Raw genomic sequence first — 57671 nt, forward strand, 5'->3', positions numbered from 1 at the left:
TTTCGCGTGGTCGAGGGATGTATAAAAGGAGAGTGGGTGCAAGGTGCGGATGGGGGGCGTTTCTTGTTGTCGACGGGGGGGGGGGGGCGTCAGTGCATCGCGCGTTGCGCCTGTGCGGTGGCGCGAGGGGGGGCAGGCTCCGTTCGCCCCTCACCCGCCGTTGGCACCCTCTCCCCGCACGCGGGGAGAGGGGAATCATCCTGTCTGATGGAGAGGTTGCGTGACGACAAGGGATTCGTCCAGTCCGCGAGTGCCGGTCATCGTCTTCGATGGCATCTGCGTGCTGTGCAACGGCTGGGTGCGGTTTCTGCTCAAGCACGACCGTGCCGGACGCTATCGCTTCGCCGCCATGCAGTCGGCGTCGGGACGCGCGCTGCTGGCGACGCACGGTCTGGACCCCGACGATCCGGCCTCGTTCCTGCTCGTCGATGGCGACAACGCATGGACCGACAACGATGCGATCGGTCGCGTGCTGACCGGGTTGGGTGGCATGTGGCGGCTTGCCGGCGTTATCGCGTGGGTGCCACGTGCCGTGCGTGATCCGCTGTACCGCTGGATCGCGCGCAACCGCTATCGCCTGTTCGGCACCACGGCCTGCCACGTGCCGACGGACGAGCAACGCGCGCGCTTCCTGTAGCGTGCACAGTCCGCACGATGCGCGGTGTATGGATGCCGCTGTCGTGCGCATGGCGCACGCTACTCCGTCATCCCGGCGCGGGCCGGGATGACGGTCGGGTCGATCAGAACGTGTAGCGCAGCCGGGTGTAGTAGTACGCGCCGTTGCTGCCGATGGGCGACAGCACGTCATAGGGCAGGTTGCCGAAGTACGAGATGTCCGCGCTCGACAGGTCCGGATATTCGTCGGTCAGGTTGAGGCCGCCGAGCGCCACGCTCCACTTCGGCGAGAAGCGGTACTCCACTTCAGCGTCCAGCTGCCACTCGGCGCCATAGGTCTGCTCCGGCTCGAAGCCGCCGCCGAAGTTGAACACGCGCTTGGCGCTGCCGTGGCGGGTGACGCGTCCCAGCAGCGACCAGGCCGTGCTGTCCCAGCTGGCGGTGAAGATGCCGCGCGTGCGCGGTGCCGCATCGGTCAGGGTGTTGCTTTCCTCCACGCCGAACAGCACGTAGTCCGGATCGATGGCGAGCAGTTCGGCCGGCGTGGTGGCGATGTTCTTCAGCTCGGTCTTCGCATAACTGTAGGCGCCGGTCAGCAGCAGGTTGCCGTCGCCGAGTGGCTGGCGCCAGTTGGCGACCAGCTCGGCGCCCTCGGTGCGGGTGTCGGCGGCGTTGATGAAGAAGTTGGCGCTCTGCACGCCCGGCACGCCGAAGTTGTCCAGCACGAAATCGGTCAGCGCGTCGCCGCTGATGCGTTCGGTGATCGCCACGCGGTCATCGATGTCGATGCGGAACACGTCCAGCGACACGTCGAAGTGCTCACCGATGCGGCTGGTGAAGCCGAGGCTGAGGTTCAGCGTCTTTTCCGGGTCCAGGTCCTGCGCGCCCAACGCCCGCGCGATGGGATTGTTGACCGACAGCAGGCGGCCCTGGGTCAGCTGGCCGGACGCGTCGTAGCCGGTCGACGTCGACTCGAAGCCGATCTGGCTCAGCGACGGGGCGCGGAAGTTGTTGGACACCGAACCGCGCAGCGCGAACGCCGGCGCGAATTCGTAGCGCGCGGCGACCTTGCCGGTCAGTTCGCCGCCGAAGTCGTCGTAGTGCTCGTAGCGCGCGGCGAGGTCAGTGGTGAACTTCTCGCCCCACTGGCTGCTGAGACTGGCGTAGACGCTGGACACATCGCGGTCCAGGTCGGCGGTGTCCTGCGGCGTCAGCCCGCCGCCGGCCTGCGAGCCGGTCGGTCGGTCGGTGAACGGCCCGGCGGCGTACGAAGCCGGATCGCCGGCGCCGGTCTCGAAGGTCTCGTGGCGGAATTCGATACCGGTGGCGAACGTATGCGCGCCGAACACGCGGCTCAGATCGAGGTTCGCCAGCGTCTGCGTGCCCTGGTAATCGCCGGTCTTGAAGCGCGTCGGGCTGGTCGGGCCGAGCGAGGCATTGAGCGAGTTGCGCAGGCGGTAGGTGAACTCGTTGCGGCCGTGATTGAGGCTGGCGTCGTAGTCCCATTCGCCCCACTGGCCGCGCACACCGGCCACGCCGGCCACGTCGAGGTTCTCGCCTTCGGAGATCGGGCGATAGCCGTTCGGATAGACCTGCTTCCAGTTCGCCACGCCATCGGGGTAGCGGAAGTAGTTGGCGCCTTCGGTATCGCTCTGGTGATACGTGCCGAACGCGTAGAACTCCGCCGCGTCGCCCAGCGGCACCGCCGCGTTGAGCCAGGCGTTGATGGCCTTCGAGCTGCCGTCGCCGAGCACGTAGTTGCGCTGGCCGGCCAGGGCCAGGTTGTCCGGCGTCTGTTCCTCGAAGAACGGGATCTGGTCGAAGCCGGCGCGGTTGGTCGCGTCGCGCTGCTTGTACTCCAGGCCCAGCCGGAAGAAGCCGTCCTGGCCGATGCGGTCGCCCACCTGCGCGCTGAAGAAGCCGCTCTGCCCGTCGGTGACGGTCCGGCCGATCGGCTCGACGTCGGTGTGGTGCGCGCCATAGCTGGCTTCGAACGCACCGCCTTCCGGCGCGTCGTTGAGGATCACGTTGATCACCCCGGCCACCGCATCGGAGCCGTACTGGGCGCCGGCGCCGTCGCGCAGCACCTCGATGCGCTTGATCGCGCTGACCGGAATGGCGTTGAAGTCCACCGGCGTGTTGCCCTTGCCGATCTTGCTGTCGGTGTTGACCAGCGCGCTGCTGTGGCGGCGCTTGCCGTTGACCAGCACCAGTACCTGGTTGGGGCTGAGGCCGCGCAGCTGGGCGGCGCGGATGTGGTCGGCACCGCCGGAGTTGGACTGGCGCGGGAAGTTCAGCGACGGCAACAGCGCCTGCAGCGCGCTGCCCAGTTCACCGTTGAGCACGCCGGCCTTGCGGATGTCCTCGGCCGTCAGCACGTCGATCGGCGAGGTGGATTCCAGCGCCGTGCGATCGCTCGCGCGGGTACCGGTGACGATGACGGCATCCAGGTCGGTCGCGCCGGCGGGCGCGGTCTGGGCGAAGGCGGGCAGGGCAAGCGCCAGGGTGATGGCGGCGGCCAGGGGAGCAAGAACAGCGTGGGGCATGGGGGGCTCGCAGGACAGGAAGAACGGACAAAGTCTATCGCTTTATTGCGATGAAGCGATATATTAACCGCCCCTGCAGCCTGCCTGTCATCGCCGCTTCCCATCTCCTTATGCTCTCCGGTCATAAGGCAACCCGACGCCGGTAACGCATGCTGCCCGTCCCCCGTGAGGTTTCCCATGTCGCATCGTGCCGTCTGGCTGCTCGTCCTTCTCGCCCTCGCCGGGTGCGCATCCGCCCCGCCGCAGGCCACGCCGTCGGCGACCACCGCCGCGCTGGAAGGCGACGCCCTGCGTCCGGCCAGCGCCACCGGTTGGGTGCGCAGCGAGCTGTATTTCGGCGTGGGCGAGGAGACCGGTCCTGCAGACCGCCCGCAGGCGGAGCCGATCACCGACGCGACCTGGCGCGCGTTCCTCGACAAGGAGGTGACCTCGCGCTTCCCGGATGGCCTCACGGTGTTCGACGCCTACGGCCAGTGGCTGTTCCGCGGCGCGAAGGAGCCGAACCGCCTGAAGACCAAGGTGCTGGTGGTGCTGCACGAGGACACCCCGCAACGCCGTGCCGACATCGAGGCGATCCGCCTGGCATGGAAGCAAGCCACCGGGCACCAGTCGGTGCTGTGGTCGCGGCACGCCGTGGACGTGTCGTTCTGAAGCGAGCTGCTCCTTCCTCCGCTGGCGGGGGAAGGGCGGGATGGGGGCGAGCGCATGCGCGTTGATGGTCAGTGTGGATCAGCCGCGCCGGATGCATGGGACGCAACCCGCGATGCTGCGTCCTGCGGACAGCGTGATCGGCTCCGTCGCCCCCACCCCAACCCTCCCCCGTAAACGGGGGAGGGGGCTTATCCTGTTTCACTCCAGTTCCGTCTTTTCCCCTTCTTTTTCCTCCCCCCTATGACCGCATCGGCTTCTCCCGTGCGCCGCTGGTTCGTCCCCGGCGACCTCAACGGTTTCTTCGGCCTGGTGGTGGACAACCTGTCCATCCTCGGCTTCATTGCCGCCGCGCTGATCGGCATCTTCCAGTTCCCGGCCGAGGTGGTGTTCACCCGCATGTTCCCCGGCACCGCGCTGGGGGTGCTGGTCGGCAACCTGATCTACACGTGGATGGCGCACCGGCTGGCGGCGAAGACCGGCCGCGACGACGTCACCGCGATGCCGCTGGGGCTCGATGCGCCCACCAGCATCGGCATGGCGCTGCTGGTGCTGGGTCCGGCGTTCATCGGCTTCAAGCAGGCCGGCATGGACGAACAGGCCGCGGCCACCGCGACGTGGCAGCTCGGCATGGCGTCGCTGGTGGTGATGGGCGTGCTGAAGCTGGTGCTGTCGTTCTTCGGCGATGCGGTCACGCGGGCGGTGCCGCGCGCCGGCCTGCTCGGCTCCATCGGCGGCGCGGCGCTGACGCTGCTCGGCTTCCTGCCGCTGATCGAAACGCTGCGCCAGCCCATCGTCGGCTTCGTGACCTTCGGCCTGCTGCTGTACGTGCTGGTGGCGAAGGGCAAGCTGCCGGTGAAGATCCCCGGCGTGCTGCTGGCCTTCATCGTCGGCACCGCGCTGTACTACGCGCTCGGCCTGTCGGGCCTCGGCGCGCCCGGCTTCAAGGTGCCGGATGCGGTGCCGCTGGCGGTGACGCTGCCGCTGCCCACACTGGGCTGGCTGGACGGCCTGGCCTACACCGTGCCCTACCTGCCGCTGCTGCTGCCGTTCGGCCTGCTGATGGTGGTCGGCGGCATCAATGTCAGCGAGAGCGCACGCGCAGCCGGCGACGACTACCGCACGCGCGACGTGCTGCTGGCCGAAGCGGTGTCCACCCTGGTCGCCGGTTTCTGCGGCGGCGTCGCGCAGACCACGCCCTACATCGGCCAGCCCGCCTACAAGCACATGGGCGCGCGCAAGGGTTACACGCTGCTGACGGGCATTTTCATCGGCCTCGGTGGTGTGCTCGGCTACGTGTCGGGCCTGGTGCAGTGGCTGCCGGTCGCGGTGCTGGCGCCGATCATCGTCTACGTCGGCCTGGACATCACCGTGCAGGCGTTCACCGAAACGCCGCGCAAGCACGCCATCGCCGTGGCGCTCGGCTTCCTGCCGTCGGTCGCCTATCTGCTGACGATCAAGTTCGGCAATCCGGCGTGGATCGCCCCCGACCGTTTCGCCGGCCTGTACGAAGGCGTCGACGGCCACGGCCTGCCGGACCTGGCCACCATCGTCACCCTGGGCAACGGCTTCATCATCACCGCGATGATCTGGACCACCGCGCTGGTGGCGATGATCGACGGACGCAATGGACGTGCCGTCGGCGCGCTGCTGGTCGGTGCGGTGCTGACGCTGTTCGGCGTCATCCACTCGGTCGATCCGCGCGGCGGCATCTACCTGCCGTGGGATGAGGAGGGGCTGCGCGCGACCATCCTGTGGCAGTTCGCCGGGGCGTATGCCGCGCTGGCGGTGTTGCTGGGTTTGTTGTCCCTGCAGAAGAAGCCGTAGGGCGGGCCTTGGCCCGCCGTCTCCGGTACATGCGCGGATGGTGGGCCAAGGCCCACCCTGCGTGAATCCGGGTCTCAACAGCTCTTGAAACACCGGCGCTTAACCGCATCTGGGTAGCATCGGCCGGGTTCGCCGGCCCCTGACTCCCTTGAGGTTCTCCCGATGCGGATGGACAAACTGACCTCGCGTTTCCAGCATGCGCTGGCCGACGCGCAATCGCTGGCCGTGGGCCGCGACCACACCATGATCGAACCCGTCCACGTGCTGGCCGCGCTGCTCGAGCAGCAGGGCGGCAGCTCGCGGCCATTGCTGGCGCAGGCCGGCGTCAACGTGCCCGTGCTGCGTGAACGATTGACGGAGGCGCTGGACAAGCTGCCCAAGGTCACCGGCCAGGCCGGCAACCTGTCCATCGGCAACGACCTGTCGCGCCTGCTCAACGTCACCGACAAGCTGGCGCAGGACGCGGGCGACACCTATATCGCCAGCGAGTGGTTCCTGCTGGCCGCGCTGGACGACAGCGGCGCCGCCGGCCAGGAACTGAAGGCCAGTGGCGCCGACAAGCAGAAGCTGCGTGCCGCCATCGACCGCCTGCGCGGCGGCGAGAAGGTGCAGTCCGAGAATGCCGAGGACCAGCGCCAGGCGCTGGAGAAGTACACCATCGACCTGACCGCGCGCGCCGAAAGCGGCAAGCTCGACCCGGTGATCGGCCGCGACGAGGAAATCCGCCGCACCATCCAGGTCCTGCAGCGCCGCACCAAGAACAACCCGGTGCTGATCGGCGAGCCCGGCGTCGGCAAGACCGCCATCGTCGAGGGCCTCGCCCAGCGCATCGTCAACGGCGAAGTGCCGGAAGGCCTGCGCGGCAAGCGCGTGCTGTCGCTGGACATGGGCGCGCTGATCGCCGGCGCCAAGTTCCGTGGCGAGTTCGAGGAGCGCCTGAAGGGCGTGCTGAACGATCTGGCGAAGAACGAGGGCCAGATCATCCTCTTCATCGACGAACTTCACACCATGGTCGGCGCGGGCAAGGCCGAAGGCTCGATGGACGCCGGCAACATGCTGAAGCCGGCGCTCGCGCGTGGCGAACTGCACTGCATCGGCGCGACCACGCTGGACGAGTACCGCAAATACGTCGAGAAGGATGCCGCGCTGGAGCGTCGCTTCCAGAAGGTGTTCGTGGGCGAGCCCAGCGTCGAGGACACCATCGCCATCCTGCGCGGGCTCAAGGAAAAGTACGCCGTGCACCATGGCGTCGAGATCACCGACCCCGCCATCGTCGCCGCCGCGCAGCTGAGCCACCGCTACATCGCCGACCGCCAGCTGCCCGACAAGGCCATCGACCTGATGGACGAGGCCGCCAGCCGCATCCGCATGGAGATCGACTCCAAGCCGGAAGAGATGGACCGCATGGAGCGTCGGCTGATCCAGCTGAAGATCCAGCGCGAGGCACTGAAGAAGGAAAAGGACGCGCAGTCGAAGCAGCGCCTGGCCGATCTCGAGACCGAGATCGAAGCGCTGCAGCGCGAGTTCAACGATCTGGAAGAGATCTGGAAGGCCGAGAAGGCCACGCTGACCGGCGCGACGAAGATCAAGGAGCAGATCGAGCGGGTGAAGCTGGAACTGGAAGCCGCGCAGCGCAAGCAGGACTACGCGCGCATGAGCGAGCTGCAGTACGGCCAGCTGCCGGAACTGGAGAAGCAGCTGTCCGCCGCGCAGGAAGCCGAGCAGAAGGGTTTCCGCCTGTTGCAGGACAAGGTCACCGACGAGGAGATCGCCGAGGTCGTCAGCCGCTGGACCGGCATCCCGGTCAGCAAGATGCTGGAGGGCGAGCGCGAGAAGCTGCTGCAGATGGAGCGGTCGCTGCGTGGTCGCGTCATCGGCCAGGAAGAGGCGATCAAGGTGGTGTCCGACGCGGTCCGTCGTTCGCGCGCCGGCATTTCCGATCCCGACCGTCCGAGCGGCTCGTTCCTGTTCCTCGGCCCGACCGGCGTCGGCAAGACCGAGCTGTGTAAGGCGCTGGCCGAATTCCTGTTCGACAGCAGCGACGCCATGATCCGCATCGACATGAGCGAGTTCATGGAGAAGCACGCGGTCAGCCGGCTGGTCGGCGCGCCTCCGGGCTATGTCGGCTACGAGGAGGGCGGTTACCTGACCGAGGCGGTGCGCCGCCGCCCGTACAGCGTGATCCTGCTGGACGAGGTGGAGAAGGCACACCCGGACGTGTTCAACATCCTGCTGCAGGTGTTGGACGACGGTCGCCTGACCGACGGCCAGGGGCGCACGGTGGACTTCCGCAATACGGTCATCGTGATGACGTCCAACCTCGGGTCCAGCCTGATCCAGGACATGTCCGACGGTGATGGCGCGGCCGACAGTCCGGAGCGCTACACGCAGATGAAGGCCGCGGTGATGGGCGTGGTGCAGGCGCACTTCCGCCCGGAGTTCATCAACCGGCTGGACGACATCGTCGTGTTCCATCCACTGGACAAGGCCCAGATCCGCGAGATCGCCCGCATCCAGACGCGTTACCTGGCCAAGCGCCTGGCCGAGCGGCAGATCGTGCTGGAGCTGGATGATTCAGCGCTGATGCTGCTGGGCAACACCGGCTTCGACCCGGTGTACGGCGCGCGTCCGCTGAAGCGCGCGATCCAGGCCCAGCTGGAGAATCCGCTGGCGCAGAAGATCCTGTCGGGCGCATTCGGTGCGGGCGATACGGTACGCGTGCGTGCGGAGGGCGGGCAGCTGGTCTTCGACGTCACGCGCTGACCGGCGGTCGGCGCGGCGTGTCCTGCTTTCGTCCGCCATCGCGTGGTAGTACGTTATGGGGCGGCCTGACGTAGGGGGCCGCGTCGTATCGTCTCCGCGCTGGCGGAGGGTGCAAAGGGGCAAGGACGGACCGATGGCCGATCATGCAGGGCAACCGGTGCGTGGCCTGGGCGCGAGCATGCAGGTGCTCGTGCTCGGTGGCCTGTGCCTGCTGCTCCAGCAGGTGCCGATCCGCTACCGCATCGATTTCTTCGGCGAGATCGCCGACGCCTCGTTGATCCACCTGCACACCGGCATGCTGCTCGCCATCGCCATGCTGGTCCGCGACCGCCGCGTCGTGGCGGGCTGCTTCGCGCTGACGTTCGTCGGCTGGACGCTCCGCCAGCTTTACCTGTTCGACAACGGGCAACCCACCTGGATGCTGGGATGGGGTGCCGTGACGTATCTGCTGCAGTTCGCCTGGACCCTGGCGTGCGTGCGCTGGATGGGCTGGCCGCGCCATGCGGGCGCGCGCATGCAGCGCAGCGACCTGGTGCGGTTCGCGGCGATCGGCCTGCTGCTGTTCCCGCTGGTGATGGCGTTGCTGGGGCTCAGCATCGTGCTGCTGTCGTCGCCGGCGGACGCGTTGAGCGCGGCCTTCCAGATGTTCTTCGCCAAGCAGTTCGGCGTGGTGGTCGTGACCCTGCCGCTGGTGATCGGCTGGCTGGAGCGCAGCGAGCGGGCGCCGCGGTCCGGCGCCGGGACGCACTGGCTGTGGCCGGTGGCGCTGGGCGTGGGGCTGGCGGTCAGCCTGTGGGCGGGCGTGCAGGTGCGCCACGCGTTCAATGGCTTCACCACGCTGTTGTCCGGGCCTGTGCTGATGGATTACCGGTTCGCGGTGCTGGTCGTGCTGGCGTGGTGCATGCTGAGGCTGCCGCCGCGCTGGGCCATGCTGTCGCTGGCGCTGACCCTGCTGCTGCTGGTCGGCATGGTGGCCGGCACGGCCGAGTACGCCAACACGCCCGTGGGCTTCTTCAACCTGCTGCACATCGCGTTGGAGATGAACATCCTGCTGCTGGCGATGCTCTACCTGTGGCTGACCAACCGCGACCGGTCCGCGCTGGCCGAACAGTTGTCGGAAGAGACGCTGCGCGACCAGGTGACGGGGCTGCCGAACCTCAAGGCCTTGCGGGAGCGCACGGGCCGCCCGATGCCGCGCGCCGAACTGGGCTATCTGCTGCTCGACCAGACCGACACGCTGGTCGCCGGCTTCGGCCTGGACACGCAGGCGCAGGCCATGAACGCGACGGCGCGCCGCCTGGACGACCTGGTCGAGACCTATTACGTGGGCACCGGCCAGTTCGCGCTGCTGCCGCGCCCGGGGCGCGACGCCGACCTGTGGGAGCGGGTGATGGCGCGGGTGGAGCACGCCGAGATCGATGTCGGTGGCGAACCGATCCGCCTGCTGCCCTATCTGGGGGTGGCCGCGTTCAATGGCACGCATCCCAGCGTGATCGACGGGGCCGTGCTGGCGGCGTCGCACCTGGCGTTCGAAGCCCGCCAGCACGGCGAGCTGCGGCCGCGCTACAGCGAGGTCGGCGATACGCAGGTACGCCGCACCCACCGTCGCCAGTTGCACGACGCCACCGAGGCCCTGGCCAGCCTGCGCAGCGAGCGCGTGGCCTTGTACTTCCAGCCGATCCGCGACCTCACTGCCGACATGGGGGCCAGCGGCGAACCCCGCATGCTGTCCGGCGAGGTGCTCTGCCGCCTGCTGGACGAGCGGGGCGACATCATGTCGCCCGCGCGCTTCATGGCGCCGCTCGAGGCGGCGGGGCGCGGCGCCGAGCTCGACCTGGCGGTCATGCGCGCCTTGTTCCGGCTGCTGAGGAAGTCGCCCGAGGCGTTGCCCTACTGCCGCGAGATCGCGATCAACCTCACCGGCCAGAGCCTGGCGTCGATGAGCTTCCAGGTCGAACTGCGCACGCTGCTGGCCGGGTCGCCGCTGCCGATGAGCGCGCTGTGCTTCGAGGTCACCGAGACCGCTGCCATCTCCAACACGGCGGCCGCCAGCCACCTGCTCACCGACCTGCGCGCGCTGGGCTGCCACATCGCCATCGACGACTTCGGTACCGGCATGCAGAGCTTCGCGCGCCTGCGCGAGCTGCCCGTGGACGTGATCAAGATCGACGGCTCGTTCGTGCGCAACGTCGCCCAGCTCGGCAAGGACTATGCCGTCGTGCAGGCCTCGGTCGCGGTGGCCAAGGCCTTCGGCGCGACCACCGTGGCCGAGTTCGTCGAGGACGAGGACACCGAGTTCTGCCTGCGGCGCCTCGGCGTGCATCGCGTGCAGGGTTACCTCTATGGCGCCCCGCGCCCGCTGGCCGAGGTGCTGGCGGACGTGGCGGCCGAAGCGCAGGCCGCGCGCGACTGAGCCCGGGCTCAGACCGTCGCGCGTTGCCGGCGGTACGGAGGCGTGGACATCACCATTTCCGCCAGCGAGAACGCCAGCTCGCGTTCGGCCAGCACCGCGCCGTCGGCGCCGTGTTCCAGCAGGTGCTTCACTTCGCCCTCGCTGTGCGCGCGCGCCAGCAGGGTCAGCGAGGGATTGAGCGCGCGCAGCTTCGCGAGCGTCTCGCCGGCTTCGAGCGGTTGCGGGATGGCCAGCACGGCGATCTTGGCGCGCTCCGGATGGGCCTCCGCGAGCACGCGGTCGGCCGCCGCGCTGCCGCGGATGGCCGGAATGCCGGCGTCGTGCGCGCGAGCCACATGGTCGCCGTTGTCGTCGATCACGATGAGCGGCACGCCGCGGTCGCGCAGCACGCGCGCCAGTTCGCTGCCCACCCGGCCGTAGCCGATGATGATGGCGTGGTCGGTGACGTCCAGCGACGGGCCGGGCGGTACGTCCGGCTCGGCCGGCACGGGCGCCAGGGCTTCCTGCTTCTTCTGCCAGCGGTCCAGCCAGGTGAACAGGAATGGATTGGCGATGATCGACAGCAGCGAGCCGGCCAGGATCAGGTCGCGTCCTTCCGGCGGCAGGATCTTCAGCGCCACGCCGAGCGCGGCCAGGATGAAGGAGAACTCGCCGATCTGCGCCAGGCTGACGGAGATCGTCAGCGCCGTGCCGGTCGGGTGCTTGAACGCCTTGACGATGTAGTACGCCGCCACCGACTTGCCCAGCACGATGATGCCGAACGTGGCCAGCACCTGCCACGGATGCGCGACCAGGATGGCGGGATTGAACAGCATGCCCACCGACACGAAGAACAGCACCGCGAACGCGTCGCGCAGCGGCAGCGAATCGTTGGCGGCCTTGTGGCTCAGCTCGGATTCGTTGAGCAGCATGCCGGCGAAGAACGCGCCCAGCGCGAACGACACGCCGAACATCATCGCCGAGCCGAACGCCACGCCCAGCGCGATGGCCAGCACCGACAGGGTGAACAGCTCGCGCGAACCGGTGGCGGCGATCTTCTCCAGCGTCCACGGGATGACGCGGCGTCCGACCAGCAGCATGAAGGCGACGAAGGCGCCCAGCTTGATGAAGGTCCAGGCGATCTCCACCACGAAGCGGCCGAACGTCGCCGGCTCGCCGCCGTTGTCCGGGCCGAACGTGGACGCCAGCACCGGCAGCATCACCAGCGCCAGCACCATCACCAGGTCTTCCACGATCAGCCAGCCCACCGCGATGCGCCCGCGCGTGGTCTCCAGCAGGCGACGCTCTTCCATCGCACGCAGCAGCACCACTGTGCTGGCCACCGACAGCGCCAGGCCGAACACGAAACCGTTGAGCGGCGTCCAACCCATGCCCCAGGCCAGTGCCCAGCCCAGGCCGGTGGCGACCGCGATCTGCACGATGGCGCCGGGAATGGCGATCGCCTTCACTTCCAGCAGGTCTTCCAGCGAGAAATGCAGGCCCACGCCGAACATCAGCAGCATCACGCCGAGTTCGGACAGCTGGGTGGCGAGTTCCTGGTCGGCGACGAAGCCGGGCGTAAACGGGCCGACGAAGATGCCTGCAACCAGATAACCGACCAGCGGCGAGAACCGCAGCTTGTGGGCGACCGCGCCCAGCACGAAGGCCAGGGCAAGGCCCACCGCGATGATGTTGATCAGGTCGGTGTCATGATGCATCGATCGGCAGTGTTCCTCGGCATAGGGGTCGAGTGTCGCCGATGCGAGCGCCCTGCGGCAAACGAAAACTGACCGCGGGTGCACGCGCGCTCGTGCGCACCTCGCTGCGCGCAAACGGAAACGCCCCGCGCGGGGCGGGGCGTTCCGGATGGATCAGGCGATGACGCCCATCACCACTTGTAGGCGATGCGCCCGTAGACATACGCGCCGTTGAAGCCGGCTGGCGAATAATTGCTGTAGGGGAGCATGCCGGAGGTCGAGTTGGCGAAGATGCTGCGGTCCGGATACGAGTCCAGCAGATTGTCCGCGCCAAGGGTCAATGTCCACTGCGTGGTTGGCTTGTAGCTGGCCGAGGCATCGAGGATCCATTGGTCGTCGAAGGTCTGGTCGTTGGCGGCGCCGCTGGAGGGGCGGTTGGTGAAGCTGCCATAGCGCGTGGCAGCCAGTGCGAAGGCCCAATGCCCAGTTTTCCAGGTGGCACCGAGAATGGCCTTGTCCTTGGGATACCCCTCCTCGATGCGGCCGATCTCATCACGGCCTATGCGCGAGGGCGACAGCGCGGCAAAAGTGGCCCATGCGGCTGGGTCGGCGGCGATCGAGGTGATCTCGGTCTCGCTGTAGCCGTAACTCGCGGTCAGCTCCAGCGAACTAGCGGCAAAGGGAACGGTGTAGCTGGCGACCACATCTACACCGCGGGTACGGGTATCGACGGCATTGGTGAAGTAGTTGAACGACGTCACGCCGTTGATGCCTAGGCCTGCAAGCAGTGCCTGCGCTGCATTAGCCGCGGCGAGCCTGGACGGACTGCCGGCGTTGGCTGCGGCGGTCGGGTCGATGTTCAGCGGCGAGGACAGCACTATGCGATCGTCGATCTTGATCTGATAGGCGTCTACCGTCACGTACAACCGTTCGCTGGGTTGCAGAACCAGGCCAAGGCTGTAGGACGTGGATTCTTCCTGCGTCAACGCCTCGGCACCGAGCGCGGCGGCCGCGGCGCTGGTCGCCGGGAAGGTGCCGCGCTGCGTGAACACGCCACTGCTATCCACCGAGCTGGTGATGACCTGGTAATTCTGCTGGGCCAGCGAAGGCGCGCGAAAGCCGGTGGACGCAGTGGCGCGAACGGCCAGCGTGTCCGTGAAGGCATAGCGTGCCGACAGCTTCCCAGTGACCGCATCGCCAAAGTCGGAGTAATCCTCGTAGCGCCCTGCGATGCCGGCGGAGAATCTATCGGTGACGTCGGCTTCCAAGGCCACGTAGGCCGCGTAGTTGTCGCGATCCGAATGCACAGCGTTCTCGGCGGTAAAGCCGCCGAAGCCCTGAGCGCCCCCGCCGGTGTACGAATTCAGTTCGCCCGGCGACTGGTTCCACTTCTCCTGCCGGTATTCCGCGCCGAACGACAGTGTCGCCGGATAGGCCAGTCCGATCTCCAGTGGCTTGCTGACGTCGGCATTCAACACGTTCTGGGTGTACTCCAGCGCGCCGTCGTAAAAGCGTCGCGGGCTGCTCGTACCCAGGCTGTAGTTGATGCTGTTCTGGGTGTAGAACTTGAGGTGGTTGTAGCCGTAGTTGTAGCTGACGTCCCACTTCCAGCCGCTCTCGGTGTCGCCCTTGATGCCTGCGACCAGCGAACGGTCCTGCGACAGCTGGTTGATCTCGGGCACGTAGCCGTCCGGGTAGACCTGGGCCAGCAGCGCGCCCTGGCTGCTGTGGTTGCGCGAGCGATAGAAGGCGAAGGACACGATGTCGCGATTGCTGGCGATCGCGGTGGCGTACGCGCTGACGTTGTCGCTGAAGTCGAAACCGGCATTGGCCGAGACGGCGCCGGCATCGACCTGGGGATCGCCGTAGACGAAGGCGACCTGGCCCACCGCGGGATTGTTACCGGTGTTCGGTGCCGTGCCCTGGTACGGGCCGGCGCGGTTGGTTTCGTCCTGCTGGGTCAGCTGCCCGGCGACATGGACGAAGCCGCGGCCGTCGCCGAACGACACGCCGGTATCGCCGGAGAGTTGTGTATTGCCGCCGTCACCGGCGGAGTAGCCGCCCACGTCGACCGCCAGGCTGCCGCCCTTGCCGGCGCCCTTGAGCACGATGTTGACCACGCCGGCGATGGCGTCGGAACCGTACTGCGCGGATGCGCCGTCGCGCAGCACTTCCACGCGCTCGATGGCCGACACCGGGATCGCGTTGAGGTCCACCGCCGACGAGCCGCGGCCGATGCTGCCGTTGACGTTGACCAGCGCCGAGATGTGGCGGCGCTTGCCGTTGACCAGGATCAGCACCTGGTCGGGCGACAGGCCGCGCAGCTGCGCCGGGCGCACGCCGCTGGTGCCGTCGGTGACGGCGGGACGCGGGAAATTCAGCGAGGGCAGCGCGCGGGCCAGCGCCGTGGCCAGCTCGGTGGTGCCGGTCGACTGCAGGACTTCCGGCGTGATGATGTCGATGGGCGACTGCGATTCGGCCACCGTACGGTCGGAGACGCGGGTGCCGGTGACGATCAGGGTATCGAGCGTGCGGGCCTCGGCGGGGGCCGACTCCTGCGCGAACGTGGCGGGGGCGACCAGGGCCAGGCTGATGGCGAGGGTCAGGGGGGACAGCGTACGGGTCATGGGGGAAGCTCCGGGAAGGACAGCGAAGTACGACTTCAAGTGGATCAGGGCTTGCAAAGTTTCCTTTGAAACCATGGACTTAGGTGCTACCTGTTCTGGTTACAGGGGCGGGAAGGGCGTGTCAATGCTTTGTTAACAAGTGTGAGCGGGTGCGCTATCGATAAACTACGCGGCCGTTTCTCCCCAAATCCCCTTAGGTTGTTTCTTGATCGCCCTTCGTAATTTCGCGCTCCGCCGCGGCGAGCGCCTGCTGCTGTCCAACGTCGACCTGACCCTGCATGCCGGCTATCGCGTGGGCGTGGTCGGCCGCAACGGCGCGGGCAAGTCCAGCCTGTTCGCCGCCGTGCAGGGCGAACTGGAAGCCGACAAGGGCGACCTGGACCTGCCCGGCAAGGTGCGCATCGCCAGCGTGGCGCAGGAAACCCCGTCGCTGCCCGATCCGGCGCTGATGTTCGTGCTCGGCGGCGATACCGAGGTCGCGGCGGTGCTGCAGGCCGAAGCCGATGCCAGCGCGCGCGAGGACTGGGAAGCGGTCGCCAACGCGCACCAGAAGATGGCCGAACTCGGCGCCTACGACGCCGAAGCGCGCGCGGGCAAGCTGCTGCACGGCCTGGGCTTCCCTGCCGACACGCACCACCGCGCGGTGTCGTCGTTCTCCGGCGGCTGGCGCGTGCGCCTGAACCTGGCGCGCGCGCTGATGATGCCCAGCGACCTGCTGCTGCTCGACGAACCCACCAACCACCTCGACATGGACGCGGTGCTCTGGCTGGAACAGTGGCTGCTGAAGTACCCCGGCACGCTGCTGCTGATCTCGCACGACCGCGAGTTCCTCGACAACGTCGCCACGCACACGCTGCACCTGCACGGCGGCGGTGCCAAGCTCTACACCGGCGGCTACACCGACTTCGAGCGCCAGCGCGCCGAACAGCTGCGCCAGCAGCAGATCGCGCACGAGAAGGAGCAGGCCGAACGCGCGCACCTGCAGAGCTTCATCGACCGCTTCAAGGCCAAGGCCTCGAAGGCGGCGCAGGCGCAGAGCCGCATGAAGCGCCTGGCCAAGCTGGCCGGCACCGAAGCGGTGCGCGCCGAGCGCGAGTTCCGCATCGAATTCGCCGAACCGGCCAAGCTGCCGTTCTCGCTGATCCGGTTGAACCATGTCGAAGCCGGCTATGGCCCCGATGCGGTGATCCTGCACGACGTCGGTTTCGGACTCGAAGCCGGCCAGCGCATCGGCCTGCTCGGCCCCAACGGCGCCGGCAAGACCACGCTGGTGAAGACGCTGGTGGGCGAACTGCCGGTGCTGGCCGGTGATCGCATGGCGCACCCGGACCTGCGCATCGGCTACTTCGCGCAGCACACGGTGGAGTCGCTGCACGAAGGCCAGTCGCCGATGGATCACTTCCGCGACCTGTCGCCGGACGCGAGCAACCAGTCGTTCCGTGATTTCCTGGGCAAGTGGAACTTCCCCGGCGACCGCGCGTTCGAGCCGGTCGACGGCTTCTCAGGCGGCGAGCGTGCGCGCCTGGCGCTGGCGCTGATCGCCTGGCAGCAGCCGAACGTGCTGCTGCTCGACGAGCCCACCAACCACCTCGACCTCGAGATGCGCGAAGCGCTGGCCGAAGCGCTCAGCGACTTCGACGGTGCCATCGTCATGGTGTCGCACGACCGCCACCTGATCGGCCTGGTGTGCGACACGTTCTGGCGCGTGGCCGACGGCAAGGTCGAACCGTTCGCCGGCGACCTCGATGAATACGCCGCCTGGCTGCGCACGCGCGCCTCCGCGCAGGGCAGCAAGCCGTTGCGCGCCGAACCAGCGCCGGCACCGAAGACCGCGCCGGCCCCTGCGCGCAAGGTCAATCCGGTGAAGCTGGCCGCCGCGGAAGCCAAGGTCGCCGAACTGGAAGGCAAGCTGGCCGATCTCGACGCGCAGCTCGCCGACCCGGACAGCTACGCCGATGCCGACCTCGCCGCACGGCTGGGCCGGGACCGCGAAGCACTGCAGCAGCAGCTCGCGAAGGCCGAAGCGGACTGGTCGGCGTTGTACGAATGATCTGCACTACTCCCTGAGATCGCCATGAGCCAGGAACTCGTCTATCTGCTGCTGATTTTCGGCCTGCTGGTGGTGCCGCGCGCCCTGCAGCGCTTCAGGGTGCCTGCGCCGCTGACCTGCCTGGTCTTCGGCATCGCGGCCATGCTGTGGCTGGGCGACCGCACACACGATCCGGTGATCGCGCTGCTCGCCACGCTGGGCATCTCCTCGCTGTTCCTGTTCGCGGGGCTGGAAGTCGATCTGCATGCGCTGCGCCGTGGGCTGTGGCCGTTGCTCGCCCATCTGGTGATCCGCAGCGCCACGCTGGCCGGGGTCGCCTGGCTGGCATGGCGGTACGCCGGACTGTCCTGGCAGGCGGCCGCCCTGCTGGCGTTGGCGCTGCTGACGCCTTCGACCGGTTTCATCATCGACACCCTGGGAAGGCTGGGGCTGGACGAAGCGGAGCGCTTCTGGGTCACCAACAAGGCGATCGCCGGTGAGCTGCTGGCGCTGGCGGCGCTGTTCCTGATCCTGCAGGCTGGCGATCCGGCGCACATGGCGCTGTCGTCGATGGCGCTGCTGGCGTTGCTGGTCGGGCTGCCGCTGCTGTTCGTCGCGCTCGGCCGCTGGGTCGCGCCGCAGGCGCCGGGCTCGGAGTTCTCGCTGCTGGTGATGGTGGGCCTGATCGCGGCCTTCGCGACCTACAAGCTGGGCGTGTACTACCTGGTCGGTGCGTTCATCGCCGGGCTGGTCGCGCGCCTGCTGCGGCAGCGCATGCCGGCGCTGGCCTCGGACGAGAACCTGCACGCCGTGCGCCTGTTCGCGACGTTCTTCGTGCCGTTCTATTTCTTCTACGCGGGCACCAAGGTGCCGGCCAGCGCGCTGAGCTGGACGGCACTGGGCATCGGTCTGCTGATCACCGCCGTGGTGCTGCCGCTGCGCATCGCCGTGGTCTGGGTGCAGCGCCGCGTGCTGTTCGGCGAGGACATGCGCAGCAGCCTGCGCGTGGCGCTGGCTCTGTCGCCGACGCTGATCTTTACCCTGGTGCTGGCCGCGATCCTGCGCGACCGCTTCGCCATCGACGACGCCCTGTTCGGTGGCTTGCTGCTCTACGCCAGCCTCAGCACGCTGTTGCCGTCACTGGTGTTCCGCACGCCGTTCGACGTCGACCCGCTGAGCGACGCACTGCCGCCGATCGAACAGGACGGCGCCGCACCGTCCCTTGAACCTGCGGCCGCCGACCCCCACGTGATCGCCCCGGAATACCCTCGAGCCTGACGCCATGCCCATCTATGCCTTCGAATGCACCCAGTGCGGCCACAGTTTCGACCGTCTGCAGAAGCTGTCCGATCCGGATCCCGATACCTGCCCGGCGTGCAGCGCCCATGCGGTCAAGCGGCAGCTGACCGCGCCGTCGTTCCGCCTGGCCGGCAGCGGCTGGTACGAGACCGACTTCAAGAAGGACGGCGACAAGAAGCGCAACCTCGCCGACGGCGGTGAGGGCGCCAAGCCGTCGGGTGAGGCGAAGCCTGCCGGCGACACCTCGTCGGTACCCAAGAGCGACGCACCGAAGGCGGACGCCAAGCCCAGCGCGTCCAAGCCCGCCGCGGAGTAACGCCAGGCCGCCGCGCCGCCTTGCACGGCGCGGTCGTTGCCATCAGGCCATCAGGAACGCGGACGGCCCGAAACGCGGGTCATGGCGATGCCCTCCAGCGGCATCTCCTCGGTGTAGTCCAGCCACGCGCGGATCACCAGGTCGTCCACGGCGGTGTCCAGCCACATCGGCAGGCGGATCTGGTCGCCGGCGCCCGGCGCCACGTTCACCCATTCGCGCGCATGGATCACCTTGCCATCCGCGGACACGGCTTCCAGCCAGAACGGATGACTGGGCAACCGCTGCGGGCGCAACCGCACCTGGTACTGCCCGGCCAGCATCCGTCGCGATTCGATGCTCAGGGTCAACGGCCGGCGAGGGCGTGGACGCGGTTCGTTGCTGGCTTCCAGCGGCGTATCGATCTTCACGCCGCGCGCGAGGTCGGCATCGGCGTACAGCTTCAGGTCGTTGTTGCGGTCCACCAGCAGCGCGCACCATTCGCCCAGCGGCAGCGCATCCTCGAACGCCGTGCAGCGGTCGACATAGGCCAGCACGTTGTCGGGATCGCGCATGAACTGGCGCGGCGCGTCCTCCAGCACGATCGAGCTGATGTTCCAGGTCTTGTCGTACTCCAGCATCACCGGCGGGCGGATCTGCTGGTCGCCCACCACCACGTGGTCGCCGTCCATGCGCAGCGTGCCCGTGTCGCGCCCCATCCACAGCTGGCGTGCGTAGCCCAGGTAGGGACGATACCCGGACGCATCGCCCTCGCGGGCGGCGAGGCTCGCACCATCCCTGGGCGGATCCGCCAGCAGCGAACGACCGAAGCCCAGCGCGGTCAGCTGCGGATGCAGCATCTGCAGGACCGTCGCGCCAGTGTCGAGCGTGCTGCCGCCACGATCGATCTGGCCCGCGGGCAGGTCGGGCGCCAGCATCAGCAACAGGTTCTCGCGCGGCATGTCCGCCAGCACGCCACTGAGATCGTTCGGCATGGCCAGGTGGTCCGAAGCGATCACGATGAGGGTGTCCTGCGCATACGGGCTGTTACGGATCCTGTCGACCAGCGAGGAAATCAGGCGGTCGGTGCACTTGAGTGCGTTGAGCAGGCCGACGTCGCCATGACGGCTCTCGTAGCGCTCACCCTTGCACGACACCGGCAGGTGGCCGGCGGGGTGGTGCGTATCCATCGTCAGCGTGGTCAGCATGAAGGGCGTGCCGCGCGCCGACAGGGTCAGGAAGTCCTCGAACACGTCATCGAGCAGGACATCGTCGTGAATGCCCCAGTCCGAGAAGTGCTCGCGCGCCACACCCGCCTGCTCGTAGTAGCCGCGTTCCTTGATCCGGTCGAAGCCGTGGCTGGCGAGGAAGCTGCCCTTCGCGGCGAACGAAGCATCCGCGCCGCCGCTGAAATGCAGGCGGTAGCCCTGCTGTTTCAGGTAGTCGCCCAGGCAGTACGCGCCGGGCAGGAAGCGGCCCATGCGGCCCATCGCGTTCTCGTCGCCGCGCGCGGTCGTCAACGGCACGCCGCACATCGACGACACCAGGCCGGCGATGGTCCAGCCGCTGCCTTCCGGCGACGCGATGCCGCGGAAGTCGGCGGCCTGTCCCGCCAGGCGCGACAGATGCGGCATCAGGTCCGGAAAGACCTGCTGGTCCAGGTACGTGCGCTCGAGGCTCTCGCCGTAGATCCAGACGATGTTGCGTGCCCGCTCCACGGGGACGTGCGGGATGGCGTATTCGGCGGACACGGCGGTGACGTTGGTCGGCAGCGTGGCCCGGTAGAGCCGCAGTCCATCGGCGAAGAGCGGACTGCCCACGACCGCTGCGACGAAGGTGAAGGCGAATGCCGCCGACAGCCACCCGCCGTGCCGGTGCATCCGGAAGCGGCGCACGCGAAGCAGCAGCAGCGAGGCCAGGGCGAGCAGGGAGAACACGGAGAACACCGCGATCACGTTGCGGAACTCGGCGATGCCCGCGCCCTTCAGGCCGGTCTGCAGGTGGTAGAGCGTGGCGGCATTGATGCCATCGCCACTCAGGCGATCCACCAGCCACCACAGCGCGAGCGACAGCAGCCATGCACAGAACACGGCCGCCTTGACGCGGCGCCAGCGGGGCGACGCCACCAGCAGGCAGGCGAGCAGCAGCGAGCACGGAACAAGCCAGAGGGACATCGTTCAGCCCTCCCGCATCGTTGCGCGGCTCCTTGCCCGCGATGGCGCGTGCGGTCGCAAGAATGTCATGAGTCGGTCAATCCCCTGCAACATGGATGTGCCGACGCTGCCATGCGCAAACTGAACATGATGTCGTCATGCGCGCATCGCGACCGCATGCGCCCTCATCATTCGCGCCTGTGACGTGCCTGCATTCCGCGGTATAAAGCAGCATTGCATCAGCGTGGGGAAAATGAATGAAGCGGACCGTGTGGATGATGGGTGGATACGCGTTGCTGGCCCTGGGCGCAGCGGCCTCGGCGCATGGCAGGGAGGCGCCGCTGCCGGCGGACGCGTTCCTCGCGTCACTGGCCGAGCATTGCGGCAAGGCCTACTCCGGCCGCATCACCGCGAACCAGCCGGCATCGACAACGCCCGACCCGTTCGAAGGCAAGACGCTGGTCATGCACGTGCGTGGCTGCGACGCGCCGACCGAGGAGATCCGCGTGCCCTTCCATGTCGGCGACGATCATTCGCGCACCTGGGTGCTGACGCGCACGGAGAATGGTTTGCGGCTCAAGCACGACCATCGACATGAAGACGGCAGCCCGGATCCGGTGACGATGTACGGCGGCGACACGGCGGTGGCGGGAACGCCGCAGCGCCAGGCGTTCCCGGTGGACGCCGAATCGGTGGCGATGTTCCAGCGCGAGGGCCTGTCGGCCTCGGTGACCAACACCTGGGCAATGGAAATGGTGCCGGCGAAGACCTTCGTTTACGAACTCAGCCGGCCGAACGGAAGGCTGTTCCGGGTGGAGTTCGACCTGGGCACGCCGGTTGAACTGCCGCCAGCGCCGTGGGGTACCGGCGAGGGCTGAAGCGCGCGTCTCGTCGCCAGGCAGGACCTGCAAGCGTCAACATGGGTCCCAGCTTTCGCTGGGACGACGAAAGCCAGAGATAACTCGACGCCGTCGTCCCAGCGAAAGCTGGGACCCAAATGGACGTTGGCTGCACGTCATATCGCGCAACTCTGTTGAAGCACGTCGCTGGGTCCCGGCCTTCGCCGGGATGACGGCTCTGGGAGGATCCAGCGCGACCGGATTCAGCGCGGTCCGAAGCGGCCGCGGCAACCGCGGTCCACCCACACCTGGTTGCCGGCGTAGCCCCAGCTGTAGCCTTCGCGGCAGCTGTTGTTGGACAGCTGCTGCAACAGGATCGGCCGGCCCTGGCGGGCGTCGTAGGCGCAGGTCCTGCGGCGGTTGTCGTCGCTGCTGCAGGTGATGGTGTAGCCGCTGTTGCCGCCGATCGAGCCGCCGTCGCGCGCAGCGAACTCTGCGCGGCAGCCGTTGCCCACGTAGACTTGGCCCTGCTGCGACTGCCAGCTCCGGCCCTCCACGCAGGCGGCACTCGACAGTTGCCGGGTCAGGCGCGAATGCCCCCGCCACGGCGTTCGGCAGGTCCTGCCGCGGCCATCGGAGCTTTCGCAGCGGATCGTGCCGGTGGACGAGGTGGTGGCGGCCGCGAATTCGCCACGACAGCCTTTCCACACGGTGATCAGGCCATCCTGCGAGCTCCAGGTCGTGCCTTCCTCGCAGCGGCTGTTGGACATCTGCCGCACCAGACGGGATGGGCCCCGCCACGGCGGCGTGCAGCGGCGCGCGTCGCCGCTCTTGCTCTCGCAGACGATGGTCCGCCCGCTGACCGGTGGCGGGTTGGGGTTCCAGCCGCCGTTGTTGCCACCCAGCGACTGGGCGATGTCCTGCTTGATGCGGCTGAAGGTCCAGTTGGAACGGTTGACCTGGTCCAGATAGAACCGCAACTGGTCGTCGGGGATTCGGCGGCCCCGGGACTGCTCGGAGTATTCGAGGCTGATCACCCGGGTCTGGTCCTGCACGGACAGCGTGCGCAGGTTCTCCGGCGCATAGGCCTTGGGCGTGATCTGGGCGACGGCGCTGCCGGCCGCCAGGGCCAGCAACAGTACGAAAACGGACTGCAACAACGGCTTCTTCATGGCGGCACCCTCCTGGGGAGGCGCCAGCATACGCCGGGAATGTTAATCCGGAGCAGAGGCCGGCCGGGGGAGCGGGTAAACTAACCGGCTAGGACGGCCGACGGCCGTTGCACCCCTTCCGGCCCCGGCCGGATGACCCCCTGGAGTTCCCCATGCGTACCCATTTCTGCGGCCTCGTCGACGAGGCCATGATCGGCCAGACCGTGACCCTGTGCGGCTGGACCGACGTCGCCCGCAACCTCGGCGGCGTCTGCTTCATCGACCTGCGCGACCACGAGGGCATCGTGCAGGTGACGGTGGATCCGTCCAGCGCCGAGGTGTTCAAGGTCGCCGCATCGCTGGGCTACGAGGACGTGCTGCAGGTCGAGGGCATCGTGCGTGCGCGCGAAGCCGTCAACAGCAAGATCCGCACCGGCAAGGTGGAAGTGATCGCCACGAACATCACCGTGCTCAACAAGGCCGAGCCGCTGCCGTTCCATCACCACGAGAACCCGGGCGAGGACATCCGCCTGAAGTATCGCTACCTGGACCTGCGCAGCGCCGACATGCAGCGCAAGCAGCGCACCCGCATCCGGCTGGTGCAGGCGCTGCGCCGCTGGCTGGACGCGCGCGGCTTCCAGGACATCGAAACGCCGATCCTGACCAAGGCCACGCCGGAAGGCGCGCGCGATTTCCTGGTGCCGGCGCGCATGCATCCGGGCGAGTTCTACGCACTGCCGCAGTCGCCACAGCTGTTCAAGCAGATCCTGATGGTGGCCGGCTTCGACCGCTACTACCAGATCGCGCGCTGCTTCCGCGATGAAGCGCTGCGCGCCGACCGCCAGCTGGAGTTCACCCAGCTCGACATGGAGTTCGCCTTCGTGCGCGAGCGCGACGTGCAGGACGCCGTCGAAGGCATGATCCGCGACATCTTCAAGGAAGTGATGGACGTCGAGCTGGCCAATCCGTTCCCGCGCATGACCTGGGCCGAGGCGATGCGTCGCTACGGCTCGGACAAGCCGGACCTGCGCATCGCGCTGGAACTGGTCGATGTGGCCGAGCTGGTGAAGTCCAGCGAATTCGCCGTGTTCACCGGTGCGGCCAACGATCCGGACGGCCGCGTCGCCGCGCTGCGCATCCCCGGCGGCGCGTCGCTGAGCCGCAAGCAGATCGACGAGTACGCCGCGCATGCCGCCAAGTACGGCGCCAAGGGCCTGGCCTACATCAAGATCGACGAGGCCGGCGCGGTCAGCTCGCCGATCCAGAAGTTCTTCGCGGAAGACGCGTTCGCCGCACTGCTGAAGCATGTGGGCGCCGGCAATGGCGACATCGTGTTCTTCGGTGCCGGTGGCTACAACAAGGTCTCCGACTTCATGGGCGCGCTGCGCCTGAAGGCCGGCAAGGACTTCGGCCTGGTGCAGGACGGCTGGACGCCGCTGTGGGTCACCGACTTCCCGATGTTCGAGTACGACGACGAAGCGCAGCGCTACGTCGCCCTGCATCACCCCTTCACCGCGCCCGCGGTCGACGACATCGGCGACCTGCGCGCGAACGCGAAGACGGCGGTGTCGCGCGGCTACGACATGGTGCTGAACGGCAACGAGATCGGCGGCGGCTCGATCCGTATCCATCGCCCCGACATGCAGAGCGCGGTGTTCGAGCTGCTCGGCATCGGCGCGGAAGAGGCGGAGGCCAAGTTCGGCTTCCTGCTGGATGCGTTGCGCTTCGGCGCGCCGCCGCACGGCGGCATCGCGTTCGGCATCGACCGCATCGCGGCGCTGATGGCCGGCACCGAGTCGATCCGCGACGTCATCCCGTTCCCCAAGACCACCAGCGCCCAGTGCCTGATGACCGGCGCGCCGTCGCCGATCCCGGACGAGCAGCTGGCGGAAGTCCACATCCAGGTTCGCCCCAAGAAGGACTGAGAGAGAAACACGCAATGACGGAATACGCTTTTTCGCTGGAGTGGGAACGCCTGGGCAATGAAGGCGCCGATGCGGGCCTGGTGACGGAACGCGCGCGCGTGTTCGGCGGCTGGCTGGTGCGCGTCGGCACGTCGCCTGCAGCGATGGCGGTGACCTTCGTGCCGGACGGCCAGGGCCGCTGGGACGGCGAGGACTTCGGCGAAGACGACTACGAAGAAGACGAAGAAGAGTACGAAGAGGAAGACGAGGACGCCGACGAAGAAGACGAGTCGGACGAGGAAGACGACGAGGAAGAAGAGGACGTGTAAGCGTGCAGATCCGTCGCGCCACCGTGGATGATGCGCAGTTCGTCTCCGACCTGGCATCGCGCAGCTTTACCGAGACCTTCGGCCATCTGTATCCGGCCGAAGATCTGGCGGCGTTCCTCGCCTATGCGTACGACGTCGAGAAACAGCGCGTCATCCTGTCTCACCCGGACTACGCGGTGTGGCTGCTGGAGGACGACGGCGTTGCGGTGGGACACGCGGCCGCCGGTCCTTGCGGCTTGCCGCATCCGGACGTGCAGGCGGGCGATGGCGAGCTGAAGCGGCTGTATGTGCTGGCGTCGCATCAGAATGGCGGCTGGGGCGGGAAGCTGTTCGCCGAGGTGGAGCGCTGGCTGTTGAGGGACGGGCCGCGGACCTTGTGGATCGGGGTGTGGTCGGAGAATTTCGGCGCGCAACGGTTCTATGAGCGGCAGGGGTTCGTGCGAGTGGGGGAGTACAAGTTTCCGGTGGGGAAGACGTTGGATGATGAGTTCATCCTGCGGCGGGGTGCTTTCGTTTGACTGAAAGAGCGTTCCGCTAGCCCTTCGGGCCAGCGGGTGACTTTTCTTTGTTGGCGCAAAGAAAAGTCACCAAAAGAAAGCGCCCTCCCCGACGAAGCAATCCCATCGTAGTGCTGCCATCGGGATTTTCCGACTCGCCATCCTGGCGAGGCCGAAAACGGCAGACATCCTTGTCCGCCGCCCTTCGGGTCTGGTGGGTTCGCGGGAGCGGCGGTGTGGTCAAGCAAGGTCCGAATAGCTGCCGTCATCCCCGCGCAGGCGGGGACCCAGCGACTTCCGGCCATGGAAAGCAAAGGCACTGGGTTCCCGCTTTCTCAGGAATGACGGGCAGATGCTGCGTTGTTCAGAGAATCCAAGACGATCAGTGCCAGACGGCGGACGTCCTTGTCCGCCGCCCTTCGGGTCTGGTGGGATCGCTGGTGCATCGATGCGGTCAAGCGAAGTCCGAATAACCTCCGTCATCCCCGCGAAGGCGGGGACCCAGCGACTTCCGGCTATGGAAAGCAAAGACACTGGGTTCCCGCTCTCGCGGGAATGATGGGCAGACGCTGCGTTGTTCAGAGAATTCCAGACGATCAGTGCCAGACGGCGGACATCCTTGTCCGCCGCCCTTCGGGTCTGGTGGGATCGCGGGAGCGGCGGTGTGGCTATTTGAGTAACCGCCGTCATCCCCGCGCAGGCGGGGACCCAGCGACTTCCGGCCACGGAAAGCAAAGGCACCGGGTTCCCGCTTGTCGCGGGAATGACGGGCAGACGGTGCGTTGTTCAGAGAATCACTGAAGATCAAAAGCGAACGGCCGCGTATGCGGCCGTTGCTGTTTGCGGAGGCTTGTTCCTTACTTCTGCAGGAAGTCGAGCAGGTCCTGGTTGACGCGATCCTTGTGGGTGTCGGTCAGGCCGTGCGGGGCGCCTGCGTAGACGATCAGCTTGGCGTTCTTGATCAGCGCGGCGGAGGCCTTGCCGGCGGCGTCGATGGGAACGATCTGGTCGTCGTCGCCGTGGATCACCAGGGTGGGGATGTCGAACTTCTTCAGGTCGGCGCGGAAGTCGGTGGCGGAGAACGCGGCGATGGAGTCGTACGTGTTCTTGTGGCCGCCTTGCATGCCCTGCGCCCACCAGCTGTCGATCAGGCCCTGCGAGACCTTCGCGCCGGGGCGGTTGAAGCCGTAGAACGGACCCGAGGCGATGTCCTTGTACAGCTGCGCACGGTTGTCCAGCGAGCCCTTGCGGAGGCCGTCGAACACCTCGATCGGCAGGCCGCCCGGGTTGTCGGCGGTCTTCAGCATCAGCGGCGGCACGGCGCTGATCAGCACGGCCTTTTTGACCCGGCCGGTGCCATGGCGGCCGATGTAGCGCGCCACTTCGCCGCCGCCGGTGGAGAAGCCCACTAGGGTCACGTCCTTCAGGTCCAGCGTGTTGATCACGGTGGCCAGGTCGTCGGCGTAATGGTCCATGTCGTTGCCGTCCCACGGCTGGCTGGAGCGGCCGTGGCCGCGACGGTCGTGGGCGACCACGCGGTAACCCTTGGAAGCCAGGAAGATCATCTGCGATTCCCAGCTGTCCGAGGACAGCGGCCAGCCGTGGCTGAAGGTGACGACCGGGCCGTTCTTCGGGCCCCAGTCCTTGTAGTAGAGCTGCACGCCGTCGGCGGTGGTGAGCGTGCTGGCAGTGCGTTCGACGGCGACCGGCGCGGTGGCAGGCTGGGCGGCGAAGCTGGCCTGGGTGGCGACGGCCAGCAGCGTGGCGGCCATGGTGCGGGTGAATACATTCATGGGTTCGGTTCCTGCAAGGGGTGGTGGGTCAGGAAAGCGTTCAGGCGGCGAGTACCAGCGTCACGTCGATGTTGCCGCGCGTGGCGTTGGAGTACGGGCAAACGATGTGGGCGGCGTCGACGAGGGCCTGCAGCTGCTCGCGGTCCACGCCCGGGGCGGCGATGGTCAGTTCGGCCTGGATGCCGAAGCCGGTGGGGATCTGGCCGATGCCGACCTTGCCGGTGACGGTGGTGGAGGCGGGAAGGGCGACCTTCTGCTTGCCGGCGACGAACTTCAGCGCGCCCAGGAAGCAGGCCGAGTAGCCTGCGGCGAACAGCTGTTCCGGATTGGTGCCGTCGCCGCCGGCGCCGCCCAGCTCGCGCGGGGTGATCAGCTTGACGTCGAGTACGCCGTCGGACGAGGTGGCTTGGCCTTCGCGGCCCCCCGAGGCGGTGGCGGTGGCGGTGTAGAGGATCTTTTCGATGGACATGGCGGTTTCCTTGGTGGGTTGGGAAGCGGGAGGCGGGTGGCCGTCCGGTGAGGTGTACTTTGCGCGCCATTCCTGTACGAAAGGTGATATAGAATCCTGAAAACTTGATCTGGAGTTCCGACATGGTCGATCGGCTGGCGGTCCTGCTGGACCGGTTCTCGGTCAGCGCGCAGGTGTTCAATGCCGGTGCGCTGTGCGGCATCAATACGCTGGAGGCGGAAACGGGCGTGGGGCAGCTGCACCTGATCCGGCAGGGGCCGCTGGAGGTGGTCTACGGCACCACGTCGCTGCGCATCGACGAGCCCAGCCTGCTGCTGTTCCCGCGCGCGCTGACGCACCGCTTCATCAGCGACGCGGTACGCGGTGCCGACATGACCTGCGCGACGTTGCGGTTCGAGGGCGGCGACCAGAATCCGATCTGTGCGGCGTTGCCCGACGCGGTCTGCCTGCCCTTGTCGGGCATCCATGGCGCCGGGGACGTGCTGGCGCTGCTGTTCGAGGAGGCTTTCACCCAGCGCTGCGGACGCACGGCGCTGGTCAACCGCCTGTTCGAAGTGGTGATGATCCAGGTGTTGCGCCAACTGATGGAAAGCGGCGAAGTGAAGGGCGGCATGCTTGCCGGGCTGGGACATCCGCGCCTGCGCAATGCCATTGTCGCGATGCACGAGGCGCCGGCGAAGGACTGGTCGCTGGAGGATCTGGCGCGCGTGGCGGGCATGTCGCGCACGGTGTTCGCGTCGAGCTTCCGCGAGTCGCTGGGCATCACGCCCGGGCAATACCTGCAGGGGTGGCGCGTCGGCCTGGCGCAGCAGGCGCTGCGGCATGGCAAGCCGTTGAAGGTGGTGGCGTCGGACGTGGGCTACGGCAGCGAAGCCGCGCTGTCGCGCGCGTTCAAGGCGCACAGCGGCGTGTCGCCGCGGGAATGGAAGCGGCAGCAGGTCGCCGCCTGAACATTCAGTCCTTGTCGGGCGGCGCAACCTGGCGCTCGGGTAGCGCCTCGCGCGTGCCGTCCAGCAGGCCGCGACTCAGCTGTCCCTTGTCGATGAAGAGCAGCTGCCCGGATTCGCCGCGCTTGATGCCGCTGTCGATGGCGATGATGCGGCCACCGTGGAAGCTCACTACTTCGTCCATCGTGGTGTGCCCGACCACGATCCGCGCCAGGCCAAGCCGGTCGACGACGCGGCCCACGGCCGGGGTATCGAGCTCGCCATTGAAATAGCCGCGGTACCAGATCGGGCTGCGCTTGCCGTCGTACAGGCGCGCGGTCGCCGGATCGGCCTTCACCGTGTCCTTGGCGACGCCCAGCGAACCGCGGTACGTCGCGTTGGTGGCATCGATGCCGGTGACCAGGTCCAGGTTTTCCGGTGCGATGCCGCCATGCAGGAACAGCGTGTCGCCCAGCTTCAGCATCACCGGACGCGTGCGCAGCCAGCCGCCGATCACCGTGTCGGCGCCATACAGCGCGGAATAGGGACGGCCGAGCAGGCGCGCGACCTCGACATACTTCGGATTGATGTAGCGCAGGTCGTCGTAGAGCACCATGGTTTCATGGTTGCCCAGCAGGAAGTGCACCGCGCCGCCGGCGGCATGCGCTTGCTGCTGCAACTGGAACAGCAGCCAGAACACCTCGTTGACCTTGTCGCCGCGATCGAACACGTCGCCGGTGATGACCAGGTGGTCGCGACCGAGCGCCCAGTTGTCGTTGCCGTCGATCACGCGATGCGCGCGCAGCAGCTTCACCATCAGGTCGTACTGCCCGTGGATGTCGGACAGTGCGACGATGCGGCCGCCGGTGTACGGCACGGATTCCGGGTCCGCGACGTGGTTCGGAATCACCGCCGGTCGACCGTAGCCGCAACGCGGTGCGATCACGGTGTCCTTGCGTCGCTTGCGTTGCACGTCATGTTCGACCTTGCCGTCGCAGACCCACCAGGCGTCATAGCGGCGCGCGGTCGTCTGGAACACGTACGGACCATCGTCTAGCGTCGCTGCGGGCTGTCCGGTGACCTCTTCTGCCACGACCGGCGACAGCCAGGCGAGGGCGAGACCGGCCGCAAGAAGGCGTCTGCGCATCATGGCGATTTACCCAGCACATGCGTGCCGTTGGCGGTGTGGTGTTCCGGGATGCCGTAGACCTCGCCCAGCGCGCCGATGAAGCCGTCGACGTCGTCGCCGCGGAAAACGCCGCTGACGCGCTGGGCGCCGAGTGCGGGGTCCGCCAGCACCACGCGGTTCGTGCTGTAGCGATTGAACTCGGCCACGGCCTCGGCGAGCGGCGTGTCGCTGAAGACCAGGCGTCCACTCAGCCATGCCGGGCGCGCCCCGGCGGCGACGGTCGTCGCGCGCATCTGCATGCGGCCTGCGGACAGGCGCGCCTGCTGGCCCGGCACCAGCACGCCCAGGCGCTGCACCGGCGCCTCGGCAGCCGCGCGTGCGCGCAGTTCCACGCTGCCTTCGTACAGGGCGACATCAGCCGCGCCGGCAACATGGGAAACCTCGAATTGCGTACCGAGGGCGCGGACGCTGCCGGCGTCGGTGACCACGTCGAACGGACGCGCGGCGTCCTTGGCCACCTGGAAGAAGGCGCGGCCCTGCTCCAGCACGATATGCCGGCCGCCACGGTCGTAGCGCACGCTGAGGTGCGTGCCCGCGTCCAGATCGACGCGGGAACCATCGTCCAACTGCACCGAGCGGCGTTCGCCCACCGCAGTCCGGTAGGCGGCTTCCGTGGGCGCCGTCAGGCGCAGCGCCGCAAAGGTGCCGACGGCCAGCAGCGCGAGCGTCGCGGCCATCGCGGCGGGCCAGCGTCGCCGCGCGGTGCGCGCCTGCACCGGTGCGGCCTGCGGCGCACGCGAAGCCCCGGCGATGCGCCTGCCGATCTCCGGCGACGTCGCAAAGTCGCCGAACGAAGACCACAAGGCCTCCACGCGCGCATAGGCATCGCGGTGGTCGCGGCTGGCCTCCAGCCACTGCTGCCACGCCCGGCGGTCGCCTTCGCTGGCATCGTCGGCGCGCAGCCGCACGAACCAGCGGGTCGCCTGCTGGTCGACGCCGTCACCGCCATCGATGAGGGTAAGGTCCGGTCTGCTCATGGCTCCGCCAGGCGTGCCTGCAGGTGGAGCAGCGCGCGCATCATGTGTTTTTCCACCGCACTCACGCTGACCTGCAGCTGCCGCGCGATGGCGGTGTAGGTCATGCCTTCGTAGCGTTGCAGCAGGAACACCTGCCGGCAGCGCGGCGACAGTTCGTCCAGCGCCGACAGCAGGCGTTCCAGCCGCTCCCTGCTTGCGTAGACGTCGTCGGTGGCGGGTTCCTCACTGGGCAATTCGTGCAGGGTGTCGTCGAGCGGGTCGTGCAGCCCGGTGTGGTGGCTGCGTTCGCGCCGGAAACGGTCGCGCAGCAGGTTGGCCGCGATCCGCACCACGTAAGCCTCGGCGTGGTCCACCTGCGTAGGCGAGCGCACCAGGCGCATGAGGGCTTCCTGGGCCAGGTCCTCGGCATCCGCCTCGTGTTGCAGGTGCCGGCGGAAGTAGCGCACCAGCATCGGCCGGAAGCGCTGGGTATCGGCCGTCGCGGTGTCGTGGCCGGCTGCGGTGGCGGCGTCGCCACCGGCGGTGCGTTGTGGAATCGGATTCACGCGACGGGTGTCCGGAGGCTGCGGTGCGCAGAGAAAAGTAAGCGGAGGCACCGCGCGACGCAACCGCACGCGACGCAGTGAGGAATCGCCGATGCGCTGCGTCTGCCTTGAAAGGGGAGCGCCATCCGATATCTCACATTTCCCAGCACGTCCAAGGGGGACGACTTGATGAAGACCACCACGCCGCACCGCCGCACCGTCATGTCACTGGCTCTGGCCACCGCCCTCGGCGCATCGCTGATGGCCGCGGCCCCGGTGTCGGCGGCGCAGACATCGTCCACCCACCAGTTCGCGGTCGGCAGCCAGCCGCTCGGCGATGCGCTCAACCGCGTCGCGCAGACGGCCGGCGTGCAGATCATGGTGCCGCCCGACCTGGTGCGCGGACGCACCGCACCCACGCTGTCGGGGCAGTACACCGTCAACCAGGCGCTGGACAAAGTGCTGGACGGCAGCGGCCTGACCCATCGCAGCACGCGTGGCGGCGTCATCACGGTGGCGCGCGCGCAGGAGACCACGACACCCGCGAAAGCCCCGGCACCGGCACCGAAGCCCGTCCCGGCGGCCGCGGACAATCCTCCCGACACGCAGGACCTGGCCGCCGTGCAGGTGACCGGCTCGCGCATCAAGCGCGCGGAGATCGAAGGCCCGTCGCCGGTCACCATCATCACCGCGCAGCAGATCGAGGCCGAAGGCCATGCCACGGTGTTCGAGGCGCTCGACTCGCTGGTCATGGCCGGCGGCGCCGTCGAGACGGAATTGTCGGGTGGCTTTTCCGCCAATGCCCACCCGCTCAATCTGCGTGGCCTGGGACCCGGGCGCTCGCTGCTGCTCATCGACGGGCGCCGCGCCGCCGACTATCCGTTTCCCTACGGTGGACGGAGCAATTTCCAGAATTTCGGCAACATTCCCTCGGGTGCGGTGGAACGGATCGAAGTGCTGGCGGGCGGTGCGTCCGCGATCTACGGCGCCGATGCCGTGTCCGGCGTAGTGAACATCGTCCTGAAGAAGGGTTATGAAGGCGACGAGGTCAAGCTGCGCGGCGGTACCAGCACGATGGGCGGGCGGGATCGCGTGGACCTGCAATGGACGGGCGGGAAAACGGGAGAGCAGTGGGGGCTGACCTACGCGTTCCAGTACTACGCGCAGGAGCTCCTGTACGGAACGCAGCGAGACGACTGGGATGCCCGCCTCGATCCCACCGCTGATCCGCGCACCGGCGTGGTGCCGCCGACGGGCCTGCGCATCCGCCTCGGCGCGGACAGCAGCAGTCGGCCGCTGTGGCAGTTTCCGGAGGGCACGTGCGAGCAGTGGGGCGGCGACTTCCATGACACGCCCTACCTGCGCATCAGCGGCGGCCAGGTGCGGGACATGGGCAATTTCTGCGGGTACTGGGGCGATGCACGCAACCAGAGCCTGAGCAAGGGCAAGAACGAACTGGCCGGCTACCTGTTCGGCACGTGGACGTTCTCGCCCGACCTGGAGGGCTGGGCGTCGTTGCAGGCGTGGCACGCGAAAGCGACGTCGAACGGCGGCTTCGAAAGCATCACCGGTCCGCACACCAATGGGGTGGGTCGCATCGGCGCCTTCTACGATCCGCAGTTCGGCACCGTGATCGGCCTGGACCGTTATCTGACCCCGTACGAACTGGGCGGCGTCTCGGCAATGGACCAGCACTACAAGGAATTCTCCGTGGACGTGGCCGCGGGGCTGCGCGGGCGCGTTGGCCGGTTCGATTGGGAAGCGACGCTGAGCCATGCGGAGTACTACTTCGAACGCAACCGCCGCCGCATGGTGGGTGACCGGGTGAACGAATGGTTCTTCAGCGAGCAGCAGGGCGTCACCGGTAGCGGCGATCCGATCTACCAGTTGAACCTGGATCACTGGCTGAGGCCACTCACTGCCGCAGAGTACGCGTCACTGTCGACCATCGCCCATTACGAGGCCGAGTCGTGGGTGGACACGGCCAGTTTCGTGATGACGGGCGATCTGTTCGACCTGCCTGCGGGCCCGGTCGGTTCGGCCTTCATCGTCGAGGCCAGTCGGCAGGGCTACGACATGGACAGCGATCCGCGCGTGCAGCCCGATGTGGCGGAGCTGTACAACCTCACCGGCACGAATGGCGGCGGCGACCGCGAGCGCTATGCCCTGGGTGTCGAGTTCAGCATCCCGCTGCACGAAACGCTCAAGGCGAGCCTGGCCGGGCGCTATGACAAGTACAACGACATCACCGACCTGGGGGATGCGAAGACGTGGAATGCCGGCCTGGAGTGGCGTCCCGTGGACTCCCTGCTGGTCAGGGGCAGCTACGCGACCAGCTTCAAGGCGCCGGACATGCACTGGGTGTTCAGCGAAGGCAGCGGCAGCTTCGGTTCGCACACCGATGCCCTGCGCTGCATTTCCGCGGGCGACAATCCGGATTGCGAGGGTTACGACTTCTCGATGATGACCATCTCGCGCGGCGACGCGGCGCTGGAAGAGGAGACCGGGAAGTCGTGGGGCATCGGCTTCGTCTGGGACGTCACCGACGGCATGTCCGTCAACGTGGATTACTGGAACATCGAACTGGACGGCGCCATCGACCTGCTCGAGGCGGACAACGTGCTGGCCGACGAGGCGGGCTGCCGCACCGGTCTCCGGCTGGACGGATCGCCGTTCGGGTTCGCCGCCGATTCCGGCTACTGCCAGACGATCCTGTCGCGCGTGACCCGCGTAGCGGATCCTGGCGATCCGAACGGTCGGGTCACCCAGGTCCTGTCCGGACCGATCAACCAGTCCTATCTGCGCGTGGCGGGCATCGATGCCGGCTTCCGCTGGAGGATGCCGACGGATCGCTTCGGCCGCTTCACGTTTGGGCTGGACTGGTCGCACACGCTGGCGTCCGAGCGCCAGTTGTACGCGGGTGATCCGGTGGATCGCGACTGGCGCGACGACCCGGAAAACCTGGACTTCCGCAGCAAGGCCAAGGCATCGGTGAGCTGGCGCGGCGGCGACTGGAGCGCCAACCTGTCGAGTACGCGCTACGGCAGCCTGCCCAAGCTGGACAGCGAGGCGGGCAGGACCGGAGTCCACTTCCTGTGGAACGCCAATCTCGGCAAGCAGATCACCGACAAGGCGAAGGTCACGTTCTACGTGAACAACCTGTTCAACAACCTGCATCCGGAAGACGAAACGAACGGCGACTTCCCGTTCTTCTACGATGCCTACAACCCGATCGGCCGCGAGGTCGCCGTGCAGTTCGAGTACACGTTCCACTGATCCCGGCCGACGCTGCAGCTGTCCGACGGCGCCGGGGGAACCCGGCGCCGTTTCCATTCCCGCTTGGCCGACTGGTCAGCCCATCCGAGTTGGCCGACACTGGCGGCATGGAAGAATCCCGCTCGTCCACGACGCGCGTCGTGCTGGTGCATGGCATCTGGAATGCGAAATCCTGGCTCGCCCCGCTGGCGCGGCGCCTGCGTGGGGACGGGTTCGAGGTGGAGGTGTTCGGCTACCCCAGCATCCTGGGCGGTCCGGAGCCGGCCATCGCCGCGCTCATCGAAAAGCTCAAGGACGGCCCGCCCGTCCACCTGGTCGGGCACAGCCTGGGCGGGCTGATCGGCATGGAGGCGCTGCGGCGCGCACCGGCGCTTCCGGTGCAACGGATGGTCTGCCTGGGCTCGCCCCTCTGCGGCAGCCAGGCGGCGCGCAGCCTGGGACAACGTCGCTGGACGGCGCCCGTGCTGGGCCGCAGCGGCAGGTTGCTGCAGGCCGGGTGTGCGCCGTGGGCGGGGTCCGTGCCCGTCGGCATGGTGGCCGGCAACGTGGCGCGCGGCATCGGTCGCCTGATCGCACGCTTCGATGGCGAATCGGACGGCACGGTGGGCCTGTCGGAAACCCGCCTGCCGGGGCTGGCCGCGCACTGCGTGGTCCCCGCCAGCCACACGGGACTGGTGTTCTCCGCGGACGCTGCGCGCCAGGCCGCCCGCTTCCTGCGTGAGGGCCGGTTCGACGGGCAGGACTGACGGCTGCACGGGGGCGCGTATAATCCGCGCCCTTGTCAGTGCACTCCGGAATCCACCATGGGCAGAGGCCCGTCGATCGAAGCCCGCAAGAACGCCACCGACGCCAAGCGCGGCAAGATCTTCACCAAGATCATCCGCGAGATCGGGGTGGCAGCCCGCGCCGGCGGTGGCGACCCCGCCAACAACCCGCGCCTGCGCGCGGCGGTGGACAAGGGCCTGTCGGCCAACATGTCGAAGGACGTCATCGAACGCGCCATCAAGAAGGCGACCGGTGAGCTGGAAGGCGTGGTCTTCGAGGAGATCCGCTACGAAGGCTATGCGCCGGGCGGCGTCGCGGTGATCGTCGACTGCCTGACCGACAACCGCGTGCGCACTGTGGCCGAAGTGCGCCACGCCTTCGGCAAGCACGGCGGCAACATGGGCACCGAGGGCTCGGTGGCCTTCATGTTCAAGCGCCTGGGCGTGCTGAGCTACGCGCCCGGCGCCGACGAAGAGAAGATCACCGAAGCCGCGATCGAAGCAGGGGCCGACGACATCGTCGTCTACCCGGACGACGGGTCCATCGACGTGGTCACCACGCCGGATGCGTTCCAGTCCGTGAAGGATGCGATGACGGCCGCCGGCCTGGCCCCGGACCATGCCGAGACCACCTACCGCGCCGACAACGACATCCGCGTGGAAGGCGAAACCGCTCTGCAGGTGAAGAAGCTGCTCGACATGCTGGAAGACCTGGACGACGTGCAGGACGTTTATTCCAATGCCGACCTGGGCGCGGACGTGTATGCGTAGGAGCAGTGAATGGGGATTCGTGATTCGTGATTCGCGAGTGCGCGTTTCCTCGATCATCTTCCCCGCTGCTTCTTCCCATCACGAATCACCCATCACGAATCACGTTCCGTGACCCGCATCCTCGGCATCGACCCCGGCTCGCAGCGCACCGGCATCGGCATCATCGATGTCGATGCGGCGGGCAAGGTCACGCATGTCCACCACGCGCCGCTGGTGCTGCTGGGCGCGGACGATTTTCCGCAGCGCCTGCGCCGGCTGCTGGACGGCCTGGGCGAAGCGATCTCGACCTGGCAACCCGACGAGGTCGCCATCGAGCGCGTCTTCATGGCGCGCAATCCTGATTCCGCCTTGAAGCTGGGCCAGGCGCGCGGCGCCGCCATCAGTGCGGTGGTGCTGCGCGACCTGCCGGTGCACGAGTACGCCGCCACCGAAGTAAAGCTGGCCGTGGTCGGCCGCGGCAGCGCCGAGAAGGCGCAGATCCAGCACATGGTCGGCCTGATGCTCAACCTGCACGGCAAGCTGCAGGCCGACGCTGCCGACGCGCTGGCCGTCGCCATCACCCACGCACACGTACGCGCCACGGCAAAGCGGCTGGGCGTGAGTTCGCAACTGGCCTGGAGCAGGAAATGATCGGACGTCTGCGCGGCATCCTGGCGTACAAGTCGCCGCCCTGGCTGGTGATCGATGTCGGCGGCGTGGGCTACGAGCTGGAGGCGCCGATGAGCACGTTCTACGACCTGCCGGACGTGGGGCGAGAGGTGCTGCTGTTCACCCACTACGCGCAGAAGGAAGACAGCGTGTCGCTGTACGGCTTCCTGCGCGAGGGCGAGCGGCGGCTGTTCCGCGACGTGCAGAAGGTCACGGGCATCGGCGCGAAGATCGCGCTGGCCGTGCTGTCCGGCGCCAGCGTGGACGAGTTCGCGCGCATGGTGCAGGCCGGCGACATCACCGCGCTGACGCGCATCCCCGGCATCGGCAAGAAGACCGCCGAGCGCATGGTGGTGGAGCTGCGCGACCGCGCGGCGGACCTGATGGGTACCGGCGTCGGCGGCATCACCGCGCTGCCGGTGGATCCGCAGTCCGAAGCCACCATCGCCCTGCAGCAACTGGGCTACAAGCCGGCCGAAGCCACGCGGATGGCGCGCGACGCCACCGCCGCCGGCGACGATGCCGCGACGATCATCCGCAAGGCCCTGCAGGCCGCGCTGCGCTGATCGCCGTTCTAGAGCATCCCTTCACTTCCACAGCGCTACCCTGCCGGCCGCCATGTCCACCCCATCTTCTTCTCACGCCGATGCCGGCAACAGCGGGCAGCACGGTCATTCGCGGGCAGGCATGGTCGCCCTGGTCGCCGGTGCGGTCGGTGTGGTGTTCGGCGACATCGGCACCAGTCCGCTGTACACGATCAAGGAGATGTTCCACCCGCACTTCGGGCTGACGCCGGACCCGAACACGGTACGCGGGCTGCTCTCGCTCGGGTTCTGGTCGCTGCTGCTGGTGGTGACCCTGAAGTACGTCATCGTCATCATGCGCGCCGACAACGACGGCGAAGGCGGCATCATGGCGCTGACCGCACTGGCGCAGCGAAGCCTGGCGAAAGGCTCGCGCATGAGCTACACGGTCGGCATCCTCGGCATCTTCGGTGCGGCGCTGTTCTTCGGCGACGGCATGATTACCCCGCCGATCACTGTGCTGGGCGCGGTGGAAGGTCTGGAAGTGGTATCGCCGGTGTTCCGGCAATGGGTGGTGCCGATCAGCCTGGTCATCCTGACCGGCCTGTTCGCCATGCAGCGTTTCGGCACGGCGAAGGTCGGCAAGGCGTTCGGCCCGGTGATGATCACCTGGTTCATCGTGCTGGCCGGCTTCGGCATCTACAACATCGCGCACAACCCGTCGGTGCTGGCGGCGCTGAATCCGTACTGGGCCTGGCATTTCTTCACGACCCACGACTGGCACGCGGTGTTGATCCTCGGCGCGGTCGTGCTGACCGTGACGGGCGGCGAAGCGCTGTACGCCGACATGGGGCACTTCGGCAAGAAGCCTATCCGCTGGGGCTGGTTCGGTTTCGTGTTGCCGGCGCTGGTGCTGAACTACTACGGACAGGGCGCTGTGCTGCTGCGCCATCCCGAGGCCGTGGCGAACCCGTTCTACATGTCGATCCCGGGCTGGGCCCAGGTCCCGATGCTGGTGCTGGCGACGACCGCGGCGGCGGTCGCGTCGCAGGCCGTCATCACCGGTGCGTTTTCGGTGACGCGCCAGGCGATCCAGCTGGGCTACCTGCCGCGCCTGCACATCAAATACACCTCCAAGGACACGATCGGCCAGATCTACGTGCCGTCGATCAACTGGATGCTGTACTTCGCGGTGATCGTGCTGGTGCTGAGCTTCCAGAGCTCCGGTGCGCTCGCCACCGCCTATGGCCTGTCGGTGACCGGCACGATGTTGATCGATACGCTGCTGCTGGCGATCGTGGCGTACACGCGCTGGCCGGATTCGCGCAAGTGGGTGCTGCCGCTGTGCGGCGTGTTCCTGGTCATCGACCTGGCCTTCCTGTTCGCCAACGGTGCCAAGCTGGTCACCGGTATCGGCGCCTGGGTGCCGCTGTTCATCGGCATCTCCGCCTTCACCATGATGCGCACCTGGCGCCGTGGTCGCGAACTGCTGCATGGCGAAGTGCAGAAGGAAGGCATCCGGCTGGATACGTTCCTGCCGGGCCTGATGCTGGCGCCGCCGGTGCGCGTGCCGGGTACGGCGATCTTCCTGACCGCCGACAAGGGCGTGGTGCCGCACGCGATGCTGCACAACCTCAAGCACAACAAGGTGCTGCACGAGCGCAACGTGTTCCTCACTGTGGAGACCCTGACGGTCCCCTACGCGCCGAAGAAGAAGCGGTTGAAGATCGAGCCGATCGGCGACGATTTCTACCGCGTGGTGATCAGCTACGGCTTCGCCGAAACGCCCGACGTGCCGCAGGCGCTGATGAGTTCTTGCGACCAGGGTGGCGTGTACTTCGATCCGATGGAAACCACGTATTTCGCCAGCCGCGAAACCATCGTCGCCGCACGTCACGGCGGCATGCCCATGTGGCGCGACAAGCTGTTCGCGGCCATGCATCGCAACGCGGCGCCGGCGACCGGCTTCTTCCGCATTCCCGGCAACCGGCTGGTCGAACTGGGCGCACAGGTCGAGATCTGACGGGGAACCGGCCGGCATTTCGGCCATAATCCCGCCATGACCGCCGACCGCATCATCGACTCCTCCGCCACCCGCGAAGACGACGCCATCGAAGCCAGCATCCGCCCCAAGCGGCTGGACGAATACCTGGGCCAGAAGCCGGTCCGCGAGCAGCTGGACATCTACATCCAGGCGGCGAAGGGACGCGGCGAGGCACTCGACCACGTGCTGATCTTCGGGCCGCCGGGGCTGGGCAAGACCACGCTGAGTCACGTGATCGCCAACGAGCTGGGCGTGAACCTGCGCGTGACCTCGGGCCCGGTGATCGAGAAGGCCGGCGACCTCGCCGCGCTGCTGACCAACCTGCAGCCGCACGACGTGCTGTTCGTCGACGAGATCCATCGCCTGTCGCCCGTGGTCGAGGAAGTGCTTTATCCGGCGATGGAAGACTTCCAGATCGACATCATGATCGGCGAAGGCCCGGCTGCGCGTTCGATCAAGCTGGACCTGCCGCCGTTCACCCTGATCGGCGCCACCACGCGCGCCGGCCTGCTGACCGCGCCGCTGCGCGACCGCTTCGGCATCGTGCAGCGCCTGGAGTTCTACTCGCCCGAGGAGCTCACCCGTATCGTGCAGCGCTCGGCCCGCATCCTCGGCATGGACTGCGTGCCGGAAGGCGCCGCCGAAGTGGCGCGCCGCGCGCGCGGCACGCCTCGCATCGCCAACCGCCTGCTGCGGCGCGTGCGCGACTATGCCCAGGTCAAGGCCAACGGCCACATCGATGTCGACGTGGCGCGTGCCGCCATGCAGATGCTCAAGGTGGACCCGGAGGGCTTCGATGAGCTCGACCGCCGCATGCTGCGCACCATCATCGACAGCTTCGACGGCGGCCCGGTCGGCGTGGAGTCGCTGGCCGCGGCGCTCAGCGAAGAGCGCGGCACGCTGGAGGACGTGATCGAGCCCTACCTGATCCAGCAGGGCTTCCTGATCCGCACCGCGCGCGGACGCATGGCGACCCGCAAGGCCTACCTGCACCTGGGGCTGACGCCGAAGGGCAGGGTGCCGGAATCGGGCGATGCATCGGGTGAGCTGTTCTGAGCTCCACTGGTTACAGGTTGGTATGCACGACACCGTGCGGGAGCGCATGCTTTGACGACTGATTCGACGAGGATCGCCGTGGATACGGCTCCGTTCATCTTTCCGACACGCGTCTATTGGGAAGATACCGACGCCGGTGGCGTGGTGTACCACGCGCAATACGTCGCTTTCCTGGAACGGACCCGTACCGAATGGTTGCGGGCCCGTGGCCACGCCCAGGAACGACTGCGCCAGACCCACGACCTGGTGTTCGCCGTCCGTTCGATGCGCCTGGATTTCCTGCGCCCCGCCCGGCTCGACGATCTGCTGCAGGTCAGTGCGCGCATCCACCAGTGCAAGCGGGCCAGCGTGGTCTTCGCCCAGTCCATCGAACGGGACGGCGAGGTCCTGCTGACGGCGGAGGTGAAGGTCGCAGCGCTCCGCGCGTCGACGTTCAAACCCGTTGGGCTGCCCGACGCGTTGTACGAAGAGTTCCGCCGGCTCGAGTCCCCGGGCCAGCCGCTTTAACCCGACAAGCAACACGAACCGAGATACGAGGAACGACGGATGATCGCAACGCTGCTGGCCTTCCAGGAAGTCGTGACCGAGGCGCTGCCGCCCGAAGCGACGGCCACTGCGGCAGAGGCGGCCGCCGCCACCACGCACAGCGGAATCAACTACATCGACCTGATGCTCAAGGCCAGCCTGCCGGTGCAGCTGATCGTGCTGCTGCTGCTGGTTGGCTCGGTGATCAGCTGGGTGATCATTTTCCGCAAGGGGCGCGTGTTCAAGACCGCGAACCGCGACGCCGACGAGTTCGAGGGTCGGTTCTGGTCCGGCGCCGAACTGCACAAGCTGTATGCCGGTGCCGCCGACCGCAACCGCGTGGTTACCGGCCTGGAGGCGATCTTCGAAGCGGGCTTCCGCGAATTCACCCGCCTGCGCGACAAGCGTGGCCTCGATGGGCGTGCCCAGCTCGAAGGCGCGCAGCGCGCCATGCGCGTGACCTATACGCGCGAAGTCGATCAGCTGGAGCGCAACCTGGAACTGCTCGCCAACATCGGCTCGACCGCGCCTTACGTGGGCCTGGTCGGCACCGTGTTCGGCATCATGGTGACCATGCACGACATGCTCAACAGCGGCGAGCAGGCGGGCATCGCCGCCGTCGCGCCGGGCATCTCGGAAGCATTGTTCGCCACCGCCATCGGCCTGTTCGTCGCGATCCCGGCGGTGTGGGCCTACAACCGCTTCACCACCCGCGTCGAGCGGCTGGCCGTGCGCTACGAGAGCTTCGCCGAAGAATTCAGCTCCATCCTGCAGCGCCAGAACGCGGCCGAGTAAGCGGAGTTCCCCATGGCCGGAAGCATCTTCCATCGCAAGCGGCGCAAGCTGAAGTCCGAGATCAACGTCGTGCCCTACATCGACGTGATGCTGGTGCTGCTGATCATCTTCATGGTGACCGCGCCGCTGCTCACGCTGAGCGTGGACGTGAAGCTGCCGTCGTCCAACGCGAAGGCAGTGGAGACGCGCAACGAACCGGTCATCGTGGTCGCGTATCCGGACGGGCGCTTCGGCTTGAAGCTACCCGAAGCCAAGCAGCCTGAAGTGCTGGATGCGGCGACGCTGGAATCCCGCGTCGCGGCGATCCGTGCCGAGCAGGGCGACGAGCTGCGCATCATGGTGGCCGCCGAGGGATCCGCGCCCTACCAGAAGGTACTGGATGCGATGGACGTGCTGCGGCGGGCCAAGGTCGGCAATGTCAGCCTGATGACCAACGCGGGCGGCAATGCACGCTGAGGTGCTCCAGCGCCAGCGCCCCCCTGAAGAGGAAGGGCTTGGCCGGTCGGTGGGGTGGGCCATCGGCCTGCACCTGCTGCTGCTTGCGATCCTGCTGCTGTCGCCGTACTTCAAGTGGGACCGCGAGCGGCTGAATGCGGCTGGCTCGCAGTCGATGGAGGCCACGCTCGATGTGTCCGCCGCCGACCAGCGCGCGGTCGAGCGCGCGCTCGATTTCCAGCCGGCGCCGATGCCCGAGCCCGTGCAGGAGCCGGCGCCCGAGGACACCATTCCGCCGCCGCAGCCGATCCCCGAGCCGAGGCCGCAGGATGCACCGGTCGAGCGGCAGGCGCAGGCCCAGGAACGCATCCCCGTGCCCGATACCGTGGATCAGGATGAAGCGCGCCGCGATGCGATTTCGCAGGAGAAGGCACGCCAGGAGCAGGAGGCCAAGCGGCGCCAGGAACAGATCGACCTGACCGAACGCAAGCGCCAGGAGCAGGCCGAGCAGCAGCGACGGCTGGCCGCCCAGCAGGAAGAGGACCGGCAGAAGCGCATCGCTGCCGAAGCCGCGCAGAAGGCCGAGGCCGACAAGAAGCGACTGGAGGAAATCCGTCGCCAGCGCGCCCAGGCGCAGCGGGAGCAGCAATTGGCCGAGCAGAAGCTGCGGCAACTGGCGGACGCACGTGCCCGGCAGGCGGCCAGCGCGGCGGCTTCCACATCGGCGCCCGCGACCGGCCCGGTCGGCAATGGCGGCACCGATGAAGACCTGCGCGGCCGCTATGCCGCCGCCATCCAGGAAGCGGTGCTGCGCCAGTGGACCCGCCCCGAATCGGTCGCCGTAGGTACCCGTTGCCGGGTGGTGATCCGCCAGTTGCCCGGTGGCGACGTGGTCAGCGCCGAAGTCCAGCCCGGCTGCGCCATGGACGCGGCGGGCCAGGATTCCATCGAGCGCGCGGTACTCAAGGCGCGGCCGCTGCCGTACCGCGGCTTCGAGTCGGTTTTCGCGCGGACCCTGACCCTCAATTTCGAGGCCAGGGACCGTTGACTTCACGCGGCGTTTCGCTCCATTCCGTTCACAATTGTTAAAACGTTCACGCGGGGACTGGTATCCCTTTGCCGCCCCGCACAACCGCAGAGTCGTTGCCCATGAAGAAACCGCTGCGCTGGTTCGCATTGCTCCTGTTCACCCTCGTTCCGGCGCTGGCCTCCGCCCAGCAGCAGGGTCTGGAGATCGACATCATCGGCGGCAACGCCTCCGCCCTGCCGATCACGGTGGTGCCCATGCCCTACCAGGGCAGCGCCGCCGCGCCGCCGACCGACGTATCGGCCGTGGTGCGTGCCGATCTGGAGCGCTCGGGTGCTTTCCGTACGCTGCCGGAGGCCCGCATCACCGAACGTCCCACCCGCGGGGGCGAGATCCAGTACCCGACCTGGCAGGCCCTGCGCCAGGACTACATCGTGGTCGGCCGCGTGGTCGATGCTGGTGATGGCGGCTATCGCGTCGAGTACGAACTGTTCGACGTGGCGAAGCAGGAGCGCTTGCTCGGCCTGGCCATGACCGCACGCTCCAATGCGCTGCGTGACGTCGCCCACCAGATGGCCGACGCCATCTACGAGAAGATCCTCGGCGTACGCGGCGCTTTCTGGACCCGCATCGCGTACATCACTGCCGCCGGCACCGGCAAGGCGACGCGCTACGCGCTGATGGTGGCCGACTCCGATGGCTTCAACCCGCAGACCGTGGTGCGCTCGGCCGAGCCGCTGCTGTCGCCGTCGTGGAGCCCGGATGGTCGCAAGCTGGCCTACGTGAGCTTCGAAAGTGGCAATTCGGCGATCTACATCCAGGACATCTCCACCGGTGCACGCGAGAAGATCGCCAGCTTCCGTGGCATCAATGGCGCGCCCTCGTTCTCGCCCGACGGTCGCCAGCTGGCGCTGACCCTGTCGCGCAGCGGCAACCCGGAGATCTACGTGATGGACCTGGGCAGCCGTTCGCTGCGCCAGCTGACCACCACGTCCGCCATCGACACCGAGCCGGTGTGGAGCCCGGACGGTGGCAGCATCTACTTCACCTCGGATCGTGGCGGTCGCCCGCAGATCTACCGCGTGCCGGCCAGCGGGGGCAGCGCCAGCCGGGTGACCTTCGAAGGCAACTACAACGCCACTGCCAGCATCGGCTTTGACGGCAAGAAGATCGCGGTGGTGCAGGGCAGCGGCAACAACTACCGGATCGCGCTGATGGACACCAGCCTGGGCGGCGCACGCTGGACCTCGTTGTCGCCGGGCTCGCTGGACGAGTCCCCCAGCTTCGCGCCGAACGCCAGCATGGTGCTGTATGCCGCGCGGGAAGGCGGAAGGGGCGTGCTGTACGCCATTTCCGCAGACGCGCGCGTGCGCCAGCGCCTGGTCGTGGCCAATGCGGACGTGCGCGAGCCGGCGTGGTCGCCCTACCGCACCCAGCGTTAATTTTGTGTCTACAATGTGACTCCCGGTTCCACCGATCCCCCGTTCAAACGACGCAAGGAATGACCATGAACAACACCACCCGTGTTCTGCTGCTCTCCATGATGTCCGTGGCCGTGCTGGCTGGCTGCAAAAAGGCCGTCAAGCCCGAAGCTCCGGCCGACACCACGACGACCACCCCGACCACCCCGACGGGCCCGACCACGTCCGGCGTGTACGGTCCGAACGATCTGGACACCGATGCCTGCCTGCGCCAGCGCGTGGTGTACTTCGACCTGGACCAGGACGCCCTGAAGCCGGAGTTCCAGGCCATCATGGGATGCCACGCCAAGTACCTGCGTGACCGTCCGTCCTCGCGCATCACGCTGGAAGGCCACGCAGACGAGCGCGGCAGCCGCGAGTACAACCTGGGCCTGGGCGAGCGCCGCGGCAACGCCGTGAATTCGGCCCTGCAGGCCAGCGGTGGTTCGGCCAGCCAGCTGACCGTGGTCAGCTACGGCGAAGAGCGTCCGGTCTGCACCGATTCCAGCGAGTCCTGCTGGTCGCAGAACCGTCGCGTCGAGATCGTCTACACGGCCAAGTAAGCCGTCGTCACGATGATCGCGAAGAAGACGTACCTGCTGGTCCTGGCGGCGGCCCTCGTGGCCGCCGCTCCCGCGCATGCGCAACGCGTCAGCCTGGCCGATCGCGTGGCCGCGCTGGAGGCGAAGGCCAACAACCCGCAGCAGAACCTGGATCTGCTCAACCGCGTCACTCAACAGGAAGCCGAACTGCGCAACCTGCGTGCGCAGGTCGAGCAACTGCAGCACGAGAACGAGCAGCTCAAGCAGCGCGGTCGCGACCAGTACCTCGATCTGGACGGTCGCCTCAACCGTCTGGAAGGCGGTGCCGTACCGGCCCCGGCCGGCACGCCGGCCACTGCTCCCCCGCTGGGCAATGCGCCGGCCACTGCACCGGCGCCAGTCGACGCCGCGATGGCTGAGGCAGCGCCCAGCGTCCATGGCGACATGGGCGCGCTGTCCGCCGCCGGCGACGAACGCACCGCCTACAACGTCGCCTTCGACCGGCTGAAGGCCGGCGAATACGCCGATGCGGCACAGCTGTTCACCAGCTTCCTGCAGCTCTATCCCGGCGGCGTGTATGCGCCCAACGCGCTGTATTGGCTGGGCGAGAGCTATTACGTCACCCAGAATTACGCGCTGGCCGCGGACCAGTTCCGCGCATTGCTGGCGCAGTACCCGACCCACGACAAGGCGTCCGGCGCCCTGCTGAAGATCGGCCTGTGCGACTACGGACTGGGCAAGCTGCCCGAGGCCGAGCGCACCCTGGGCGAAGTCATTGCCAAGTACCCGGGCACCGACGTTGCCCGCACGGCCGACGACCGCCTGCGCGCCATCCAGCTCGGCCGCCTGCGCTGAGCCGCCTTCGTCCGGCCCCCATGGCCGGATGACGGGTCGCCAGGGCGTATCATGCGCACCCCATGAATGACGCCGCCCGCCCCAGCGAAATCGTCCAGTCCCCGCTGGAACGTCTCAAGATCACCGAGATCTTCCTGTCCTTGCAGGGCGAGGCGAATGCGGTCGGCTGGCCCACGGTCTTCGTCCGCCTGACCGGCTGCCCGCTGCGCTGCCAGTACTGCGACACCGCCTACGCCTTCCATGGCGGCGAGTGGCGCGAGATCGACGACCTCGTGGCCGAGGTCGTCGCCTACGGCGTCCGCCACGTCTGCGTCACCGGTGGCGAACCGCTGTCGCAGAAGCGTTGCCTGCTGCTGCTGCGAAAGCTGTGCGATGCCGGCCTCGATGTGTCGCTGGAGACCTCGGGCGCGATCGACATCGCCGATGTCGATCCGCGCGTGTCGCGCGTGGTCGACCTGAAGACACCGGGCTCCAACGAGATGGCGCGCAACCGGCTGGAGAACCTGCCCCTGCTCACCGCGCGCGACCAGGTGAAGTTCGTGCTGTGTGGGCGCGCCGACTACGAATGGGCACGCGACATGCTCGCCGAGCATAGGTTGGCCGAGCGTTGCGACGTGCTGTTCTCGCCCAGCAAGTCCGAACTGTCGCCACGCGAGCTGGCCGACTGGATCGTCGAGGACCGCCTGCCGGTGCGCTTCCAGATGCAGTTGCACAAGCTGTTGTGGAACGACGAGCCGGGGAGGTGAGGCAGTGATTGGTCATTGGTGATTCGTGATTCGGAGAATCGGTCTTCATTGGCCGAATCACGAATCACGAATCACGAATCACGAATCACGAATCACGAATCACGACTATCCAATGAAAAACGCTGTCGTCCTCCTGTCCGGAGGCATGGACTCCGCCGTCGTCGTCGCCATCGCCCGCGAGCAGGGCTTCGCCGTGCATGCGCTCAGCGTGCGCTACGGCCAGCGGCACACCTCCGAGCTCGATGCCGCCGCGCGCGTCGCCACCACGCTGGGTGCTGCCGCGCACAAGACCGTGCACGTGGACCTGCGCAGCATCGGCGGCTCCGCGCTGACCGACGACATCGACGTGCCGGAAGCCGGTGGGCCGGGCATCCCGGTGACCTACGTGCCGGCGCGCAACACCATCATGCTGTCGGTGGCGCTCGGCTGGGCCGAGGTGCTGGGCGCGAACGACATCTTCTGCGGCGTCAACGCGGTGGACTACTCGGGGTATCCGGATTGCCGGCCCGAGTTCATCGAAGCGTTCGAGAAACTCGCCAACGTGGCGACCAAGGCCGGCGTGGAAGGCGCGGGCCTGCGCATCCAGGCGCCGCTGCTGCACATGAGCAAGGCCGACATCGTGCGTGAGGGCGTGCGCCTGGGCGTCGATTTCGCGCAGACCGTCTCCTGCTACCAGGCCGACGCGGAAGGCCGCGCCTGCGGCCACTGCGATGCCTGCCGCCTGCGCGCGGCCGGCTTCGCCGACGCCGGCGTGCCGGACCCCACGCACTACGTGTGAGCCGGTCGGATTTCGCCCCTTTGCGGACGATGCGCTAGAATGCGCGTCCCGGTGCAAGGCCGGGATGCGTTTCCGGGCCGTTAGCTCAGTCGGTAGAGCAGAAGACTTTTAATCTTTTGGTCGAAGGTTCGAATCCTTCACGGCCCACCACGCACATCCCGCCGACGCGCCATGACTGCGCTGCGTTCGCGTCGGCGCCCGGCAGGGAATCCCACGAGTGACCACGGCAGCGCGTGACTGGACGGCGCAGGCGATCCAGCGCATCGAGGCGGACTACAACCGGTCCGCCGACACCCACCTGATCCCGCTGCCGCTGCCCGGCTTTCCCGGCATCGACGTCTATCTGAAGGACGAATCCAGCCACCCGACCGGCAGCCTGAAGCACCGGCTGGCGCGCTCGCTGTTCCTGTATTCGCTGGCCAACGGCTGGCTGCGCGAGGGTGCGCCGGTGATCGAGGCGTCCAGTGGTTCGACGGCGGTGTCCGAAGCCTACTTCGCGCGTCTGCTCGGCCTGCCCTTCATCGCCGTGATGCCGTCGTCGACGTCGCCCGACAAGATCGCCGCGATCCAGTTCCAGGGTGGGCGCTGCCATCTCGTCGAGCAGGCGGCCGAGATCAACGAAGTTTCCCGGCGACTGGCGCAGGAGAGCGGGGGCCATTTCATGGACCAGTTCACCTACGCCGAGCGCGCCACCGACTGGCGGGCGAACAACAACATCGCCGAGTCCATCTTCAAGCAGATGGAGGCCGAGCCGCATCCGGTGCCGGCGTGGATCGTCTGCAGTCCGGGGACCGGCGGCACCAGCGCCACGCTGGGGCGCTATGTGCGTTACCGCCGGCATCCGACGCGCGTGCTGTGCGCGGATCCAGAGCATTCGGTGTTCTTCGACCAGTATCGCGGCGCCTGCGCCGGTGGCGACGATACGACGCTGACCTGTGCGCGCGGTTCCGGCATCGAGGGCATCGGCCGCCCGCACTGCGAGCCCAGTTTCATCCCCGCCTGCATCGACGCCATGGTGAAGGTGCCGGATGCCCTCAGCCTGGCGGGCATGCGCCACGTCAGCGCGGTGCTGGGGCGGCGTGTCGGCGGGTCGACCGGCACCAATTTCGTCGGCATCCTGGCAGCCGCGGCGCGCATGCGCGAGGCGTGCGAAGCCGGCTCCATCGTCAGCATCCTGTGCGACAGCGGCGAGCGCTACGCGCACAGCTACTACAACCGGGACTGGTATCTCGAGCGCGGCATCCCCATCGTGGACAGCGACGATGCGATCGCCACCGCCGTGGCCGGGCGCGGGCTGCCTTCGCTTGCGCAGGCCGACTGGCCGGACTGAATCCCTTTTGTTGAACGAGGCATCCCCATGACCAACCCGTTGCTCGACTTCTCCGGCCTGCCGCATTTCGACGCGATCCGTCCCGAGCACATCGCACCGGCCATCGACCAGTTGCTGGCCGAGGCCGAGGCGGCGGTGAAAGCGGCGGAAGCCGTCGCCCCGGTGACCTGGGACGCGTTCGTCGTGCCGCTGGATGACGCCACCGAACGTCTGGCGCGGGGCTGGAACCAGGTCACTCACCTGGAAGCCGTGGTGAACACACCGGCGCTGCGCGCCGCCTACAACGCGCAACTGCCTAAGGTGACGCGCTTCTGGAGCGCGCTGGGGCAGAACCTCGCGCTGTACCGCCAGTACCGCACGCTGGCCGATGCACCCGAAACGGCGCAGTACGACGACGCGCGCCGCAAGGTGCTGGACAACGCGCTGCGTGATTTCCGCCTTGGCGGCGCCGAGCTGCCGGACGAACAGAAGGCGCGCTTCGCCGCGGTGAAGGAGGAACTCGCCGGCCTGTCGGCGAAGTTCTCGCAGAACGTGCTCGATGCGACCGACGAGTACGAGTTCTGGATCAAGGACAAGCAGCACCTCGGTGGCCTGCCGCCCGACGTGGTGTCGGCGGCACGCGCCGCGGCCAAGGCCGACGACGAGCCGGGCTGGAAATTCACCCTGCAGATGCCGTGCTACCTGCCGGTGCAAACGTATGCGGACGATCGCGCGCTGCGCGAGACGCTGTACCACGCGAATGCGGTGCGCGCGTCGGAACTGGCCGACAACGAGGCGCTGGACAACTCCGCGCTGATTGATCGCATCCTCGCACTGCGCACCGAACTCGCTGCACTGCTCGGCTTCGCCAGCTACGCGGAGTATTCGCTGGCCACCAAGATGGCCGACACGCCGGATGACGTGCTGGCGTTCCTGCGCGATCTCGCCGCGCGCGCCAGGCCGCATGCGCAGCGCGACCGCGAGGAACTGGACACCTTCGCCCGAGAGCAGCTCGGCCTGGACACACTCGAAGCCTGGGATCTGGCCTATGCAAGCGAGAAGCTGAAGCAGGCGCGCTACAGCTTCTCCGCGCTGGAGGTGAAGCAGTACTTCACCGAGCCCGCGGTGCTGGCCGGGCTGTTCGGCGTGATCAGCGATCTCTACGGCCTACGCGTGGAGCAGGACGAAGCGCCCACCTGGCATCCCGACGTCCGCTTCTACCGGCTGGTGGATGGCGACGGCGCGCTGGTCGGCCAGTTCTACCTCGACCTATACGCGCGCGAAGGCAAGCGCGGCGGTGCGTGGATGGACGACTGCCGCAACCGCCGCGACACCGCGCGCGGTGCGCAAACGCCCCTGGTCTATCTGGTGTGCAACTTCGGCAAGGGCATGGACGGCACGCCGGCCACCTTCAGCCACAACGACGTGACCACGCTGTTCCACGAAATGGGCCACGGCCTGCACCAGCTGCTGACACAGGTCGGCGAACTGGGCGTGGCCGGGATCAACGGCGTCGAGTGGGACGCGGTGGAACTGCCCAGCCAGTTCATGGAGAACTTCTGCTGGGAATGGGAGCGCGTGCAGGCGATGACCGCGCACGTGGACACCAGCGAACCGCTGCCGCGCGCCCTGTTCGACCGGATGGTCGCGGCGAAGAACTACCAGAGCGGCATGGCCACCGTGCGCCAGCTCGAATTCGGCCTGTTCGACATGCAGCTGCACAGCGGCTTCGATCCCGCCGACGACAGCGTGCTTGCGTTGCTGGATCGCGTGCGCGCCGAGGTGGCGGTGAACCTCCCGCCGGACTGGAACCGCTTCCCGCACCAGTTCAGCCATATCTTCGCTGGCGGCTACGGGGCGGGGTACTACAGCTACAAGTGGGCCGAGGTGCTCAGTGCCGACGCCTACGCCGCCTTCGAGGAGGCGCCGGCGCAGGTCGCCGACACCGGCGCGCGCTTCCGCCGCGAGGTGCTGGCGCGTGGTGGCAGCCGGTCCGCCGCCGACAATTTCCGCGCTTTCCGCGGCCGCGCGCCCCGGATCGATGCGCTGCTGCGGCATTCCGGCATGGCCGGCTGAGCGTCGCGGCGGATCCCGGAGGGTAGGGCGGACCCCGTTTCCAGCCGGTTTGACCCCGCCTGTAAACGTTTTCATAATGGCTCCCCCGTTACACCGGCGTTCCCGGGAGGACCGCTTACATGCCGCATCAGCGAAGGATCGAAGGCCTGATCGCCGGGATGACGCTGGAGGAGAAGATCGGCCAGCTCGGCGCCTTCGCCGATGCGCTGCGGCCGTTCGCCTTCGAGGTCAATCCGGAGACCTTCGCGCGCGATGCCGAGCAGGTACGCGAGCAGATACGCAACGGCCGTGTCGGTGCGCTGTTCAACGGCGTGGGCGCGGCGGAAGGCCGCGAGGCACAACGCATCGCGGTGGAGGAGAGCCGGCTCGGCATTCCGCTGCTGCTGGGCGCCGATGTCATCCACGGCATGCGCACGGTATTCCCGATCCCGCTGGGCGAAGCGGCCAGCTTCGAACCCTACCTCGCCGAACGCACCGCGCGCGCTACGGCCAAGGAAGCCACCGCCGCGGGCATCCACTGGACCTTCGCGCCGATGGTCGATGTCGCACGCGACCAGCGCTGGGGCCGCGTGGCGGAAACCTCGGGCGAGGACGTGTACCTGTCCTGCGAGTTCGCCACCGCCCGCGTGCGCGGCTTCCAGGGCGATGATCTGACCGCTCCCGATTCGCTGCTGACCACGCCGAAGCACTTCGCCGCCTATGGCGCGATCTCGGCGGGCCTGGACTACAACTTCGTCGACATGGCGCCGCAGACGCTGCGCGACGTGCACCTGCCGCCGTTCAAGGCCGCGATCGACGCCGGCGCGCTGACGCTGATGAGTTCTTTCAACGACATCAACGGCGTGCCGGCCTCGGCCAACCGCGAACTGCTGACCGACATCCTGCGCGGCGAGTGGAAGTTCGAGGGTTTCGTCGTTTCCGACTACACCTCCGACCTCGAACTGATCGCGCACGGCTACGCCAGCGACGAGGCCGACGCGGCACAGAAGGCGCTGTCGGCCGGTCTGGACATGAGCCTGCAGAGCGGCATCTACGCCGGCCACGTCGCCACGCTGGTGGCCGAAGGTCGGCTGAGCATGGACGAGGTCGATGAGGCCGTGCGCCGCGTGCTGCACGTGAAGGCCGCCGTCGGCCTGTTCGACGATCCCTACCGCTGCCTCGATGCCGAGCGCGAAGCCGACCAGTCGCACATCGCCGCGCACGACGCGCTGGCGCGCGACTGCGCGCGCCGCTCGATCGTGCTGCTGAAGAACGACGGCGACCTGCTGCCGCTGAAGAAGACCGGCCAGCGCATTGCGCTGATCGGACCGTTCGCGCAGGACACCGCCAACCTCGGTGGGTGCTGGAACATCTTCGGCGACGCCTCGCGCATGGTGGACGTGGAAACCGGCGTGCGCGCCGCGCTGGACGATCCGTCCGCGCTGGTCGTGGTGCCGGGCAGTGGCATCGAAGACGCGCTCGACGGCGGCCTCGACGCCGCGGTCGCCGCCGCGCGCGATGCCGACGTCGTGCTGCTGGCCGTGGGCGAGCCGCACGAGTTCTCCGGCGAAGCGCAGTCGCGCACGCAGATCGTGCTGCCCGCCGCGCAGCAGGCGCTGGCCGAGGCGGTCGCCGCCACCGGCACGCAGCTAGTCATAGTGCTGCGCAATGGGCGCGCGCTGGCGCTGGAGGGCGCGGTGCGCGATGCGCAGGCGATCCTGGTGGGCTGGTTCCTCGGTACGCAGACCGGTCCGGCCATCGCCGACGTCGTGTTCGGCGACTACAGCCCGTCCGCGCGCCTGCCGGTGAGTTTCCCGCAGGACGCCGGCCAGCAGCCGTACTTCTACAACCACCCCGCCACCGGTCGGCCCAACGTGCCTGGCACGCCGCGCTTCTTCCAGACGCGCTGGCGCGAAGTTACCCACGCCGCGCTGTATCCGTTCGGCCATGGCCTCTCGTACACCCGCTTCGACTACGGCGTGCCGCAGCTCGATACGCAGACGCTGGGCTGGGATGACACGCTGACCATCCGCACGCGCATCGCCAATAGCGGTACCCGCGACGGTGAAGAAGTCGTTCAGCTGTACCTGCGCGACCGCACCGCCAGCCGCGTGCGGCCGGTGCGCGAGCTGAAGCGCTTCCGCAAGATCGCGCTGGCTGCGGGCGAGTCGCAGGACGTCGAATTCACGCTGACGCGCGCTGATCTGGAGTTCCATGGCGTCGACAATCGCCCTGTCGCCGAGCCCGGCCTGTTCGACCTGTGGGTCGCGCCGTCCAGCGCGGTCGGCGAAGCGGTGCCGTTCGAACTGCTGGCGCCCTGAGCCGCATGTCCGTGGGTGACGCCGCGATGCCGGCCCCCGGCGCGCGCGAACGCATCGCCACCCGCATCGTCTTCTTCATCGGCGGCTTCGCCATCTCGACGTGGGCGCCGCTGATCCCGTTCGCCAAGCACAAGCTGGCGCTGGACGACGGCCAGCTCGGCCTGATGCTGCTGTGCCTGGGCGTGGGCTCGGTATTGATGATGCCGCTGGCGGGCGGGTTGGCCGCGCGCTTCGGCTGCCGCCGCTCGATTCTCGCCGCAGGTGCGATGATCTGCCTGTGCATGCCGGCGCTGATGCTGGCGCCCAGCATTCCCATGCTCGCGCTGGTGCTGGCCGTGTTCGGCGCCAGCATGGGCGTGCTCGACGTGGTGATGAACGTGCAGGCGGTGATCGTCGAACGCGCCAGCGGGCGCGCGATGATGTCCGGCTTCCACGGCATGTACAGCGTCGGCGGCATCGCCGGCGCCGGTGGCGTGGCCGGCACGCTGGCACTGGGCGCGTCGCCGCTGCTGGCGATCGGCGGCATGGCGGTGATCGCCGCGGTGTTGCTGGCCAGCGCACGGCGTGGCCTGCTCGTCGACGGTGGCGACGGCGATCATCCGGCCTTTGTGCTGCCGCGCGGGCGCGTGCTGCTGGTCGGCGCGGTGTGCTTCGCGATGTTCCTGTCGGAAGGCGCGGTGCTGGACTGGAGCGCGGTCTTCCTCACCTCCGTGCGCAACGCCGATCCGGCCACGGCAGGTTTCGGCTACGTGGCCTTCGCGGTGACGATGACGATAGGCCGCCTGACCGGCGACCGCATCGTGCAGGCGCTGGGCGCGTTCCGTGTGGTGCTGTGCGGTGCGCTGGTCGCGGCGGCGGGCTTCACGCTGGCGATCCTGGCGCCGTCGCCGCTGGCCGGGCTGGCGGGCTTTGCGCTGGTCGGTGCCGGTGCGGCAAACGTGGTGCCGGTGATGTTCTCCGCCGCCGGGCGCCAGCGCAGCATGCCCACGCACCTTGCGGTCGCTGCGGTCACCACGATGGGCTATGCGGGCGTGCTGCTGGGACCGGCCGCGCTCGGCTTCATCGCCAAGCTCACCTCGCTGGCGGCAGCGCTGGGCCTGCTGGTCGTGCTGCTGGTCGCGGTGGCGTCGGTCGCGCGCTTCGCCACGCGCGACTGAGCGGTTTACGGGCGCGGTGCGCCGCGCATCATCGGGCCGCCGGGGTAGCCGCCATACGGGCCGCCGTAATAGCCGCCGGGACCGTCGTAGCGGTCCACGTTGATGTTGAGGTTGAACGTACGAGGCTTGCCTTCGTCGTCGTACGTGGTCTTGCAGAGGTTGAGGTTGGCCGCGTTGTAGGTGCTGCGGCCATGGCCCTTGCTGTAGCCGATGCCGGTGGTGACGCTGCCCGACACGCCATCGCCGTCGTCGTCGCCGTAGTAGACGCAGGGATCGACCGGGGTCGTGGACGCGGCCTTCTTCGGACGTGCTGGCTGCGTGTCGCCGTACCAGGTCCCGGGCGGGTCCTTTGCGTAGGTCGCCTCCCGGGGCACGCTCAGGTCGAGTGCTTCCGCCGTCGGCTGCGCGAGCGCAGGCCCGGTGGTCAGCAAGGCCAGCAATGCGATGGGCAAGGTCTTCATGGGACATCCCGGAAGGAGGGCGCGCCGGCTGGCGGACCTGAAAGGCAACCTAACAGCCGGGAATTGAACGTCGGCTGAGATCGACGTCCGGATGCCGGGAACTTCATCCCGCCGCGCCCAGCACGTCGAGCACCCGCTGGCCGTAGCGCTCCAGCTTGGCGCCGCCGATGCCGCCGACCCGCGCCAGGTCGGCCAGCGTGGCGGGCTGTTGCTCAGCGATGTTGCGCAGCGTGCTGTCGTGGAAGATGACGTAGGCGGGGACGTTCTGTTCGCGCGCCAGCTGTGCGCGCAGGTCGCGCAGCACCTGGAAGCGCGGCAGGTCGGCCGCCTGCACCGGCACCCCGCTGCGCGCGCCGCGGTCGCGCTCACGCTTCTCGCGCTGTTCCTTGCGCAGCTGCAGGCGGCGCTCGCCGCGCAGCACCGCGCGGCTGCCCTCGGTCAGGCGCAGGCTGCCGAATTCGGCCTCCACTTCCAGCAAACCACACGACACCAACTGGCGGAACACGCTGCGCCACGCGGTGGCGTCAAGGTCCTTGCCGATGCCGTAGGTGGTCAGGTGGTCGTGGCCGCACTGGCGGATGCGCTCGCTCTCGCTGCCGCGCAGCACGTCGATCACGTGGTTCACGCCGAAGCGCTGGCCGCTGCGGTACACGCAGCTCAAGGCCTTCTGTGCGGCCTCGGAGGCGTCCCAGGTTTCGGCCGGGCTCAGGCAGTTGTCGCAGTTGCCGCACTCGTGCGGGTAGGTCTCGCCGAAGCCGGCCAGCAGCACCTGCCGCCGGCACTGGGTGGATTCGCAATAGCCGAGCAGCTGGTCGAGCTTGCGCCGCTCGAGGCGCTTGCGCTCTTCGCCGGCCTCGCCCTGTTCGATCATCTGCTTCAGCAGCACCACGTCGCCCAGGCCGTAGCACAGCCACGCTTCGGCGGCTTCGCCGTCGCGGCCGGCACGGCCAGTCTCCTGGTAATAGCCTTCCATCGACTTGGGCAGGTCCACGTGCGCCACGAAGCGCACGTCGGGCTTGTCGATGCCCATGCCGAAGGCGATGGTCGCGACCATGACGATGCCGTCCTCGCGCAGGAAGCGGCGCTGGTTGTGCGCGCGCACGCTGGCATCGAGACCGGCGTGGTAGGGCAGGGCGTTGAAGCCCTGCTCGGCCAGGTAGTCGGCGAACTGCTCCACCCGCTTGCGCGACAGGCAGTAGACGATGCCGGCTTCGCCCTGGTGCTTGCGCAGCATGTCGCGCAGCTGGTGGCGCGCATTGTCCTTCTGCACCACGGTGTAGCGGATGTTGGGGCGGTCGAATGAGCTGACGAACTTCTCGGCCTCGACCAGATTCAACCGCTCGGCGATCTCGCGCTGGGTCGGCGGGTCGGCGGTGGCGGTCAGCGCGATGCGCGGCACGTCCGGCCAGCGCTCGTGCAGCAGGGTCAGTTCCAGGTATTCGCGGCGGAAGTCGTGGCCCCAGGCCGAGACGCAGTGCGCTTCGTCGATGGCGAACAGGGCGATGCGGCTGCGGTCCAGCAGCGACAGGAAGCGCCCGGTCAGCAGCCGCTCCGGCGCGACGTACAGCAGGTCCAGTTCGCCGCGCAGCAGGGCCTGTTCGACCTGCTGGGCTTCGTCGGCGGCCAGGGAGGAATTCAGGAAGGCGGCGCGCACGCCGAGCTGGCGCAGCGCGTCCACCTGGTCCTGCATCAGCGCGATCAGCGGCGAGACGACGATGCCGGTGCCGTCGCGCAGCAGGGCGGGCACCTGGTAGCAGAGGGACTTGCCGGCGCCGGTCGGCATGAGGACCAGGGCATCGTGGCCGGCGGCGAGGTGTTCGACGATGGCCTGCTGGTGGCCACGGAAGGCGCTGTAACCGAAGACGCGCTGGAGGGTTTCGAGTGCGGGGGACGACATGGGTGCAAGGATAGCGCGATGACGCGTGTCGGCCTGCTTGGTGGACACCGGGGGCTATCGGAAATCCCTCTGGCTAGAGGTAGGAGTTCATCCTGGTGCGAGCGTAGCGGCTGAAGCCCCTCTCCCCGCGGGAGAGGGGTTGGGGTGAGGGGCAACGGAGTCCGTGTCTTCGTCTCGAGTTGGTAGTGGCCACATCCGCGATGGGCTCTGCTCTTGATGGCCTGCCGGGAGGCACTTCCCATTTCTTAAATATGGCGCCGCTGACCGCGGAGGCCCTACTTTTCTTTGCTTGTGCAAAGAAAAGTAGGCAAAAGAAACACACCCCGGCGGTCCGCCCGCCGCTGTGCGGCGGGTTCGCAGTCCCGGCGGGAATTTTCGTACGGGGCATCCTGCCCCGGCCGAAAACGGCGCACATCCCTGTGCGCCGCCCTGCGGGTTTTACCCGTCGTGACTGCCGGACCTCAGGGGGCCCAAGAGCCACGCCTGATACATCCGAGGCTGCAGCTTTGCTTTTGCTTGCCTTCGGGTCCCCATGAGGCACGGCGAGTGGGCTGGGTACAACCCGAAGGGCGCCGTCATGGATGACGGCGTTTCCGTATGGCGCATGGATGTGCCTTACGGAAATTCCCGGACCGCTCGCGGACCCTGCGCGCAGCGCAGGGCGTGCCGCCTGGGGTGTGTTTCTTTGATTCTTTCTTTGCACAAGCAAAGAAGTGCTCTTCAACAGCCGGATGGCTGG

Annotated in this window: 45 protein-coding genes and 1 tRNA gene; 34 read left to right on the forward strand and 12 right to left on the reverse strand. The window is 67.8% G+C overall.

Going from position 1 to position 57671, the window contains the following annotated elements; all coding sequences use genetic code 11:
* Positions 1-220: 220 nt before the first annotated feature.
* Positions 221-637: a thiol-disulfide oxidoreductase DCC family protein gene (locus CSC78_RS09815; RefSeq protein WP_162337733.1), complete on the forward strand. Its 417-nt coding sequence runs from the start codon at positions 221-223 to the stop codon at positions 635-637.
* Between the two features lie 103 nt (positions 638-740).
* Here CSC78_RS09815 and CSC78_RS09820 read toward each other — a convergent pair whose 3' ends face one another.
* On the reverse strand, positions 741-3161 hold the full coding sequence (locus CSC78_RS09820; protein ID WP_162337734.1) for a TonB-dependent receptor plug domain-containing protein: 2421 nt from the start codon (positions 3159-3161) through the stop codon (positions 741-743).
* 177 nt (positions 3162-3338) lie between these two features.
* Between CSC78_RS09820 and CSC78_RS09825 the strand changes: the two genes are divergently transcribed.
* The 4 genes from CSC78_RS09825 (at position 3339) to CSC78_RS09840 (ending at position 10812) form a co-directional block, all read left to right on the forward strand.
* A complete protein-coding gene (locus CSC78_RS09825) occupies positions 3339-3812 on the forward strand; it encodes a DUF3574 domain-containing protein (RefSeq protein ID WP_162337735.1) in 474 nt (157 codons plus the stop codon).
* Between the two features lie 240 nt (positions 3813-4052).
* Entirely contained in the window at positions 4053-5636 is a 1584-nt protein-coding gene (locus tag CSC78_RS09830) for a SulP family inorganic anion transporter (protein WP_162337736.1), read from the forward strand.
* A 162-nt stretch (positions 5637-5798) separates the two neighbouring features.
* The gene (gene clpB, locus CSC78_RS09835) at positions 5799-8399 is read left to right on the forward strand and encodes an ATP-dependent chaperone ClpB (protein ID WP_162337737.1); all 2601 of its coding nucleotides are present in this window, start codon (positions 5799-5801) and stop codon (positions 8397-8399) included.
* A 133-nt stretch (positions 8400-8532) separates the two neighbouring features.
* Entirely contained in the window at positions 8533-10812 is a 2280-nt protein-coding gene (locus tag CSC78_RS09840; RefSeq protein WP_162337738.1) for an EAL domain-containing protein, read from the forward strand.
* A gap of 8 nt (positions 10813-10820) precedes the next feature.
* Here the strand turns inward: CSC78_RS09840 and ybaL are convergent, their stop codons facing one another.
* Both ybaL and CSC78_RS09850 read right to left on the reverse strand, forming a co-directional pair.
* Entirely contained in the window at positions 10821-12509 is a 1689-nt protein-coding gene (gene ybaL, locus CSC78_RS09845) for a YbaL family putative K(+) efflux transporter (RefSeq protein WP_162337739.1), read from the reverse strand.
* Positions 12510-12679: 170 nt separating this feature from the next.
* The gene (locus CSC78_RS09850; protein WP_162337740.1) at positions 12680-15115 is read right to left on the reverse strand and encodes a TonB-dependent receptor plug domain-containing protein; all 2436 of its coding nucleotides are present in this window, start codon (positions 15113-15115) and stop codon (positions 12680-12682) included.
* 205 nt (positions 15116-15320) lie between these two features.
* On the opposite strand from CSC78_RS09850, the gene CSC78_RS09855 reads away from it, so the two are divergent.
* From CSC78_RS09855 to CSC78_RS09865, 3 genes are read left to right on the forward strand one after another with little or no spacing between them, the layout of a single operon-like run.
* Entirely contained in the window at positions 15321-17165 is a 1845-nt protein-coding gene (locus CSC78_RS09855; RefSeq protein WP_162337741.1) for an ABC-F family ATP-binding cassette domain-containing protein, read from the forward strand.
* A 24-nt stretch (positions 17166-17189) separates the two neighbouring features.
* Entirely contained in the window at positions 17190-18422 is a 1233-nt protein-coding gene (locus CSC78_RS09860) for a cation:proton antiporter (protein WP_162337742.1), read from the forward strand.
* Positions 18423-18426: 4 nt separating this feature from the next.
* Positions 18427-18759, forward strand: coding sequence for an FmdB family zinc ribbon protein (locus tag CSC78_RS09865; protein ID WP_162337743.1), 333 nt, complete (start codon positions 18427-18429; stop codon positions 18757-18759).
* A 50-nt stretch (positions 18760-18809) separates the two neighbouring features.
* Here the strand turns inward: CSC78_RS09865 and CSC78_RS09870 are convergent, their stop codons facing one another.
* Positions 18810-20909: a phosphoglycerol transferase I gene (locus tag CSC78_RS09870; protein WP_162337744.1), complete on the reverse strand. Its 2100-nt coding sequence runs from the start codon at positions 20907-20909 to the stop codon at positions 18810-18812.
* Positions 20910-21163: 254 nt separating this feature from the next.
* Between CSC78_RS09870 and CSC78_RS09875 the strand changes: the two genes are divergently transcribed.
* Positions 21164-21766: a hypothetical protein gene (locus CSC78_RS09875; RefSeq protein ID WP_379608818.1), complete on the forward strand. Its 603-nt coding sequence runs from the start codon at positions 21164-21166 to the stop codon at positions 21764-21766.
* A 224-nt stretch (positions 21767-21990) separates the two neighbouring features.
* Here CSC78_RS09875 and CSC78_RS09880 read toward each other — a convergent pair whose 3' ends face one another.
* A complete protein-coding gene (locus CSC78_RS09880; protein WP_162337745.1) occupies positions 21991-22899 on the reverse strand; it encodes a DUF3011 domain-containing protein in 909 nt (302 codons plus the stop codon).
* Positions 22900-23051: 152 nt separating this feature from the next.
* Here CSC78_RS09880 and aspS point away from each other — a divergent pair, with 152 nt between their 5' ends.
* From aspS to CSC78_RS09895, 3 genes are read left to right on the forward strand one after another with little or no spacing between them, the layout of a single operon-like run.
* Positions 23052-24803 carry an aspartate--tRNA ligase gene (aspS, locus tag CSC78_RS09885; protein WP_162337746.1) on the forward strand — a complete coding sequence of 584 codons (1752 nt, stop codon included), beginning with the start codon at positions 23052-23054 and terminating at the stop codon, positions 24801-24803.
* 14 nt (positions 24804-24817) lie between these two features.
* Positions 24818-25111, forward strand: coding sequence for a DNA primase (locus CSC78_RS09890; protein WP_162337747.1), 294 nt, complete (start codon positions 24818-24820; stop codon positions 25109-25111).
* A gap of 2 nt (positions 25112-25113) precedes the next feature.
* Entirely contained in the window at positions 25114-25629 is a 516-nt protein-coding gene (locus tag CSC78_RS09895; RefSeq protein WP_238391231.1) for a GNAT family N-acetyltransferase, read from the forward strand.
* An 836-nt stretch (positions 25630-26465) separates the two neighbouring features.
* Here CSC78_RS09895 and CSC78_RS09900 read toward each other — a convergent pair.
* Positions 26466-27401, reverse strand: coding sequence for an alpha/beta fold hydrolase (locus tag CSC78_RS09900; protein WP_162337748.1), 936 nt, complete (start codon positions 27399-27401; stop codon positions 26466-26468).
* 40 nt (positions 27402-27441) lie between these two features.
* Positions 27442-27870, reverse strand: a complete 429-nt coding sequence (locus CSC78_RS09905; RefSeq protein ID WP_162337749.1) for an organic hydroperoxide resistance protein — start codon at positions 27868-27870, stop codon at positions 27442-27444.
* Between the two features lie 122 nt (positions 27871-27992).
* On the opposite strand from CSC78_RS09905, the gene CSC78_RS09910 reads away from it, so the two are divergent.
* Positions 27993-28820, forward strand: a complete 828-nt coding sequence (locus CSC78_RS09910) for an AraC family transcriptional regulator (RefSeq protein ID WP_162337807.1) — start codon at positions 27993-27995, stop codon at positions 28818-28820.
* Between the two features lie 4 nt (positions 28821-28824).
* Here the strand turns inward: CSC78_RS09910 and CSC78_RS09915 are convergent, their stop codons facing one another.
* Genes CSC78_RS09915 through CSC78_RS09925 form a run of 3 tightly spaced genes read right to left on the reverse strand, consistent with a single transcriptional unit; the run spans position 28825 to position 31507 of the window.
* Entirely contained in the window at positions 28825-29946 is a 1122-nt protein-coding gene (locus tag CSC78_RS09915; protein ID WP_162337750.1) for a metallophosphoesterase, read from the reverse strand.
* Positions 29943-30962 (reverse strand): FecR family protein, encoded by a 1020-nt coding sequence (locus tag CSC78_RS09920; RefSeq protein WP_162337751.1) that lies wholly within the window; start codon positions 30960-30962, stop codon positions 29943-29945. The genes CSC78_RS09915 and CSC78_RS09920 overlap by 4 nt, the downstream gene beginning before the upstream one ends.
* On the reverse strand, positions 30959-31507 hold the full coding sequence (locus CSC78_RS09925; protein ID WP_202924157.1) for an RNA polymerase sigma factor: 549 nt from the start codon (positions 31505-31507) through the stop codon (positions 30959-30961). The genes CSC78_RS09920 and CSC78_RS09925 overlap by 4 nt, the downstream gene beginning before the upstream one ends.
* A 168-nt stretch (positions 31508-31675) precedes the next feature.
* On the opposite strand from CSC78_RS09925, the gene CSC78_RS09930 reads away from it, so the two are divergent.
* The 21 genes from CSC78_RS09930 (at position 31676) to CSC78_RS10030 (ending at position 54574) form a co-directional block, all read left to right on the forward strand.
* Positions 31676-34762: a TonB-dependent receptor gene (locus tag CSC78_RS09930; protein WP_162337752.1), complete on the forward strand. Its 3087-nt coding sequence runs from the start codon at positions 31676-31678 to the stop codon at positions 34760-34762.
* A 107-nt stretch (positions 34763-34869) separates the two neighbouring features.
* On the forward strand, positions 34870-35508 hold the full coding sequence (locus CSC78_RS09935; RefSeq protein ID WP_162337753.1) for an esterase/lipase family protein: 639 nt from the start codon (positions 34870-34872) through the stop codon (positions 35506-35508).
* Positions 35509-35565: 57 nt separating this feature from the next.
* Complete coding sequence (locus tag CSC78_RS09940; protein WP_162337754.1) at positions 35566-36297, forward strand: YebC/PmpR family DNA-binding transcriptional regulator; 732 nt, start codon at positions 35566-35568, stop codon at positions 36295-36297.
* Between the two features lie 108 nt (positions 36298-36405).
* The gene (ruvC, locus tag CSC78_RS09945) at positions 36406-36927 is read left to right on the forward strand and encodes a crossover junction endodeoxyribonuclease RuvC (protein WP_162337755.1); all 522 of its coding nucleotides are present in this window, start codon (positions 36406-36408) and stop codon (positions 36925-36927) included.
* Positions 36924-37511 carry a Holliday junction branch migration protein RuvA gene (gene ruvA / locus CSC78_RS09950; RefSeq protein ID WP_162337756.1) on the forward strand — a complete coding sequence of 196 codons (588 nt, stop codon included), beginning with the start codon at positions 36924-36926 and terminating at the stop codon, positions 37509-37511. Before ruvC ends, ruvA begins: the two co-directional genes overlap by 4 nt.
* Before the next feature lie 52 nt (positions 37512-37563).
* Positions 37564-39492, forward strand: a complete 1929-nt coding sequence (locus CSC78_RS09955) for a potassium transporter Kup (RefSeq protein ID WP_162337757.1) — start codon at positions 37564-37566, stop codon at positions 39490-39492.
* A gap of 36 nt (positions 39493-39528) precedes the next feature.
* On the forward strand, positions 39529-40569 hold the full coding sequence (gene ruvB, locus CSC78_RS09960) for a Holliday junction branch migration DNA helicase RuvB (RefSeq protein ID WP_162337758.1): 1041 nt from the start codon (positions 39529-39531) through the stop codon (positions 40567-40569).
* Positions 40570-40620: 51 nt separating this feature from the next.
* Positions 40621-41076 carry a tol-pal system-associated acyl-CoA thioesterase gene (ybgC, locus tag CSC78_RS09965; RefSeq protein ID WP_162337759.1) on the forward strand — a complete coding sequence of 152 codons (456 nt, stop codon included), beginning with the start codon at positions 40621-40623 and terminating at the stop codon, positions 41074-41076.
* 39 nt (positions 41077-41115) lie between these two features.
* Complete coding sequence (gene tolQ, locus CSC78_RS09970) at positions 41116-41889, forward strand: protein TolQ (RefSeq protein ID WP_162337760.1); 774 nt, start codon at positions 41116-41118, stop codon at positions 41887-41889.
* Between the two features lie 12 nt (positions 41890-41901).
* Positions 41902-42345, forward strand: coding sequence for an ExbD/TolR family protein (locus CSC78_RS09975; RefSeq protein WP_162337761.1), 444 nt, complete (start codon positions 41902-41904; stop codon positions 42343-42345).
* The gene (gene tolA / locus CSC78_RS09980) at positions 42335-43372 is read left to right on the forward strand and encodes a cell envelope integrity protein TolA (RefSeq protein WP_162337762.1); all 1038 of its coding nucleotides are present in this window, start codon (positions 42335-42337) and stop codon (positions 43370-43372) included. The genes CSC78_RS09975 and tolA overlap by 11 nt, the downstream gene beginning before the upstream one ends.
* A 101-nt stretch (positions 43373-43473) precedes the next feature.
* Complete coding sequence (tolB, locus tag CSC78_RS09985; protein WP_162337763.1) at positions 43474-44793, forward strand: Tol-Pal system beta propeller repeat protein TolB; 1320 nt, start codon at positions 43474-43476, stop codon at positions 44791-44793.
* Positions 44794-44858: 65 nt separating this feature from the next.
* Entirely contained in the window at positions 44859-45374 is a 516-nt protein-coding gene (gene pal, locus CSC78_RS09990) for a peptidoglycan-associated lipoprotein Pal (protein ID WP_162337764.1), read from the forward strand.
* Between the two features lie 12 nt (positions 45375-45386).
* Positions 45387-46208 carry a tol-pal system protein YbgF gene (ybgF, locus tag CSC78_RS09995; protein ID WP_202924159.1) on the forward strand — a complete coding sequence of 274 codons (822 nt, stop codon included), beginning with the start codon at positions 45387-45389 and terminating at the stop codon, positions 46206-46208.
* 62 nt (positions 46209-46270) lie between these two features.
* Positions 46271-46954 carry a 7-carboxy-7-deazaguanine synthase QueE gene (queE, locus tag CSC78_RS10000; protein ID WP_162337765.1) on the forward strand — a complete coding sequence of 228 codons (684 nt, stop codon included), beginning with the start codon at positions 46271-46273 and terminating at the stop codon, positions 46952-46954.
* A 112-nt stretch (positions 46955-47066) separates the two neighbouring features.
* The gene (queC, locus tag CSC78_RS10005) at positions 47067-47732 is read left to right on the forward strand and encodes a 7-cyano-7-deazaguanine synthase QueC (RefSeq protein ID WP_162337766.1); all 666 of its coding nucleotides are present in this window, start codon (positions 47067-47069) and stop codon (positions 47730-47732) included.
* A gap of 74 nt (positions 47733-47806) precedes the next feature.
* Positions 47807-47882, forward strand: a tRNA-Lys gene (locus CSC78_RS10010).
* A 67-nt stretch (positions 47883-47949) separates the two neighbouring features.
* Positions 47950-49062: a PLP-dependent cysteine synthase family protein gene (locus CSC78_RS10015; protein ID WP_162337767.1), complete on the forward strand. Its 1113-nt coding sequence runs from the start codon at positions 47950-47952 to the stop codon at positions 49060-49062.
* Between the two features lie 27 nt (positions 49063-49089).
* A complete protein-coding gene (locus CSC78_RS10020) occupies positions 49090-51117 on the forward strand; it encodes a M3 family metallopeptidase (RefSeq protein WP_162337768.1) in 2028 nt (675 codons plus the stop codon).
* A 119-nt stretch (positions 51118-51236) separates the two neighbouring features.
* The gene (locus CSC78_RS10025; RefSeq protein WP_162337769.1) at positions 51237-53417 is read left to right on the forward strand and encodes a glycoside hydrolase family 3 N-terminal domain-containing protein; all 2181 of its coding nucleotides are present in this window, start codon (positions 51237-51239) and stop codon (positions 53415-53417) included.
* Positions 53418-53422: 5 nt separating this feature from the next.
* Positions 53423-54574 (forward strand): MFS transporter, encoded by a 1152-nt coding sequence (locus tag CSC78_RS10030; protein WP_162337770.1) that lies wholly within the window; start codon positions 53423-53425, stop codon positions 54572-54574.
* A 5-nt stretch (positions 54575-54579) separates the two neighbouring features.
* On the opposite strand, the gene CSC78_RS10035 is transcribed toward CSC78_RS10030, so the two are convergent.
* Complete coding sequence (locus tag CSC78_RS10035) at positions 54580-55035, reverse strand: hypothetical protein (RefSeq protein ID WP_162337771.1); 456 nt, start codon at positions 55033-55035, stop codon at positions 54580-54582.
* Positions 55036-55138: 103 nt separating this feature from the next.
* A complete protein-coding gene (recQ, locus tag CSC78_RS10040; protein ID WP_162337772.1) occupies positions 55139-56932 on the reverse strand; it encodes a DNA helicase RecQ in 1794 nt (597 codons plus the stop codon).
* Positions 56933-57671: the final 739 nt, after the last annotated feature.

The organism is Pseudoxanthomonas japonensis (assembly GCF_010093445.1).
In the GTDB taxonomy this organism is placed as follows: Bacteria; Pseudomonadota; Gammaproteobacteria; order Xanthomonadales; family Xanthomonadaceae; genus Pseudoxanthomonas_A; species Pseudoxanthomonas_A japonensis.

What these genes read in the sequence shown, in the direction of transcription:
- tolQ (WP_162337760.1), top strand. Translation starts at nt 41,116, where the DNA reads ATGATCGCAACGCTGCTGGCCTTCCAGGAAGTCGTGACCGAGGCGCTG.
- CSC78_RS10025 (WP_162337769.1), top strand. Translation starts at nt 51,237, where the DNA reads ATGCCGCATCAGCGAAGGATCGAAGGCCTGATCGCCGGGATGACGCTG.
- ybgF (WP_202924159.1), top strand. Translation starts at nt 45,387, where the DNA reads ATGATCGCGAAGAAGACGTACCTGCTGGTCCTGGCGGCGGCCCTCGTG.
- recQ (WP_162337772.1), bottom strand. Translation starts at nt 56,932, where the DNA reads ATGTCGTCCCCCGCACTCGAAACCCTCCAGCGCGTCTTCGGTTACAGC.
- CSC78_RS09865 (WP_162337743.1), top strand. Translation starts at nt 18,427, where the DNA reads ATGCCCATCTATGCCTTCGAATGCACCCAGTGCGGCCACAGTTTCGAC.
- CSC78_RS09920 (WP_162337751.1), bottom strand. Translation starts at nt 30,962, where the DNA reads ATGAGCAGACCGGACCTTACCCTCATCGATGGCGGTGACGGCGTCGAC.
- CSC78_RS09820 (WP_162337734.1), bottom strand. Translation starts at nt 3,161, where the DNA reads ATGCCCCACGCTGTTCTTGCTCCCCTGGCCGCCGCCATCACCCTGGCG.
- CSC78_RS09825 (WP_162337735.1), top strand. Translation starts at nt 3,339, where the DNA reads ATGTCGCATCGTGCCGTCTGGCTGCTCGTCCTTCTCGCCCTCGCCGGG.
- CSC78_RS09860 (WP_162337742.1), top strand. Translation starts at nt 17,190, where the DNA reads ATGAGCCAGGAACTCGTCTATCTGCTGCTGATTTTCGGCCTGCTGGTG.
- CSC78_RS09840 (WP_162337738.1), top strand. Translation starts at nt 8,533, where the DNA reads ATGGCCGATCATGCAGGGCAACCGGTGCGTGGCCTGGGCGCGAGCATG.
- ruvB (WP_162337758.1), top strand. Translation starts at nt 39,529, where the DNA reads ATGACCGCCGACCGCATCATCGACTCCTCCGCCACCCGCGAAGACGAC.
- CSC78_RS09915 (WP_162337750.1), bottom strand. Translation starts at nt 29,946, where the DNA reads ATGATGCGCAGACGCCTTCTTGCGGCCGGTCTCGCCCTCGCCTGGCTG.
- CSC78_RS10035 (WP_162337771.1), bottom strand. Translation starts at nt 55,035, where the DNA reads ATGAAGACCTTGCCCATCGCATTGCTGGCCTTGCTGACCACCGGGCCT.
- CSC78_RS09830 (WP_162337736.1), top strand. Translation starts at nt 4,053, where the DNA reads ATGACCGCATCGGCTTCTCCCGTGCGCCGCTGGTTCGTCCCCGGCGAC.
- CSC78_RS09890 (WP_162337747.1), top strand. Translation starts at nt 24,818, where the DNA reads ATGACGGAATACGCTTTTTCGCTGGAGTGGGAACGCCTGGGCAATGAA.
- CSC78_RS09875 (WP_379608818.1), top strand. Translation starts at nt 21,164, where the DNA reads ATGATGGGTGGATACGCGTTGCTGGCCCTGGGCGCAGCGGCCTCGGCG.
- queC (WP_162337766.1), top strand. Translation starts at nt 47,067, where the DNA reads ATGAAAAACGCTGTCGTCCTCCTGTCCGGAGGCATGGACTCCGCCGTC.
- CSC78_RS09955 (WP_162337757.1), top strand. Translation starts at nt 37,564, where the DNA reads ATGTCCACCCCATCTTCTTCTCACGCCGATGCCGGCAACAGCGGGCAG.
- ybaL (WP_162337739.1), bottom strand. Translation starts at nt 12,509, where the DNA reads ATGCATCATGACACCGACCTGATCAACATCATCGCGGTGGGCCTTGCC.
- CSC78_RS09880 (WP_162337745.1), bottom strand. Translation starts at nt 22,899, where the DNA reads ATGAAGAAGCCGTTGTTGCAGTCCGTTTTCGTACTGTTGCTGGCCCTG.
- CSC78_RS09935 (WP_162337753.1), top strand. Translation starts at nt 34,870, where the DNA reads ATGGAAGAATCCCGCTCGTCCACGACGCGCGTCGTGCTGGTGCATGGC.
- CSC78_RS10030 (WP_162337770.1), top strand. Translation starts at nt 53,423, where the DNA reads ATGTCCGTGGGTGACGCCGCGATGCCGGCCCCCGGCGCGCGCGAACGC.
- tolA (WP_162337762.1), top strand. Translation starts at nt 42,335, where the DNA reads ATGCACGCTGAGGTGCTCCAGCGCCAGCGCCCCCCTGAAGAGGAAGGG.
- CSC78_RS09905 (WP_162337749.1), bottom strand. Translation starts at nt 27,870, where the DNA reads ATGTCCATCGAAAAGATCCTCTACACCGCCACCGCCACCGCCTCGGGG.
- queE (WP_162337765.1), top strand. Translation starts at nt 46,271, where the DNA reads ATGAATGACGCCGCCCGCCCCAGCGAAATCGTCCAGTCCCCGCTGGAA.
- clpB (WP_162337737.1), top strand. Translation starts at nt 5,799, where the DNA reads ATGCGGATGGACAAACTGACCTCGCGTTTCCAGCATGCGCTGGCCGAC.
- pal (WP_162337764.1), top strand. Translation starts at nt 44,859, where the DNA reads ATGAACAACACCACCCGTGTTCTGCTGCTCTCCATGATGTCCGTGGCC.
- CSC78_RS09870 (WP_162337744.1), bottom strand. Translation starts at nt 20,909, where the DNA reads ATGTCCCTCTGGCTTGTTCCGTGCTCGCTGCTGCTCGCCTGCCTGCTG.
- CSC78_RS09850 (WP_162337740.1), bottom strand. Translation starts at nt 15,115, where the DNA reads ATGACCCGTACGCTGTCCCCCCTGACCCTCGCCATCAGCCTGGCCCTG.
- CSC78_RS10020 (WP_162337768.1), top strand. Translation starts at nt 49,090, where the DNA reads ATGACCAACCCGTTGCTCGACTTCTCCGGCCTGCCGCATTTCGACGCG.
- ruvA (WP_162337756.1), top strand. Translation starts at nt 36,924, where the DNA reads ATGATCGGACGTCTGCGCGGCATCCTGGCGTACAAGTCGCCGCCCTGG.
- tolB (WP_162337763.1), top strand. Translation starts at nt 43,474, where the DNA reads ATGAAGAAACCGCTGCGCTGGTTCGCATTGCTCCTGTTCACCCTCGTT.
- CSC78_RS09940 (WP_162337754.1), top strand. Translation starts at nt 35,566, where the DNA reads ATGGGCAGAGGCCCGTCGATCGAAGCCCGCAAGAACGCCACCGACGCC.
- CSC78_RS09900 (WP_162337748.1), bottom strand. Translation starts at nt 27,401, where the DNA reads ATGAATGTATTCACCCGCACCATGGCCGCCACGCTGCTGGCCGTCGCC.
- CSC78_RS09930 (WP_162337752.1), top strand. Translation starts at nt 31,676, where the DNA reads ATGAAGACCACCACGCCGCACCGCCGCACCGTCATGTCACTGGCTCTG.
- CSC78_RS09910 (WP_162337807.1), top strand. Translation starts at nt 27,993, where the DNA reads ATGGTCGATCGGCTGGCGGTCCTGCTGGACCGGTTCTCGGTCAGCGCG.
- CSC78_RS09975 (WP_162337761.1), top strand. Translation starts at nt 41,902, where the DNA reads ATGGCCGGAAGCATCTTCCATCGCAAGCGGCGCAAGCTGAAGTCCGAG.
- aspS (WP_162337746.1), top strand. Translation starts at nt 23,052, where the DNA reads ATGCGTACCCATTTCTGCGGCCTCGTCGACGAGGCCATGATCGGCCAG.